The 55,613-nt window shown below is 62.7% G+C and carries 55 protein-coding genes and 1 pseudogene (2 of these 56 only partly in view); 28 read left to right on the forward strand and 28 right to left on the reverse strand.

The window, feature by feature from the left end:
• Positions 1-360: the 3' portion of a glycine zipper 2TM domain-containing protein gene (locus ACQ4WP_RS02910; protein WP_436518593.1), read on the forward strand. It extends 267 nt beyond the left edge of the window; only the last 360 of its 627 coding nucleotides appear in the window; its start codon lies off the left edge, out of view; it ends in the stop codon at positions 358-360.
• Positions 361-447: 87 nt separating this feature from the next.
• On the opposite strand, the gene ACQ4WP_RS02915 is transcribed toward ACQ4WP_RS02910, so the two are convergent.
• From ACQ4WP_RS02915 to ACQ4WP_RS02940, 6 genes are all read right to left on the reverse strand, one after another.
• Positions 448-2,238 (reverse strand): acyl-CoA dehydrogenase, encoded by a 1,791-nt coding sequence (locus tag ACQ4WP_RS02915; RefSeq protein WP_436518594.1) that lies wholly within the window; start codon positions 2,236-2,238, stop codon positions 448-450.
• A gap of 92 nt (positions 2,239-2,330) precedes the next feature.
• Complete coding sequence (locus tag ACQ4WP_RS02920) at positions 2,331-3,263, reverse strand: electron transfer flavoprotein subunit alpha/FixB family protein (protein WP_215405116.1); 933 nt, start codon at positions 3,261-3,263, stop codon at positions 2,331-2,333.
• A gap of 84 nt (positions 3,264-3,347) precedes the next feature.
• Positions 3,348-4,097, reverse strand: coding sequence for an electron transfer flavoprotein subunit beta/FixA family protein (locus ACQ4WP_RS02925; protein WP_099379460.1), 750 nt, complete (start codon positions 4,095-4,097; stop codon positions 3,348-3,350).
• A gap of 252 nt (positions 4,098-4,349) precedes the next feature.
• Positions 4,350-4,577 carry a sulfurtransferase TusA family protein gene (locus ACQ4WP_RS02930; RefSeq protein ID WP_010395510.1) on the reverse strand — a complete coding sequence of 76 codons (228 nt, stop codon included), beginning with the start codon at positions 4,575-4,577 and terminating at the stop codon, positions 4,350-4,352.
• Positions 4,578-4,807: 230 nt separating this feature from the next.
• Positions 4,808-7,426 carry an alanine--tRNA ligase gene (gene alaS / locus ACQ4WP_RS02935; protein WP_436518595.1) on the reverse strand — a complete coding sequence of 873 codons (2,619 nt, stop codon included), beginning with the start codon at positions 7,424-7,426 and terminating at the stop codon, positions 4,808-4,810.
• Between the two features lie 118 nt (positions 7,427-7,544).
• Positions 7,545-7,985, reverse strand: a complete 441-nt coding sequence (locus tag ACQ4WP_RS02940) for a Fur family transcriptional regulator (RefSeq protein ID WP_436518596.1) — start codon at positions 7,983-7,985, stop codon at positions 7,545-7,547.
• Between the two features lie 160 nt (positions 7,986-8,145).
• Here ACQ4WP_RS02940 and ACQ4WP_RS02945 point away from each other — a divergent pair, with 160 nt between their 5' ends.
• Positions 8,146-10,209, forward strand: a complete 2,064-nt coding sequence (locus ACQ4WP_RS02945) for a TonB-dependent receptor domain-containing protein (protein ID WP_436518597.1) — start codon at positions 8,146-8,148, stop codon at positions 10,207-10,209.
• 83 nt (positions 10,210-10,292) lie between these two features.
• Here the strand turns inward: ACQ4WP_RS02945 and ugpQ are convergent, their stop codons facing one another.
• Positions 10,293-11,036: a glycerophosphodiester phosphodiesterase gene (ugpQ, locus tag ACQ4WP_RS02950; RefSeq protein ID WP_436518598.1), complete on the reverse strand. Its 744-nt coding sequence runs from the start codon at positions 11,034-11,036 to the stop codon at positions 10,293-10,295.
• A gap of 198 nt (positions 11,037-11,234) precedes the next feature.
• Here ugpQ and ACQ4WP_RS02955 point away from each other — a divergent pair, with 198 nt between their 5' ends.
• Both ACQ4WP_RS02955 and ACQ4WP_RS02960 read left to right on the forward strand, forming a co-directional pair.
• On the forward strand, positions 11,235-12,350 hold the full coding sequence (locus ACQ4WP_RS02955) for a sensor histidine kinase (protein ID WP_436518599.1): 1,116 nt from the start codon (positions 11,235-11,237) through the stop codon (positions 12,348-12,350).
• Positions 12,347-13,258 carry a LytR/AlgR family response regulator transcription factor gene (locus ACQ4WP_RS02960; RefSeq protein ID WP_436518600.1) on the forward strand — a complete coding sequence of 304 codons (912 nt, stop codon included), beginning with the start codon at positions 12,347-12,349 and terminating at the stop codon, positions 13,256-13,258. Before ACQ4WP_RS02955 ends, ACQ4WP_RS02960 begins: the two co-directional genes overlap by 4 nt.
• A gap of 5 nt (positions 13,259-13,263) precedes the next feature.
• On the opposite strand, the gene ACQ4WP_RS02965 is transcribed toward ACQ4WP_RS02960, so the two are convergent.
• Positions 13,264-13,590 carry a hypothetical protein gene (locus ACQ4WP_RS02965; protein ID WP_436518601.1) on the reverse strand — a complete coding sequence of 109 codons (327 nt, stop codon included), beginning with the start codon at positions 13,588-13,590 and terminating at the stop codon, positions 13,264-13,266.
• Positions 13,591-13,757: 167 nt separating this feature from the next.
• On the opposite strand from ACQ4WP_RS02965, the gene ACQ4WP_RS02970 reads away from it, so the two are divergent.
• The gene (locus tag ACQ4WP_RS02970; RefSeq protein WP_436518602.1) at positions 13,758-14,405 is read left to right on the forward strand and encodes a hypothetical protein; all 648 of its coding nucleotides are present in this window, start codon (positions 13,758-13,760) and stop codon (positions 14,403-14,405) included.
• A gap of 4 nt (positions 14,406-14,409) precedes the next feature.
• Here the strand turns inward: ACQ4WP_RS02970 and ACQ4WP_RS02975 are convergent, their stop codons facing one another.
• Positions 14,410-15,684: an MFS transporter gene (locus tag ACQ4WP_RS02975; RefSeq protein ID WP_436518603.1), complete on the reverse strand. Its 1,275-nt coding sequence runs from the start codon at positions 15,682-15,684 to the stop codon at positions 14,410-14,412.
• Positions 15,685-15,803: 119 nt separating this feature from the next.
• Here ACQ4WP_RS02975 and ACQ4WP_RS02980 point away from each other — a divergent pair, with 119 nt between their 5' ends.
• Positions 15,804-16,706: a LysR family transcriptional regulator gene (locus ACQ4WP_RS02980; RefSeq protein ID WP_436518604.1), complete on the forward strand. Its 903-nt coding sequence runs from the start codon at positions 15,804-15,806 to the stop codon at positions 16,704-16,706.
• A gap of 31 nt (positions 16,707-16,737) precedes the next feature.
• On the opposite strand, the gene ACQ4WP_RS02985 is transcribed toward ACQ4WP_RS02980, so the two are convergent.
• The 4 genes from ACQ4WP_RS02985 to ACQ4WP_RS03000 form a co-directional block, all read right to left on the reverse strand.
• Positions 16,738-17,610, reverse strand: coding sequence for a hypothetical protein (locus tag ACQ4WP_RS02985; protein ID WP_116743402.1), 873 nt, complete (start codon positions 17,608-17,610; stop codon positions 16,738-16,740).
• A 19-nt stretch (positions 17,611-17,629) separates the two neighbouring features.
• On the reverse strand, positions 17,630-18,421 hold the full coding sequence (locus ACQ4WP_RS02990; protein ID WP_101484148.1) for a hypothetical protein: 792 nt from the start codon (positions 18,419-18,421) through the stop codon (positions 17,630-17,632).
• Complete coding sequence (locus ACQ4WP_RS02995; protein ID WP_436518605.1) at positions 18,411-18,923, reverse strand: hypothetical protein; 513 nt, start codon at positions 18,921-18,923, stop codon at positions 18,411-18,413. The genes ACQ4WP_RS02990 and ACQ4WP_RS02995 overlap by 11 nt, the downstream gene beginning before the upstream one ends.
• A 95-nt stretch (positions 18,924-19,018) precedes the next feature.
• A complete protein-coding gene (locus ACQ4WP_RS03000) occupies positions 19,019-19,312 on the reverse strand; it encodes a DnaJ domain-containing protein (protein WP_436518606.1) in 294 nt (97 codons plus the stop codon).
• Positions 19,313-19,474: 162 nt separating this feature from the next.
• Here ACQ4WP_RS03000 and ACQ4WP_RS03005 point away from each other — a divergent pair, with 162 nt between their 5' ends.
• From ACQ4WP_RS03005 to ACQ4WP_RS03015, 3 genes are all read left to right on the forward strand, one after another.
• Positions 19,475-21,241 carry a glutamine--tRNA ligase/YqeY domain fusion protein gene (locus ACQ4WP_RS03005; RefSeq protein WP_436518607.1) on the forward strand — a complete coding sequence of 589 codons (1,767 nt, stop codon included), beginning with the start codon at positions 19,475-19,477 and terminating at the stop codon, positions 21,239-21,241.
• 217 nt (positions 21,242-21,458) lie between these two features.
• Entirely contained in the window at positions 21,459-23,321 is a 1,863-nt protein-coding gene (locus ACQ4WP_RS03010; RefSeq protein ID WP_436518608.1) for a CHASE domain-containing protein, read from the forward strand.
• Between the two features lie 87 nt (positions 23,322-23,408).
• Positions 23,409-24,251 (forward strand): glycine-rich domain-containing protein, encoded by an 843-nt coding sequence (locus ACQ4WP_RS03015; protein ID WP_436518609.1) that lies wholly within the window; start codon positions 23,409-23,411, stop codon positions 24,249-24,251.
• A gap of 87 nt (positions 24,252-24,338) precedes the next feature.
• Here the strand turns inward: ACQ4WP_RS03015 and ACQ4WP_RS03020 are convergent, their stop codons facing one another.
• From ACQ4WP_RS03020 to ACQ4WP_RS03035, 4 genes are all read right to left on the reverse strand, one after another.
• Positions 24,339-24,578 carry a hypothetical protein gene (locus ACQ4WP_RS03020; protein WP_029496207.1) on the reverse strand — a complete coding sequence of 80 codons (240 nt, stop codon included), beginning with the start codon at positions 24,576-24,578 and terminating at the stop codon, positions 24,339-24,341.
• A 242-nt stretch (positions 24,579-24,820) separates the two neighbouring features.
• The gene (locus ACQ4WP_RS03025; protein WP_436518610.1) at positions 24,821-25,090 is read right to left on the reverse strand and encodes a hypothetical protein; all 270 of its coding nucleotides are present in this window, start codon (positions 25,088-25,090) and stop codon (positions 24,821-24,823) included.
• Positions 25,091-25,287: 197 nt separating this feature from the next.
• Entirely contained in the window at positions 25,288-25,548 is a 261-nt protein-coding gene (locus tag ACQ4WP_RS03030; protein WP_096234162.1) for a hypothetical protein, read from the reverse strand.
• 83 nt (positions 25,549-25,631) lie between these two features.
• Complete coding sequence (locus tag ACQ4WP_RS03035) at positions 25,632-26,549, reverse strand: SDR family oxidoreductase (protein ID WP_436518611.1); 918 nt, start codon at positions 26,547-26,549, stop codon at positions 25,632-25,634.
• A gap of 12 nt (positions 26,550-26,561) precedes the next feature.
• Between ACQ4WP_RS03035 and ACQ4WP_RS03040 the strand changes: the two genes are divergently transcribed.
• From ACQ4WP_RS03040 to ACQ4WP_RS03060, 5 genes are all read left to right on the forward strand, one after another.
• Complete coding sequence (locus ACQ4WP_RS03040) at positions 26,562-27,587, forward strand: CDP-6-deoxy-delta-3,4-glucoseen reductase (protein WP_436518612.1); 1,026 nt, start codon at positions 26,562-26,564, stop codon at positions 27,585-27,587.
• Between the two features lie 77 nt (positions 27,588-27,664).
• Positions 27,665-28,936 (forward strand): MFS transporter, encoded by a 1,272-nt coding sequence (locus tag ACQ4WP_RS03045; RefSeq protein ID WP_436518613.1) that lies wholly within the window; start codon positions 27,665-27,667, stop codon positions 28,934-28,936.
• A 38-nt stretch (positions 28,937-28,974) separates the two neighbouring features.
• On the forward strand, positions 28,975-29,640 hold the full coding sequence (locus tag ACQ4WP_RS03050; RefSeq protein ID WP_436518614.1) for a DUF1345 domain-containing protein: 666 nt from the start codon (positions 28,975-28,977) through the stop codon (positions 29,638-29,640).
• Between the two features lie 196 nt (positions 29,641-29,836).
• On the forward strand, positions 29,837-30,214 hold the full coding sequence (locus ACQ4WP_RS03055) for an HPF/RaiA family ribosome-associated protein (RefSeq protein ID WP_034781728.1): 378 nt from the start codon (positions 29,837-29,839) through the stop codon (positions 30,212-30,214).
• A 261-nt stretch (positions 30,215-30,475) separates the two neighbouring features.
• A complete protein-coding gene (locus tag ACQ4WP_RS03060; RefSeq protein ID WP_436518662.1) occupies positions 30,476-31,441 on the forward strand; it encodes a GGDEF domain-containing protein in 966 nt (321 codons plus the stop codon).
• A gap of 1 nt (position 31,442) precedes the next feature.
• On the opposite strand, the gene ACQ4WP_RS03065 is transcribed toward ACQ4WP_RS03060, so the two are convergent.
• Complete coding sequence (locus ACQ4WP_RS03065; protein WP_436518615.1) at positions 31,443-32,072, reverse strand: DUF5610 domain-containing protein; 630 nt, start codon at positions 32,070-32,072, stop codon at positions 31,443-31,445.
• Between the two features lie 146 nt (positions 32,073-32,218).
• Here ACQ4WP_RS03065 and sbcB point away from each other — a divergent pair, with 146 nt between their 5' ends.
• On the forward strand, positions 32,219-33,667 hold the full coding sequence (sbcB, locus tag ACQ4WP_RS03070) for an exodeoxyribonuclease I (protein WP_436518616.1): 1,449 nt from the start codon (positions 32,219-32,221) through the stop codon (positions 33,665-33,667).
• 42 nt (positions 33,668-33,709) lie between these two features.
• Here the strand turns inward: sbcB and pyrF are convergent, their stop codons facing one another.
• The gene (gene pyrF / locus ACQ4WP_RS03075; RefSeq protein WP_436518617.1) at positions 33,710-34,534 is read right to left on the reverse strand and encodes an orotidine-5'-phosphate decarboxylase; all 825 of its coding nucleotides are present in this window, start codon (positions 34,532-34,534) and stop codon (positions 33,710-33,712) included.
• A gap of 167 nt (positions 34,535-34,701) precedes the next feature.
• On the opposite strand from pyrF, the gene ACQ4WP_RS03080 reads away from it, so the two are divergent.
• The 5 genes from ACQ4WP_RS03080 to ACQ4WP_RS03100 all read left to right on the forward strand — a co-directional run bounded on the left by ACQ4WP_RS03080 (position 34,702) and on the right by ACQ4WP_RS03100 (position 38,483).
• Positions 34,702-35,316 (forward strand): LemA family protein, encoded by a 615-nt coding sequence (locus ACQ4WP_RS03080; protein WP_436518618.1) that lies wholly within the window; start codon positions 34,702-34,704, stop codon positions 35,314-35,316.
• Position 35,317: 1 nt separating this feature from the next.
• The gene (locus ACQ4WP_RS03085) at positions 35,318-36,145 is read left to right on the forward strand and encodes a TPM domain-containing protein (RefSeq protein WP_436518619.1); all 828 of its coding nucleotides are present in this window, start codon (positions 35,318-35,320) and stop codon (positions 36,143-36,145) included.
• Positions 36,145-36,666: a TPM domain-containing protein gene (locus tag ACQ4WP_RS03090; protein WP_436518620.1), complete on the forward strand. Its 522-nt coding sequence runs from the start codon at positions 36,145-36,147 to the stop codon at positions 36,664-36,666. Before ACQ4WP_RS03085 ends, ACQ4WP_RS03090 begins: the two co-directional genes overlap by 1 nt.
• 86 nt (positions 36,667-36,752) lie before the next feature.
• On the forward strand, positions 36,753-37,517 hold the full coding sequence (locus tag ACQ4WP_RS03095; protein WP_436518621.1) for an SDR family NAD(P)-dependent oxidoreductase: 765 nt from the start codon (positions 36,753-36,755) through the stop codon (positions 37,515-37,517).
• Positions 37,518-38,057: 540 nt separating this feature from the next.
• The gene (locus tag ACQ4WP_RS03100) at positions 38,058-38,483 is read left to right on the forward strand and encodes a VanZ family protein (RefSeq protein WP_436518622.1); all 426 of its coding nucleotides are present in this window, start codon (positions 38,058-38,060) and stop codon (positions 38,481-38,483) included.
• A gap of 19 nt (positions 38,484-38,502) precedes the next feature.
• Here the strand turns inward: ACQ4WP_RS03100 and ACQ4WP_RS03105 are convergent, their stop codons facing one another.
• Complete coding sequence (locus ACQ4WP_RS03105; protein WP_436518623.1) at positions 38,503-38,781, reverse strand: hypothetical protein; 279 nt, start codon at positions 38,779-38,781, stop codon at positions 38,503-38,505.
• Between the two features lie 219 nt (positions 38,782-39,000).
• Here ACQ4WP_RS03105 and ACQ4WP_RS03110 point away from each other — a divergent pair, with 219 nt between their 5' ends.
• Positions 39,001-39,234 carry a hypothetical protein gene (locus ACQ4WP_RS03110; protein ID WP_436518624.1) on the forward strand — a complete coding sequence of 78 codons (234 nt, stop codon included), beginning with the start codon at positions 39,001-39,003 and terminating at the stop codon, positions 39,232-39,234.
• Positions 39,235-39,251: 17 nt separating this feature from the next.
• Positions 39,252-39,452, forward strand: a complete 201-nt coding sequence (locus ACQ4WP_RS03115; protein WP_436518625.1) for a hypothetical protein — start codon at positions 39,252-39,254, stop codon at positions 39,450-39,452.
• 50 nt (positions 39,453-39,502) lie between these two features.
• Here ACQ4WP_RS03115 and ACQ4WP_RS03120 read toward each other — a convergent pair whose 3' ends face one another.
• Entirely contained in the window at positions 39,503-40,630 is a 1,128-nt protein-coding gene (locus ACQ4WP_RS03120) for a M24 family metallopeptidase (RefSeq protein ID WP_436518626.1), read from the reverse strand.
• A gap of 194 nt (positions 40,631-40,824) precedes the next feature.
• Entirely contained in the window at positions 40,825-42,330 is a 1,506-nt protein-coding gene (locus tag ACQ4WP_RS03125) for a dipeptidase (RefSeq protein ID WP_436518627.1), read from the reverse strand.
• Between the two features lie 216 nt (positions 42,331-42,546).
• On the opposite strand from ACQ4WP_RS03125, the gene ACQ4WP_RS03130 reads away from it, so the two are divergent.
• Both ACQ4WP_RS03130 and ACQ4WP_RS03135 read left to right on the forward strand, forming a co-directional pair.
• The gene (locus ACQ4WP_RS03130) at positions 42,547-43,542 is read left to right on the forward strand and encodes an LLM class flavin-dependent oxidoreductase (RefSeq protein ID WP_436518628.1); all 996 of its coding nucleotides are present in this window, start codon (positions 42,547-42,549) and stop codon (positions 43,540-43,542) included.
• Between the two features lie 190 nt (positions 43,543-43,732).
• A complete protein-coding gene (locus tag ACQ4WP_RS03135; protein WP_436518629.1) occupies positions 43,733-44,950 on the forward strand; it encodes an MFS transporter in 1,218 nt (405 codons plus the stop codon).
• A gap of 50 nt (positions 44,951-45,000) precedes the next feature.
• Here ACQ4WP_RS03135 and ACQ4WP_RS03140 read toward each other — a convergent pair whose 3' ends face one another.
• The 6 genes from ACQ4WP_RS03140 to ACQ4WP_RS03165 all read right to left on the reverse strand — a co-directional run bounded on the left by ACQ4WP_RS03140 (position 45,001) and on the right by ACQ4WP_RS03165 (position 52,346).
• Positions 45,001-46,653 (reverse strand): M28 family peptidase, encoded by a 1,653-nt coding sequence (locus ACQ4WP_RS03140; RefSeq protein WP_436518630.1) that lies wholly within the window; start codon positions 46,651-46,653, stop codon positions 45,001-45,003.
• Between the two features lie 137 nt (positions 46,654-46,790).
• Positions 46,791-47,627, reverse strand: a complete 837-nt coding sequence (locus tag ACQ4WP_RS03145) for an HDOD domain-containing protein (RefSeq protein WP_436518631.1) — start codon at positions 47,625-47,627, stop codon at positions 46,791-46,793.
• A 115-nt stretch (positions 47,628-47,742) separates the two neighbouring features.
• Complete coding sequence (locus ACQ4WP_RS03150; protein ID WP_436518632.1) at positions 47,743-48,819, reverse strand: BMP family ABC transporter substrate-binding protein; 1,077 nt, start codon at positions 48,817-48,819, stop codon at positions 47,743-47,745.
• A gap of 21 nt (positions 48,820-48,840) precedes the next feature.
• Positions 48,841-49,770, reverse strand: coding sequence for an ABC transporter permease (locus tag ACQ4WP_RS03155; protein ID WP_426072596.1), 930 nt, complete (start codon positions 49,768-49,770; stop codon positions 48,841-48,843).
• Complete coding sequence (locus ACQ4WP_RS03160; RefSeq protein ID WP_436518633.1) at positions 49,763-50,839, reverse strand: ABC transporter permease; 1,077 nt, start codon at positions 50,837-50,839, stop codon at positions 49,763-49,765. Before ACQ4WP_RS03160 ends, ACQ4WP_RS03155 begins: the two co-directional genes overlap by 8 nt.
• Positions 50,832-52,346: an ABC transporter ATP-binding protein gene (locus tag ACQ4WP_RS03165; RefSeq protein WP_436518634.1), complete on the reverse strand. Its 1,515-nt coding sequence runs from the start codon at positions 52,344-52,346 to the stop codon at positions 50,832-50,834. The genes ACQ4WP_RS03160 and ACQ4WP_RS03165 overlap by 8 nt, the downstream gene beginning before the upstream one ends.
• A 392-nt stretch (positions 52,347-52,738) precedes the next feature.
• Here ACQ4WP_RS03165 and ACQ4WP_RS03170 point away from each other — a divergent pair, with 392 nt between their 5' ends.
• The 4 genes and pseudogenes from ACQ4WP_RS03170 to gluQRS form a co-directional block, all read left to right on the forward strand.
• Complete coding sequence (locus ACQ4WP_RS03170) at positions 52,739-53,602, forward strand: outer envelope protein (protein ID WP_436518635.1); 864 nt, start codon at positions 52,739-52,741, stop codon at positions 53,600-53,602.
• A 78-nt stretch (positions 53,603-53,680) separates the two neighbouring features.
• Positions 53,681-54,825 (forward strand): annotated as a pseudogene (tssF, locus tag ACQ4WP_RS03175) (type VI secretion system baseplate subunit TssF).
• On the forward strand, positions 54,819-55,019 hold the full coding sequence (locus ACQ4WP_RS03180) for a hypothetical protein (protein ID WP_436518636.1): 201 nt from the start codon (positions 54,819-54,821) through the stop codon (positions 55,017-55,019). Before tssF ends, ACQ4WP_RS03180 begins: the two are co-directional and overlap by 7 nt.
• 192 nt (positions 55,020-55,211) lie before the next feature.
• Positions 55,212-55,613, forward strand: partial view of a tRNA glutamyl-Q(34) synthetase GluQRS gene (gluQRS, locus tag ACQ4WP_RS03185; protein ID WP_436518637.1) — the 5' end (the start) only. The gene runs 519 nt beyond the window's last position; the window shows 402 of its 921 coding nt (coding positions 1-402); it begins with the start codon at positions 55,212-55,214; the stop codon falls past the right edge of the window.

Raw genomic sequence — 55,613 nt, forward strand, 5'->3', positions numbered from 1 at the left:
CCTTCCAAGCAGCCACAACATCAGATCTGCGCCGATTGCGGCAAGGTGCTGGCAGTCAACGTCGCTGAAAAAGCGGGCGAAGGCGGTGCCCTGGGCATGATCGGCGGCGGCGTGGCTGGCGCCCTGCTGGGCCGCCAGGTCGGCGGCGGACGCGGCAAGGACCTGGCCACCCTGGCCGGTGCCGCTGGCGGCGCTTTCGCGGGCAAGCAAGTCGAAGGCCACATGAAAAACAGCAAGGTGTGGACTGTCACCGTGCAATACGAAACAGGCGCCAAAGCTGACTTCGCGTTTGACCAGGATCCAGGCCTGGCAGCTGGCGACCTCGTGCGCAATTCGGGCAACGGCATCGCCCGCCGTTAAGCACGCAGAAATAAATAAAAAAGCGCTGGAGATCACTCTCCAGCGCTTTTTTTGCATTCAGCCGGCTCCCGCCGGCCCCGCTTCAACTTAAAACTGCTCTTCCGACAAGGCCATCACACCGGCGCTGCCATCGATGATGGTGGCGCGCAGTCCTGGCGCTTGCGACAGGATGTGGTCGGCAAAGAAGCGTGCCGTGGCGATTTTTGCCTTGTAGAACGAGGCGTCGCCGCTGCCCTCTCCCAGCTTTTGCTGCGCCACCACGGCCGCGCGCGCCATTTGCCAGCCGCCCAGCACGATGCCGGCCAGCTTCAAATACGGCACGCTGCCCGCAAACACGGCCTTGATATCGGTCTTCATGTTCGCCACCACGTATTCCACCACCGCTTCCAGCGCGGCGCTGCCTTCGGCCAGGTGGCGCTGCATGGCCTGGAAGTCCGCGCCGGAAAGCTCGCCCAGCTGGGCCTCCGTGGCGCGCACCTGGGCGATGATGGCTTTCGCCACGGCGCCGCCGTCGCGCACCGTCTTGCGGCCCACGAGGTCGTTCGCCTGGATGGCCGTCGTGCCTTCATAGATGGTAAGAATCTTGGCGTCACGGTAATGCTGAGCGGCACCTGTTTCCTCAATGAAACCCATGCCGCCATGCACTTGCACGCCGTCACGCGTGACGTCCTGCGACATTTCCGTGGCCCAGCCCTTGATGACGGGCACCAGGTATTCATAGGTGGCCAGGCTTTCCGCGCGCACATCCGCCTCCGGATGATGGTGCGCCACGTCGCTGATGGCCGCGCCCACGTAGGCCAGCGCGCGCGCCGCCTCCGTTTGCGAGCGCATGGACATCAGCATGCGGCGCACGTCCGGGTGGTGGATGATGGAGACGGGACCAGGCGAGCCCGCCAGGTCGCGCGACTGCACGCGGTCCTTGGCGAACGCCACGGCCTGCTGGTAGGCGCGCTCGGCCAGGCCGATGCCTTGCAAGCCGACGCCGAAGCGGGCCGCGTTCATCATGATGAACATGTATTCGAGGCCACGGTTTTCCTCGCCCACCAGGGTGCCGATGGCGCCGCCGTGGTCACCAAACTGCAATACCGCCGTCGGGCTGGCCTTGATGCCCAGCTTGTGCTCGATGGAAACACAGTGCGCGTCATTACGCTCACCGAGGCTGCCATCCGCATTGACGAGGAATTTCGGCACGATGAACAGCGAGATGCCTTTCACGCCAGCAGGCGCGTCCGGCGTGCGGGCCAGCACCAGGTGGACGATGTTTTCCGCCATGTCGTGCTCGCCATACGTGATGAAAATCTTCGTGCCGAACACTTTATAGGTGCCGTCGCCCTGCGGCACGGCGCGCGTGCGCACGGCGGCCAGGTCGGACCCCGCTTGCGGCTCCGTCAGATTCATGGTGCCCGTCCACTTGCCCGACACCAGGTTTTCCAGGTAGACCGCCTTTTGCTCATCGCTGCCGGCCGTCAGCAGCGCCTCGATGGCGCCGTCCGACAACAGGGCGACCAAAGCGAAGGAGATGCTGGCCGAGTTGAGCATTTCGATGCAGGGCGTGGCCAGCAGCTTGGGCAAGCCCTGGCCGCCGAACTGCGTCGGATGCTGCACGCCCTGCCAGCCCGCTTCGCCGTAGGCCTTGAACGCTTCCTTGAAACCTTTCGAAGTGCTCACCTGGCCGTCGTGCCAGAAACTGGGTTCCTTGTCGCTGGGGCCGTTCAAGGGGGCCACCACGCCGCCGCAGAACTTGGCGTTCTCTTCCAGCACGGCTTCGGCCGTGTCCGGCGTGGCGTCTTCGCAACCGGGCAAGGTGTGGATTTCGGCCAGGCCGGCCAGTTCGTTCATCACGAACAACATATCTTTCAGCGGGGCTTGATAGCTCATCTTCTTTTCTCCAAGAAAAAAGCCACGCGCGGCTCGCCGTGTGGGGCGGGCCGGCGTGGCTTTGTCAGTAACAAAACCGGAAGGGGTGTGACTTAACCCAGTTCTTTGACCAGTTGCGGCACGATCTCGAACAGATCGCCCACGATGCCGTAGTCGGCCACGGCAAAGATCGGCGCTTCCGGATCCTTGTTGATGGCGACGATGGTTTTCGAGTCTTTCATGCCGGCCAGATGCTGGATCGCGCCCGAGATACCGACGGCGATGTACAGCGATGGCGCGACGATCTTGCCCGTCTGGCCCACTTGCCAGTCGTTCGGCACGAAGCCGGCGTCGACGGCGGCGCGCGAAGCACCCATGGCGGCGCCCAGCTTGTCGGCCAGCGGCTCCAGGATGTGGAAGTTCTCGGCCGAACCCATGCCACGGCCGCCCGACACGATAATTTTCGCGGCGGTCAGTTCAGGACGGTCGGACTTGGCCAGTTCGCGGCCCACGAAGGCCGATTTGCCGGCGTCGGCAACGGCGGCGACGGTTTCGGTGGCAGCCGCACCGCCGGTGGCGGCAGCCGCATCGAAACCGGTGGTGCGCACGGTGATGACCTTGACCTTGTCGCCAGATTGCACGGTGGCAATGGCGTTACCGGCGTAGATCGGGCGCTCGAAAGTGTCAGGCGAGTCGACCTTGGTGATTTCCGAGATCTGCGCCACGTCCAGCTTGGCGGCCACGCGCGGCAGGATGTTCTTGCCGTAGGCGGTAGCGGGAGCCAGGATGTGGCTGTAGTTGCCGGCGATGGCCAGCACTTGCTCGGCCACGTTTTCGGCCAGGCCGTCGGCGAAATATGGCGCGTCGGCCACGATGACTTTCGTCACGCCGGCGATTTGCGCGGCGGCAGCGGCAGCGGCCGATGCGTTCGAGCCAGCGACGAGCACGTGCACGTCGCCGCCGCACTGGGCAGCCGCGGTCACGGTATGGTGGGTGCTGCCCTTTAAGGTAGCGTTGTCGTGTTCAGCAATAACTAATGCGACCATGATTATTCCTAATAGTATATGCAACTGCCGGGGTCAGGCCTGAAGGACTGACCCCGGGTATAGATATGAACGGCGGGGCCGCGCTTAGATGACTTTGGCTTCGGTACGCAGCTTGGCGACCAGGGTAGCCACGTCCGGCACCTTGATGCCGGCCGAGCGCTTGGCTGGCTCGACGACTTTCAGGGTCTTCAGGCGTGGCGCAACGTCGACGCCCAGGTCTTCCGGCTTGACGGTCTCGAGCGGCTTTTTCTTTGCCTTCATGATGTTTGGCAAGGTCACATAGCGTGGCTCGTTCAAACGCAGATCGGTGGTGATGATCGCTGGCAAGGTCAATGCCAGGGTTTCCAGGCCGCCGTCGACTTCGCGGGTCACGGTGACTTTACCGTCTTCCAGTACGACTTTCGAGGCGAACGTGGCTTGCGGCCAACCCAGCAGGGCTGCCAGCATCTGGCCGGTCTGGTTGCTGTCGTCATCGATCGCTTGCTTGCCCAGGATGATCAGTTGCGGCTGCTCTTTCTCGGCCAGGGCTTTCACCAGCTTGGCTACGGCCAGCGGCTCCAGTTCGGTCGTCGTTTCCACCAGGATGCCGCGGTCGGCGCCGATGGCCATGGCCGTGCGCAAGGTTTCCTGGCACTGCGTCACGCCGCAGGAGATGGCGACCACTTCAGTGACCTTGCCAGCTTCTTTCAGGCGCATCGCTTCTTCCAGAGCGATCTCATCGAAAGGGTTCATCGACATTTTGACGTTGGCGGTATCGACGCCAGTGCCGTCACTCTTGACGCGGACTTTGACGTTATAGTCGACCACGCGTTTGACGGGTACCAAGACTTTCATAGCTATGCCTTTGGGAAATTATAAAAATGACGGATCAAGTGCTGATTGTGCGTTCGATTATAAGAGAAATTTGTATCCCGAACCGAATTTAAGCACGATCGTGCGATTTTTTGTTAGAGCAATCCATCTAAACTGTCCAGCTTTGAGGATTTCAGGGGACTCTGCCGCTACGCTGCAGGGCAGCAAAACGGCGTGGAAATGGCACGGCAGGTGATCAAGCAGGCCGCACCACGGCGGCCCCGGCTGGCAGAATTATTTGCGTTGCATCAGGAAGACGAATTCGGTGCCCGTCTGCACATGCGACAGCAGGGCATTGCCCGTTTGCTTGGCGAAAGCCTGGAAGTCGCGCACGGAACCGGGATCGGTTGCCATGATGCGCAGCACTTCCCCGCTCTGCAGCTCTGACAAAGCCTTTTTCGCCTTCAGAATCGGCAAGGGGCAATTCAAGCCCCGCGCGTCGAGTTCTTTGTGAAATTCCATAATCTCGGTATCAAGTAGTGTGTCGCTCATCATCAATATCCCACCATTGTTTTGTTGTACTGATTTTCGACATACTACTCTAAATCAGGGGCATTGACGCGCTGCACCAAAATAGTTCATCGGCTGTTGTGAGGTCACAACGAGATTCCACACGGCAAAACGGCCCACAAACAGTGTCTGCGGGCCGTTTTCAAGGGGCTGTGGGGCGAAAACCCCGCATGTCCTCTAGCTTACGCCTGTGTTGCGCGTTCGCCGACCCAGGCCGGCACGCCGGCCAGGGCATTCGCCAGGCCGCTAGCATCCGTGCCGCCCGCTTGCGCCATATCGGGGCGTCCGCCGCCTTTTCCGCCCACTTGCTGTGCAACGAAGTTCACCAGCTCGCCCGCTTTGACCTTGGAAGTCGCGTCCGCCGTCACGCCGGCGATCAGGCTGACCTTGCCGTCAGTCACGCTGGCCAGCACGATGGCGGCCGTCTTCAGCTTGTCCTTCAGCTTGTCCATGGTTTCGCGCAAACGGGCCACGTCGGCGCCTTCCAGCACGGCGGCCAGCACCTTGATGCCGTTGACATCGACGGCTTGCGTGACCAGCTCATCGCCCTGGCCGGATGCCAGTTTCGATTTCAACGCGGCCAGTTCCTTCTCCAGCGCCTTCACGTGGTCTTGCACCTGGACGATGCGGGCAGTCAGCTCTTCCGGCTGCACCTTCAAGGCATTGGCCGCTTCGACCAGGCGGCGGTTGATGGTTTGCACCAGCGCCAGCGCGCCCTCGCCCGTCACGGCTTCCACGCGGCGGATACCGGCGGCAACACCGCCTTCGCCGATGATCTTGAACAGGCCTATGTCGCCCGTGCGCTGCACGTGGACGCCGCCGCACAGCTCTTTCGAACTGCCGATGTCGAGCACGCGCACTTCGTCGCCGTATTTCTCGCCGAACAGGGCCATCGCGCCATGCTTGACGGCATCGTCAAACGACATCAGGTGGGCTTGCGTGGCGCGGTTTTCCAGGATCTCTTTGTTGACGATGGTTTCCACGGCGGCGATTTGCTCGGCCGTCATCGGCGCATGGTGACTGAAGTCGAAACGGGTTTTGTCCGGGTCGACCAGCGAACCCTTTTGCGCCACGTGGCTGCCCAGCACTTCGCGCAAGGCCTTGTGCATCAAGTGCGTGGCCGAGTGGTTGCGGATGGTGTGCGCGCGCTTGGCCGTGTCGACTTCGGCCGAGACGGCGTCGCCTACCTTTAACACGCCCGATGCGAGCACGCCGTGGTGGCCGAACACGTCGGCCTGGATTTTCAGGGTGTCGCTGACGGCAAAGGTACCCGCACCGGAGGCGATCACGCCCTGGTCGCCCACCTGACCGCCCGATTCCGCGTAGAACGGCGTGGTGTCGAGCACCACGATGCCATCCTGGCCCGCTTTCAGTTCCTGCACGGGCGTGCCGGCCGCGTACAGCGCCACGACCTTGCTGCTGAACGTCAATTGATCGTAGCCGACGAAGGTGTTTTTCTCGCCCGTGTACTCGACCTTGCTATCCTTGTGCGTCTTGCCACCCTTGCGCGACAGTTCCTGGCTTTCCTTCAGGGCCGCGTCGTAGCCCACCTGGTCGAACGTGATATTGCGTTCGCGGCAGATGTCGGCCGTCAGGTCTGGCGGGAAGCCGTAGGTTTCATACAGGGTGAAGGCGGTGGCGCCGTCGATGCCCGTGGCATCCTTGGCCAGCTGCGCTTCCAGCACTTTCATGCCCGTTTCCAGGGTTTCGCCGAAACGCTCTTCCTCGGCTTTCAGCATGTTGGCGACGTTGTCCCTGGCTTCTTCCAGCTCCGGATAGGCGCCGCCCATCTCGATGGCCAGGTCGACCACCAGCTTGTAGAAGAACGGCTTGGTCTGGCCCAGCTTGTGGCCATGGCGCAAGGCGCGGCGGATGATGCGGCGCAAGACATACGCGCGGCCTTCGCTGCCCGGAATGATGCCATCGACGATCATGAAGGCGGCGGCGCGGATGTGGTCGGCGATCACGCGCAGCGACTTGTTTTCCAGGTCCGTGGCGCCCGTTTCGCGCGCGGCGGCCTTGATCAAATGCTGGAACAGGTCGATTTCATAGTTCGAATGCACGTGCTGCAGCACGGCGGCCAGGCGCTCCATGCCCATGCCCGTGTCGACGCACGGCTTGGGCAGCTTGTGCATGACACCCGCTTCATCGCGGTTGAACTGCATGAACACCAGGTTCCAGATTTCAATGAAGCGGTCGCCGTCCTCGTCAGGCGAGCCCGGTGGGCCGCCAGGAATGTCGGCGCCGTGGTCGTAGAAGATTTCCGTGCACGGACCGCATGGGCCCGTATCAGCCATCTGCCAGAAATTGTCGGACGCGTAGCGCGCCCCCTTGTTGTCGCCGATGCGGATGATGCGCTCGGTTGGCACGCCGATTTCCTTGGCCCAGATGTCATATGCTTCGTCATCTTCGATGTACACGGTGACCGTCAGCTTGTCGGCCGGCAAGCCATACACCTTGGTCAACAGTTCCCACGCGTACTGGATCGCATCGCGCTTGAAATAGTCGCCGAAACTGAAGTTGCCCAGCATTTCAAAGAAAGTATGATGGCGCGCCGTGTAGCCGACGTTTTCCAGGTCGTTGTGCTTGCCGCCGGCGCGCACGCAGCGCTGCACCGAGGTGGCACGCGTGTACGGACGACTGTCCGTGCCCGTAAACACATCCTTGAATTGCACCATGCCGCTGTTCGTCAACAGCAAGGTCGGATCGTTGCCTGGCACCAGGGAGCTGGAACGGACGATGGAATGGCCCTTGGACTCGAAAAATTTGAGGAACTTGTCGCGGATTTCAGATGATTTCATGTTTTTTTGGCAAAGAGTGGCGGCAGCTTTAAAGGGAAGATTATACGTGATATGGGAGTAGCAATTGCGGCAGGCACGGGCATTGTTGCGCCCGTGCCAACACGGAGGGCCGGACCGCTCAGGCCGGGTCGTGGCCGCTGGCGCAGGCGTGCGGTGCAATTGCAACGGCAGTAGCGCCGGCGGCGGCATTGCAGTCGGCGCAGCGGCCGTACAGGGTCAGTTCGTGGCGCTCGACGACAAAGCCTTGCGGCGCCATGCGCTTCAAGTCACCCGGGCAATCATGCACGTCGAACACGCGCTGGCACGTGGTGCACTGGAAATGGTGGTGGTGATGATTGGCGGCCGTGTTCGATTCATAGCGCGGGTTTTCACCCGGCAAGGTCACCACGTGCACCTTTTCTTCCAGCACCAGCGATTTTAAATTGCGGTAAACGGTGGCAATGCCCAGCTGCGTCACTTGCAAGCTGGCCTGTTCGAGGATTTCCTGCGCCGACAAGGGGCGCTGGGCCGACTCGATGGCGGCTTGAATAGCGGTTTTTTGACGTGTTGTGCGTTCCATAGCCGACAGAATACACCATCCGCCTTCTTCCACCGCCCGGAAAAACTGTCACACAGTAATGATAATGGGTTATCATTATCATCTTCAGGCAGTCACCCCATCCGGCAACAGCCTGCCCAAACCCCGCCAACACCGCTAGCCGATAAAGGAATTTTTGCCCATGTCCGTCCGTCCTCAACAACCAACTCCCCTCGCGCTGGCCATCATGCTGGCCTTTGCTGCCCCTGCCAGCGCACTGGCGCAGCAGGCGGCCACCTTGCCTGCCGTGACCGTCTCGGCCAGCGCCCTGGCGCTGGGCAGCGACGACATGAGCACGCCCGTCACCGTGCTGGAAGGCGAGGCACTGGTGCTGGCAAGGGCAGCAACCCTCGGTGAAACCCTGGCTGGCCAGCCCGGCATTACGTCCAGCCATTTCGGCGCCGGCGCCAGCCGTCCCATCATCCGCGGCATGGATGGCCCGCGCGTCAAAGTGCTGTCCGATGGCGCCGAAGTGCAGGATGCCTCGACCATCAGCCCCGACCATGCCGTCGCGGCGGAACCAATGCTGTCGGAACAGATTGAAGTGCTGCGCGGCCCGTCCGCGCTGGCCTACGGCGGCGGCGCCGTCGGCGGCGTCGTCAATGTGATCGACAAGAAAATCCCCACGCGCGTGCCGGCGAAAGGCTTTGAAGGCAGTGCGGAAGTACGCGCCAACTCGGCCGCGCGCGAAAAGGCAGGCGCCTTTGAAGTCACTGGCGGCTCCGGCAACATCGCCTTCCACGCGGAAGGCGTCAAGCGCGACGCGAAGGAATACAAGGTCGGCAGCGGCTGGGAAGGCGGTTCCAAAGTGGCCGGCAGCTACAACAAGACGGACACGGGCAGCGTGGGCGTGTCGTGGGTGGGTCAGCGGGGCTTCCTGGGCCTGGCCTTCACCAGCCAGCACGCGGAATACGGCTTGCCTGGCCACAACCACGAATTCGAGAGCTGCCACCCGCACGGCACGCACCTGCATTGCGGCGGCCATGAAGGCCACGACCACGGTGCTGAAGAGGAACATGACCACGAGCACGGCAGCGTCCCGTACGTGAAACTCAAGAGTGAACGCTGGGATGTGCGCGGCGAATTGCGCGATCCCGTGCCCGGCTTCGCCAAGCTGCGCCTGCGCGCCGCGTTCACCGATTACAAGCACGACGAAATCGAAGGCACGGAAATCGCCACCACGTTTAAAAACAAGGGCCACGACGCGCGCCTGGAAATGGAACACCATCCCCTCTTCGGCTGGCGCGGCGTGGTCGGCCTGCAAACGTCGAAGCGCGATTTCTCGGCCCTGGGCGAGGAAGCTTACGTGGCGCCCACCGTGACCAAGAAACACGCGGCTTTCCTGGTCGAGGAATACAAGCTTGACCAATGGCGCTTCGAGGCGGGCTTGCGCCACGAATGGCAAGACATCACGGTCGACAGCGCCACCTTGCAAGACCGCAGCGCCAAGGGCACTTCCATCTCGCTGGGCGCCGTGTGGAAATTCGCGCCCCAGTATTCGCTCGGCTCGACCATCTCGCGCACGCACCGTTTGCCCAGCGCCGAGGAACTGTATGCGCACGGCGTGCACATGGCCACGGCCACGTATGAACTGGGCAATCAAAACCTGGGCAAGGAAACGTCGAACAATATCGACTTGACCTTGCGCAAATATGCGGGTGCCACGACCTTCTCGGCCAGCGCCTACCGCAACAAGGTGGACAACTACATCTTCGGCAGCACGCTGGACAGTCACGAAGGCTTCCAGCTGATCCAGTACGCCCAGCGCGACGCCACGTTTACGGGCATCGAAGGGCAAGTGCGCCAGCAGCTGAATCCCATGTTCGGCGCCAGCGTGTTCGGCGACTATGTGCGGGCCAAGCTGGCTAACGGCGGCGCGGGTGACAACAATAACTTGCCGCGCATCCCCGCCCAGCGCGCCGGCGTGAAGTTTGACGCCAACTGGCAGGCGTGGAGCGGCGTGGCCGAGTTCTACCGCGTGGGCAAACAGGACAAGGTCGCCGCGTTTGAAACGGCAACCCCGGGCTACAACATGCTCAACCTCTCCGCCAACTACGACACGCGCATCGGCACGACACCGGCCCAGTTCTACATCAAGGCGAACAACCTGACGAATGAACTGGCGTACAGCCACACCTCCTTCATCAAGAATGCGGCGCCGTTGACGGGACGCAATGTCACGGTAGGCATGCGCGTGACTTTCTAACTTTTGTCCGAACGACAACTGCCGAACTGCTGGGGTCAGACCCGACGGGTCTGACCCCGGATTTCCGCTGCGTATTCATCATATTATTCCGCCGCTCCAATCAGGTCGATCCGGTCCGTACAAAACCCGTCCACGCCCCAGGCCAGCAGTTCGCTGGCCCGTTCCGGGGTGTTGACGGTGTAGCAAAACAGTCCCAAGCCCCCCTGTTTGACTGCCAGCGCCAGCGCGCACGTCAGCTGCTGGTGGTCGCAATGGATCGCCACCACGCCCAGCTCGCGCGCCGTCCGCGCCCAGTCATCCGGTATGGCTTCGACCAGCCAGCCGCGCGCCAGTTCCGGCGCCGCCTGGCGCGCCGCTTCCAGTGCGGCGATGCTGAACGACGATAGCAGCGGCAATAATTCTCCTGCAGCAATTTCCTGTGCAAAGTGGCCCCGCGTGGCGCGCGCCACCGCCTCGCCCGTGGCCACGTCAAAGCCTGGCGCCGGCTTGATCTCGATATTCATCCAGATGCGCTGGGCCTTGCAATACGCCACGACGGCATCAAACGCGGGCACGCCTTCGCCCACGAACGCGGGGCCGAACCAGGCGCCCGCTTCCATGACGCCCAGCTGCGCGGCCGTGTACTCATTGATATGGCCGCTGCCAGCCACCGTGCGCCCCAGCTCGGGGTCGTGCACGACGACGGGCACGCCGTCGGATGCCAACATGACGTCGAATTCCACGGCGCGGTAGCCGTAGGCCAGGCCGCAGCGCAGGGCGGCCAAGGTGTTTTCAGGCGCCAGGGTGCCGCCGCCGCGGTGCGCCAGGGTGCGTGGATAGGGCCACATGGGATTTCCTTTATTGCAAATCTAGCGGCTCAAGACTGTCTTGCCATACTATCGCGCGCCCGTCCTGAAAAGTAAAGCGGGCCCGTTTCGCGACGCGCCGCTGCGAATGGCGGCGCGACTGCCCCGTTTCGTCGCAGCCCTGTTGCGCCCTGGCCTGCGCTGGCACACAATGCCCCATCGTTACCAGCAGACACTGACATGAAATCCGACGCCCCCTCCGCCGATACTCCCGCCAAGCGCCGCTCGCCCTATTACCGCATGCTGCCTGACGCGCGCTATGCGCTGGCGCTGAACGTGATCTGCGCGCTGGTCATCACCTTCATCCTCAATCCGGGCAGCCATTTCGGACAAAACCTGGTCGCCTCGATGTGCATTGGCACGATCGCCTTCCTGCTGATCGACGGCATGCGCCTGACCCTGTGGGGCGAAGGCCAGCGCCCGAAATTCCTGCCCTTCATGCTCATCATCCTGATTTCCGTGCCCGTGGCGCAAATGCTGGGCCTGACCCTGTTCAGCTGGCTGACGGGCGTGGAGGTGGGTGGCATCGAGAACTTGCTGCCCACGCAGATGATGGGCACGCTCGTATTTACCCTGCTGGCCACGGGCGGCGCCGTGCTGTTTTTCTCCAGCCGCGAAAAGATTGCCCGCCTGCAAATGGAAGCCGCCCAGGAAAAGGCCCGCGCCGAATCCGTGGCGCGCCAGGCCATGCAAGCGCAGCTGCAATTGCTGCAGGCGCAGATCGAGCCGCACATGCTGTTCAATACCCTGGCCAACCTGCAGGGCCTGATCAGCTTTGACCCCGACCGTGCCCAGTTGCTGCTCGATCAATTGATCCAGTATTTGCGCGCCACCCTTTCCTCCTCGCGCGCCGAATCCACCACCCTGGAGCAGGAGTTTTCCCTGATGCAAGCCTACCTGGGCCTGATGTCCATCCGCATGGGCGCGCGCCTGCGCTTTACGCTGGACTTGCCCGAGGCCTTGCGCCAGATCAAGGTGCCGCCCATGCTGCTGCAGCCACTGGTGGAAAACGCCATCCAGCACGGCCTGGAACCGAAGATCGAAGGCGGACATATCCACGTGCAAGCGTCCACGGACGCTGGCGTCCTCATCCTCACCGTCAGCGACGATGGCCTGGGCCTCGGGCATCCGGGCCAGTCCAAGGGCACCCACCTGGGCGTGGCAAATATCCGCGAACGCCTGCACGGCATGCATGCCGATGCCGCCAGCCTGTCGCTGGCCGCCAACCATCCGGCCGGCGCGACCGCCCGCCTGACACTCCCCCTTCCACCCACCATCACGAGTCCCCTCGCATGAGCCACCACACCCCGCGCGCGCCGCGCGCCCTGATTGCCGAAGATGAACCCATCCTCGCCGCCGCCCTCGCACACGCCTTGCACCGGCTGTGGCCGGAGCTCGACATCGTCGCCACCTGTCCCAACGGCGTGGAGGCCTTGCAGCAAGGCCTGGCGCTGCAGCCCGACATACTATTTCTCGACATCAAGATGCCAGGCAAGACGGGCCTGGAAGCGGCCGAGGAGCTGGCAGAACAGTGGCCCGACGGCGTGCCTTTCCCGCACATCGTGTTTGTCACGGCGTATGACGAATACGCGCTGGCCGCCTTCGAACATGCGGCCGCCGACTACGTTTTGAAACCCGTCAACGATGCACGCCTGGGCAAGACGGTGGAACGCCTGCAGCAGCGCTTGCGCGACAGCGCCGGCGGCAACGGTACAAGCGGTACAGTAACGGCAACGGCAACGGCAGCGCCAGCGACGGCGGCGGCGGCGGCGGCGGCGGCCACGCTGGCGCCCGTGGCGGCGATGGAAACAGCGTCCGCCAGCGACGACAACCTGGCCCGCTTGCTGAGCCAGCTGCAAGCCATGCTGCCACCCGCCCCGCGCCTGCACATGATACGGGCGGCCGTCGGCAACAGCGTGCGCATGATCGCCCTGGCCGACGTCGTGTATTTCGAAGCGCTGGACAAATACATCAACGTTGTCTGCCAGGACAGCGAAGCGCTGATACGCACGAGCCTGAAGGAACTCTTGCCCCAACTGGACCCGCAACAGTTCTGGCAAATCCACCGGGGCACCATCGTCAATGCCGGCGCCATCGCCACGGCCGTGCGCGACGACGCGGGCAAGCTGTCACTGACCCTGCGCCAGCATCCGGCGCAACTGCGCGTCAGCCCCTTATATGCCCATCTGTTCCGCCAGATGTAACACGGTCAATGCAGCTGGTGCTTCAGGTCCGATAATTCATCGTGGACCTTGAGCACGGCGCTCTTCATTTCCGGCGTCACGCTGGACGCCGTGCCGCAGGCCCGCTTGGCGCGGTCGCCCAGCGATTCCATCTGCTCGACGGCTTGCCGGATGCGCGCATCGTCGTGCGTGTCGATGGCTTGCCGCACGGCGCTCTTTTGCTGGTCCAGCTGGTTGATGCAATCCTTCAAGTCCATGGGCATGCCCTGCTGCTTGCCGCACAGCTGGGCCGCCTGGCCGATCGCGTGTTCGATGGCGCCAAAGCGCCGTGCCACTTCCTTTACTTGCATCATGATGATCTCCTGTTCGCGTGGTATCCGGGTTGGATCGCCAAGCTGGCACAGGGTTCCCCGCCAGCGGCCATGGCATCGAAATTTCCGTGTGGCACTTTTTTGTAAGCACGTGTGACATTTTAGATAATAATCAAGTACCTCAGATACATTGGCGCACCTGAACCACCATGCCATCCATGACCTCGTTGCCCATCCTGCTCCGCCGCACTCCCGGCCTGCTGCTGATTGTCTTGCTGCACGCGGGGCTGGCATATGTCATCGTGCAGTCACGCCCCCGCCTTGCCACCGACGAAAACCTGCCGCAGGGTCCGGCCATCACCTGGCTGCGCCACACGCTCCCGGCGCCGCCCAAGCCAGTCGCGTTGCCCAGCGCACAAGCAGCCGCTGTGCGCCTGCCGCGCCTGCCACTGCCGGCGCCCATCAGCCGCCCCCTGCCCCCTCCCACCGTCGAACAGGCGCCAGCGCCAGCAACGTCAGAAGCGATCACGCTCGTCGCGCCACCCAGCGCCGCCGACATCCTGGCGCAAGCCAAGCGCGACGTGGGCAAGATCGACAGGGATTTACGCAAGGAATTCCCGCAGCGGGGAGAACAAAAACTGGACGACACGGGCTTCAAGCGCATGCAACAGGGCTTTGCCGAGGCCTACGCGGCCGTACCGCCGAAATGGTATGAAGCGTCAAAAATCGAGGAAGTGGGCGCGAATGCGGCCAAGGGCAGCCGCACCTACAAGATCACCAACGCGCTGGGCACCTTGTGCGTGACCACGGGCGCGGGCAAGAATGGGGAAACGATGATCGGCAACTGTCCCAAATAGCCGCTCAGCCCACCGCTTCGCGTGCGCCCAGCGGCTGCAGATGCCGCAGGCGCAGGGCGATCAGCACGCCGCCACCCAGGCACAGGCCCAGCATGATGATGACGCCCGTCCAGCCGTCGAAGCCCCACATCATGCCCGAGGCGGAACCGATCAGACTCGATCCCAGGTAATAGAACAACAGGTAGAAGGCCGAGGCCAGCGCCTGCGGCGCGCGCGCGCGGCGGCTGACCCAGCTGCTGGCGATCGAGTGCGAGGCGAAGAAGCCGAAGGTGGCCAGCGCCATGCCGATGACGATCAGCGGCAGGGAATCGAACAGGGTCAGTAAAATGCCGGACAGCATCACCGACAGCATGATCCACAACACGCCCCGGCGCCCCAGGCGGTCCACCAGGCGGCCCGCCCAGACGGAGCTGAAGATGCCGATCAGGTACAAGAAAGCCAGCAAGCCGACCGTGCTCTGACGCAAGCCAAATGGCGCGGCCAGCAGGCGGTAGCCGATGTAGTTGTACAGGCTGACAAAACAGCCCATCAGCACGAAAGCCAGGCAGAACAGCCACGGCAAGCCCTGGTCGGAAAAATGCTGGCGGATGGCATGCGGCAGCGCATTCCAGCCTCGGGTACTGGGCACGAAGTTTTTCGACGCGGGCAGGCTGCGCCAGAATTCGGCTGCGGCCAGCACGCCGGCCACGCCCAACACGCCCAGGGCCCAGCGCCACGAGAGGAAATCGCTGAGCATGGAGGCCACCAGCCGCCCCGACATGCCGCCAAACGCGCTGCCGGCGATGTACAAGCCCATCGACAGGCCCAGCGACGGCCCCTCGATTTCCTCGCCCAGGTAAGCCATGGCCACTGCCGGCATGCCGCCCAGGGCCACGCCCAGCGCCGCGCGAATCGCCAGCAGTTGCGCATAATCCTGGGCGAAGGCGGACAAAATGGTCAACATCGCGGCGGAAAACATAGCCGCCACCATCAGCGGCTTGCGGCCGATGCGGTCCGAGACGGCACTCAGCAGCACCAGCGAGATGGCCAGCAAGCCGCTCGACACGGACAAGGACCAGCTGCTTTGCGCCGGCGTCAGGTGGAACTGCTGCGACAGCAGGGGAAACAGGGGCTGGATACAGTACAGCAAGCTGAAGGTGGAAAAGCCGCCGAAGAACAGGGCGCGGTTGCTGCGCTTGAATTCCGCCGTACCCTTGGCGATGGCCGAACGGGGAGCGGGAGCGGCAGGAGAAAGCGCCGGGAGGGCGGCAGAGGCATAAGCGAGCGATGAATCAGACATGGCCGTATGAAGGAAGTAAAGAAGCGAAAGAGGAAGCGAATTCTCATGTTAGGATTGCCAACTCATATCGTCCAATATATATTTAAGGCCCAAGTCATACTTTAAATATATTACTAACTATGGAATTGCGCCACCTGCGTTACTTCGTTGCCGTCGCCGAAGAGCTGCACTTCACGCGCGCGGCCGAGCGCCTGCACATCGGCCAGCCACCGCTGAGCCAGCAAATCCAGGCGCTGGAAGGGGAAATGGGTGCGCAGTTGTTCGAGCGCAACAAGCGCTCCGTGCGCCTGACGCAAGCAGGCCGCCTGTTCCTCGACGATGCGCGGCGCATCCTGGCCCTGTCGGAACAGGCAGCCGTGACGGCGCGCCGGGCCCAGCGGGGCGAGGCGGGCGAATTGCGCATCGGCTTTACGTTTTCCACGCCGTTTACGCCGTATTTCGCCACCGTCATCAACCGCTACCGCCAGCAATTCCCGCACGTCACCTTGACCTTGCACGAGATGGCGACATTGCATCAGCTGGAAGCGATCTCGGGCAGGACGATGGACCTGGGTTTCGTGCGCCCGCCGGAAACGACGTACCCATCCGATATCAAGCTGACGCAACTGCGGCAAGACCCGCTGTTCCTCGTGCTGCCCGTCGCCCACGCGCTGGCGGCCAAGGAGGCCATTGCCATTGCCGACATGGCGGGCGAAGGCTTTGTGATGTACCCGAAGGATGCGGGCACGGGAATTTATCCGCAGATCTTCCGCCTGTGCAAGGCAGCCGGCTTCGTGCCCCAGGTGGCGCAGGAAGCGGGCGAAGCATCGACCATCATCGGCCTGGTGGCGGCCGGCTGCGGCATTTCCGTGCTGCCCGCCTCATTCGACCGCATCCGCATGGATGGCGTGTGCTATCGCCCCATCGCCGACCCGCAGGCGACCACCAGCCTGTTACTGGCCCAACGGGACGAAGAGACGTCGCCGCTGGTGGCGGCTTTTGTAAAACTGGCCGAGGCAGCGGCGCTGGAAGAAAAAGAATAGGCCGGCGCGTGCCGGCCTACGTTGACGTACGTCAGGAGTAATCCGCGTCCAGCTCCGAACCCGCGTAGTTCTCCAGGTCCTCGAACAGGCTCTTCATGCTGGCCCGCGTGAGGATTTTATGCACCACGGTGCAGCTGCGGCGGTAGGATTCGATGCGGTCGAGCAGCACCGGGTGATGCTGCACGGGCACCTTGGCCACCAGGGCGGCCCAGCCTTCTTCGAAGTCGGGCTTGTTCTTGCGCACGGAACGCACAAAGCGTTCAAACTCCTTTTGACCCGTGCGCGCCATGATGCGTCCGCCGCCTTCGATGGCGAAGATGATGGCCACGGCAATCACACCCTCGGCATTCAAGTCGCTGTCGCTGACGGGGCCGTTGTCATGGTGGCGGCGCAGCCAGCTGGCCAGGCGCACCACGGCTTGCACTTCCTTGCGCTGTTGCAACTGCACCGCATACTTTTCATAGCCGGCCCAGTTCTGGTTCGGGTCGGCCTGGCAAATATCGATGAACAGCTCACGCAAGCGGCGCTGCAGGTAGACGGGGTCCTGGTCGTATTCGCCGACGAGGGCGTCTTCCGGCAGCTGCGACAATTCCTTGATCAGGCGAAAGCCTACCTGGAATGCGTGCTCGGCGCCGTGCTCGACGAGGAAATCGAGCGCGGCCTGGTCGCCTTCATGCGTGACGGCCTGCTCCAGGCCCAGCGACACGCCGCCCACCGTCAGGAACAGCGCTTTCTGGATGCCGTCGGCCGTGCGTTCATTCGTGAACTTCTCGGCCACCATGGCCGTGATGCCCGTCAATTCGTCGGCCAGGTCCAGCGCCGCGTCTTCGCGCGGGTCGTTCGGCAACAGCTTGATGGCGCGCACCAGGCGCGGAAGATTCTCTACAACAATTGCTGGCAGCATTAGACGTTCCCTGCTTTCATTACGAGAAAATACCCGTGCCCAGGCTGCGGCGCGTGCTGGAGCGCGGCGCACTGCGCGTGCTCGGCACTTGCTTGCGCAGGCGGTACAGCAATTCCTTGGTACTGCGCTGTAACATCGTCGGCTCTTCGTCCGGGTCGTCCGAATATTCGGCATCGGCCAGGTCGGCGCTGTGGCGGAAGTCGGGGAACAGTTCGAACAGCGAGCGGTCCCAGCCGTCTTCATTCGCTTGCGCCAGCTCAATGGCCAGCGGCACGACGTCGTTGTCGGACGAGGTCACACCCGTCACGTACGGTCCCTTGATGACGATTTCGCCCGCCACTTCGAGGATTTCCTTTGGCGCCATCGAGAACAAAATGGCGAACGCCGTGGCGCCCCAGTCGGTGGCGGACGCTTCCAGCAGCAGCTCGCGGCGGCGCTCGGCGTCGTCGGTGGAAAACACCACGCCGTGGATGTGCGCGAACAGCGACTCGGCGATGCGCTCCGGATCATCCTCGATCTGGTCGTCGCTCCAGGTGGCGGCGATGAAGGCCAGGCTGTCGGCCCAGGCCTTCGGCGGCACCAGCAAGGTTGCCAGCGACATCTTGCCGCCGTCAAAGCCGGCCAGGTGCAGGGCCGTCACTTGCGGCGGTATGGCGCTCAGCACTTCCACCACGGCCAGATCGCCGTACTGGTCGGCCGCGTCGGCGAACGCCTGCTCGGCGTGGCCCAGCGAACCGGACAGCACCAGTTCCGTGACCTGTTTCGTCAGCGCGGGAAGATTGCTCTTTTGTTCATCCTTATTATCGGCCATGGTCATCTCCATCCTGGTCAAACATCTGGGCGAAATCGTCGGTGGCGTCATCTTCGTCGTGCTCGTCGTCGCCGTCGTCATTGGCGGCCAGCTGGTCGAGCGACTGGTCGTCATCGTCCCACAGGCGCGGATTCTTGTGCAAAAAGGCCGTGATGATGGCCTGGCGCGCCAGGTCGGGGAAGCTCTCTTCGATGGCGGCGTACATCTTGGCCGCTTCCGGCGCGGCGCACGCAGCCATGGAAAACACGCGGGCCGGGTCGCCGAACTCGTAGTCTTCGCTTTCGGCCAGCAAGCCCTTCGGGTCGCTGAAGGTGATGTGGTCGACCAGCGCAAAAGCCAGCATGTTCACGTCTTCGATGCCGCCGCCGCTGGCGTACTCGCTCACCAGCGCGTCAACCATGCTTTTATAGTTCTTGCGGTTCGGCGGGTCGCCGAGGATGCCATCGATCTGGCCTTCCAGCTCGCGCGACTGGTACGCGAATTCAGGGTGTACTCTTCTCATGTTGTGCTTTCCAAGGTGATGCGCGGCGCTGTTATAAATAAGCGCCATTGTTGTTTTTCAAATTATTCAGGCTGGCCAGGCAGCCGCCAGCGGACTCAGTCAGCTGGAAGCGTGGTGCCATGCAGGCGGAATACGCCGCACCACAGGGCATAGGCTTCCGCTTCCGGATCGATGATGATGCGGTGGTTCACGCTCTGGTCGTATTCGGCGCGCTTGGCCGGGTCGGCCAGGATTTCATACGCCTTGGTGACGCTCTTGAAGCGTGCCTCGGCGCCGGGGGCCTGGTTGCGGTCGGGGTGGAAGCGCATGGCCAGCGAACGGTAAACCTTCTTGATTTCATCGTCGCTGGCATTGGGCGCGACACCGAGGACGTTATATAAATTTTCCATAAATGGCTCCGGGGTCACGATTTGTTTGCTAATTAAAGGCAGATTATCCTATAGAACGGCGCCCACGTCGCTTGCATGCTGGGATATGGGGGCAAATACGTGCTTATAAAGCGCTTGCGGTACGGTAAAATGCTTTTTACTGTCACTCTTCCGCATTGATCAATGAGCAACGATAAACCGAATACCGCCGCGCCAGCGCTGGCGCCCAATTTCTTGCGTAACATCATCGAAGCCGACCTGGCTGCCGGCGCCCACGTGCGTCCCGGCCTGCCTCAGGTGATCACGCGTTTCCCGCCGGAGCCGAACGGCTACCTGCACGTGGGCCACGCCAAGTCGATCTGCGTCAACTTCGGCCTGGCGCGCGATTACGCCGGCCAGTGCAACCTGCGCTTCGACGACACCAACCCGGCGAAGGAAGAGCAGGAATACGTCGACACCATCATGGACAGCGTGAAATGGCTGGGCTTTGACTGGGAACCGAAGAATGCCGATGGCCAGAGCCACCTGCACTACGCGAGCGACTATTTCGACCAGTTGTACGCGATGGCCGAGTACCTGATCACGGCCGGCTTTGCCTATGTGGATAGCCAGAGCGCCGAAGACATGGCCGCCAACCGGGGCAATTTCGGCCAGGCCGGCAAGAATTCGCCGTTCCGCGACCGTCCGCGCGACGAATCGCTGGCCCTGTTCCGCGCCATGAAGGCGGGCGAATACAAAGATGGCGACCACATCCTGCGCGCGAAGATGAGCGAAGATGCCATGCGTTCGCCGAACATGAACTTGCGCGACCCGGCCATCTACCGCATCCGCCATGCGCACCACCACCGCACGGGCGACGCCTGGTGCATCTATCCGATGTACGACTACACGCACCCGATCTCGGACGCGCTGGAAAACATCACGCATTCGATCTGCACGCTGGAATTCCAGGACCACCGCCCCTTCTACGACTGGCTGCTGGAAACCCTGTCGGCCGGCGGCTTCTTCCAGCAACCGGTGCCGCGCCAGTTCGAATTCTCGCGCCTGAACCTGACCTACATCGTCACCAGCAAGCGCAAGCTGCGCCAGCTGGTGGAAGAAAAAATCGTCGACGGCTGGGACGACCCGCGCATGCCGACCCTGGTGGGCATGCGCCGCCGCGGCTACACGCCGGAAGCGATTCAACTGATGTGCGAACGCACGGGCGTCACCAAATCCGACGGCTGGATCGACTACAGCGTGCTCGAAGGCTGCCTGCGCGAGGACCTGGACCCGAAGGCACCGCGCACGGTGGCCGTGCTGCGTCCGTTGAAATTGATCATCGACAATTTCCCCGAAGGCGAAAGCGTGGCATGCACGGCACCCGTGCATCCGCACTTCCCGGAGCGTGGCTTGCGCAACTTCCCCATCTCGCGCGAGCTGTGGATCGAGGAAGACGACTTCATGGAAGTGCCTAATAAAGGCTATTTCCGTTTGTATCCGCCGATCGACGACAAGCCGGGCAGCAAGGTTCGCTTGCGCTACGGCTACGTGATCGAATGCACGGGCTACGACAAGGATGCAGACGGCAAGGTCATCGCCGTGCATTGCAGCTATTTCCCGGACAGCAAGTCGGGCACGGAAGGCAGCGCCACCTACAAGGTCAAGGGCAATATGCACTGGGTCAGCGCGCCGACGGCCATTCCCGCCGAAGTGCGCCTGTACGACCGCCTGTTTACCGACCCGCAGCCGGACGCGGGCGGCAAGGACTTCAAGCTGGCCCTGAACCCGCTGGCCAAGGACGTGGTGCAAGCGTGGCTGGAACCGGGCGCGGAACTGGCCCAGCCGGAACAGCGCTTCCAGTTCGAGCGCCACGGCTACTTTGCGGCCGACCGGGTCGACAGCCAGCCCGGCAAGCCCGTCTTCAACCGCATCGTCACCCTGAAAGATAGCTGGCAGCCCGCCAAGTAAGGCGCCGCACGCTCCACGAAAAAAAACCGCCGCGGCGGTTTTTTTTCGTTTTAGCAATGTACCTCACCAGAGAAATATTGCCAGTTGACTATATTCACGATAATTTTGTATATTAGGCAGCTATTGAGCAATTTGCAATGCCGATAGTGCTTGTGCAACTCCGTACAGCCTCCAGCACACAGGCGGCACCCGATTCCTCTTCCTGATGCGGATGGCGATGTCTTCTACTGCCGGCAAACACCCCTTAACTGCTGAAAAAAAACCGCTCTGGCTGCTCGGTTTCGTGATGTCGCTGATGGTGAGCCTGCTGTTCTACATGGCCGCCTCGCTGTCGATCGAAAACGATGCCAGCGAGCTGTTCAACAATCTGGCGCGCAATACCCAGAAAAGCATCACATTGCGCGCCAAGTCGTATGCCAACCTGCTGCGCGGCACGGCCAGCCTGTTCCACGCCAACGAACACGTGAGCCGCGAGCAATTCCACCGCTACGTGGCCAATATCGCCTTGCAACAGAACTACCCGGGCGTGATGAATCTCAATTACAGCCGGGCACTCGACGAGTCGCAGCGCGCCACCTTCGAAGCGGCCATGCAGCGCGACTATCCGCCCGGGCGCGACGGCTATCCGGCGTTTGCCATCCATCCGCCCGGCCCGCGCGCCCATTATTCCGTGCTGTTGTACATCGAGCCGATTGCCAGCGCCCCGGAAAAGTATGGCTATGACATCGCTTCGCGCCCCCTGATCGCCGAGGCGCTGGCGCAGTCGCGCGATTCGGGGCAGATCAGCAATTCCGGCGTACCCGTGCCGATGGAAGGCCGGCCGCGGTTGACGGGCATGGCCATGCGCCTGCCCGTGTACCGCTTCGGCATGCCGACCGGCACGGTAGAACAAAGGCGCGCGGCCTACCAGGGTTCCGTCGGCATCGGCTACGACCTGGTGACGATGATGCGCAGCGCGCTGGCCGACATGCCGGTACGCAATGTCCGCCTGACCCTGTTCGATATCGGCCCGCAGGCGCCGCTTGAACAGCCGGACTTGCCGCTGGAGCTGCCGCACGACATGCGCCCCATCTTCGACAGCACGACGGCGGGCATGCATGCGCCATGGTGGCTGCCCGGCAACTCGGGGCGGTATCTGAGCAGCACAATGCTCATCGAGCACAATGGCCGCGCGTGGCAGGCGCTGTTCAGCGTGCGCAAGAGCGACCTGTATACGCGCTTCGACGCCTTCCTGCCGTGGCTGGCCCTGCTGACCGGTTTTGCCAGCACCATGCTGCTGTACATGCTGTTTCATGCCCTGGCATCATCGCGCCGGCGCGCCATCCAGATGGCGACGGGCATGACGGCGGAATTGCGCGCCAGCCAGATCCGCCTGCAGCTATCGCACCAGAAACTGCGTCGCCTGGCAGCCCACGCCGACCGGATCAAGGAAGAAGAGCGCAAGCGCATCGCGCGCGAAATCCACGACGACCTGGGACAGAACCTGCTGGTCTTGCGCATCGATGCCGACATGCTGGCCTCGCGCACGCAACGCCACCACCCGCGCCTGAACGCCCGCGCCTGCTCGACCCTGGAGCAGATCGACGCCACCATCAAGAGCGTGCGGCAAATCATCAACGACTTGCGCCCTACCGTACTGGACCTGGGTGTGAATGCGGCCGTCGAATGGCAGGTGGCGCAATTTCGCCTGCGCACGGGTATCGCCTGCGAAATCAGCGAAAGCCATGGCGACATCTGTCTGAGCGACCAGTGTGCCACGGCCCTGTTCCGCATCCTGCAAGAGTCGCTCAGCAACATTTCCCAGCATGCCAATGCCAGCAGCGTGCAAGTCAAGCTGGAAAAGTGCCACGACACCGTGTCGATGAGCGTCAGCGACAACGGCGTGGGCGCAGCCATCGACGGACGCAACAAGCTGGGCTCATTTGGCCTGGTGGGGATCGAGGAGCGCATCAAGTTGCTGGGTGGCACTTTCTGCATCGAAAGCAGCCCCGGCGCCGGCATGAGCGTGCATGTCAGCGTGCCGCTGGGTGCGGACGCCACCGCGTTCCCCTACCAGGAAGACAGCCGGACCAACATCTGACAGGCAGGCCGCGTTGAAGCAAGCTCAGCTTGCGTATTTTGTAATTAAATGCAATATTAATGTAGAACAACTCAGCGCCTGCCCGCCATGGACCAGGCATTCCTCGACTACTTGCCAGGAGTACATACCCACCACTCTCCCTTGTTGCACTGTATTTCCCACAACGCTCTTTACCAAAGGACATTCATGGATACGAACGACAGTTTCAAGGCAATTGCCGATTTGAATTTGGACGCGATCAAAGTCAAGCTGATGCACCGGGAGTCAGGCGAAGGATGGAGCCTGGAGAAGGCCAATGCGGTGGAGTTCGAGTACCGGCGCTTTCTGATCCTGATGAAACAATTTCCGGAAGAAGAAACGGCACCACTGATGGACGTCGATACCTTCTGGCATTACCACATCCTCGACACCCTGAAATATGCGGCGGACTGCGAACAGGTCTTCGGCTACTTCCTGCATCACTTCCCTTACATCGGCCTGCGCGGCGAAGACGACGAAGCGGCGCACCAGCGCGTGGGCGAGCGCATGAAGCAGCTGTATGAGCAAACGTTCGGGGAAGATTATATCCGCGCAGAAACGGCGTATTCGGGGCGCGCCGTGCAGGCAGCGTATTCGGGACGGGCTGTACAAACTGCGTTTTCCAGTGCCGCGGTGCAGGCGACAGCGTACTCGGGCCGGGCTGTACAAACTGCGTTTTCCAGTGCGGCGGTACAGGCGACGGCATACTCGGGCCGGGCCGTGCAGACGGCGTTTTCCAGCGCAGCGGTGCAGGCGACAGCGTATTCTGGCCGTGCGACCGGGGCTGCCAACACCGCATTTTCCAGCGCGCCCGCCACACTGGCCGCCGCGGTGGTCAAGTCGTCCACGACCGGCCTGGAAATGGGGCGCTTCTATGTCGATCGTCCGGTGCTGAACCGCGACCCGCAATAGAGCAGCGGAAAACAGATGTGGCTGCCGCACGCGGCAAGCCTGACGTACCCAGACGGCACCTCTCAGTTTGCCGTCTGTCAGGCGCTCTTAGGCAGCCATCAACTCGCGCAGTTCACGAATGCTGAAATCGCTGATTTCATGCATGCGGATGAGGATCGTGGCGCCGATCGGCAAGGTGTTGTGACGTATCTTGCTGATGACAGGTGGCGCCACTTCCAGCGCGCGCGACAAGGCGGCATCGTTTTTCAGCTGCAGCTTGTCGATGATCGCATCGAGGACGCGATTCGGGTTGTAGGTAGGCAAAGAGGTAATTTGTTTGAGAGACATGATCAAAAATCCGTACTTGTTGTATTAGAGCACAAAGAAACAGAATGTCTCTTCTGCAATAATTCAGGGTAAACACACTAAAAAGCGCCATCACTTATGCGGCCTTTACACCACAAACAATATAATACACGTTATTGTTGATTTTTGCGTAACTTAAAGCAAAATTGTGATAATTGAAGAGAATTGACGCAGTTGGAATGTGCTAGAGGATAACTCAAATCGGAAAAATTTGCTGCAAGTCATCAATTTTTACAATGAGGAACACCGCTGTGCATCAGCCAGACAATCGCCATGAGCGTGCTCAGGCGAGCCATGTCCGCTGATAAATGCCAGCCTTGCGCGGCCACGCCGGCCGGGGTGGCCGTCAGGCAGGTACCGGGAAAGGCGTCCACGCGGCACCAGGCCAGTTGCCGGCGAATTTCATCGGGCGGCGGCGGCGGCTGCAGCGCATGTTCACGGCGGCGCATATAGGCGCGCACTTGTTCCTTGCTGGGGTGACTCGTAGATCGCATGGTTCGCTCCTGCTGACGGGAAACAGCGTCGCGCTGTGTGGAGCCCGCCACAAGAGCCAGGACGCGTGACGACTTTGCTCACCATATCGCCAGCGCGCCATGACGCGTTTGCGTTGCATCAAATGACAAGACCCCGGTGTTGCGCCGAAGCCCGCACTGCTCCATGCTCCAGCGGCCTGGCGGTCGATGGCCTGCTCTTATTTCTTTTGCTGGCGCACGCGCTGTTGCTGTTTTTCCTGCGTTTGCTGGCGATTCTGCTTGCGCTCGAACAGGGTGACCGCATCTTTCTTGGCTTGCTCGGCGGTACGCATTTCCTCATGCGCATCGTGCGGAACAAAAAATTCGGCATCCTGCGCCGCCACGACCAGCTTGATGGCAGCGTCGTCGTCGAGGTCGTACAGTTCCGTCAGGACGGTGGTGACCTCGTCCAGGTATTCTTCGTAAGTGAGGGTGGTCATGCTGTAGTCCTTAAGTGAATGGCGCACCGCCGCAACGGCGCGCTGCGCGCCGGCCCAGCAAAGTGCGCAGATAACCGGCCATTTTACCCGATGCTGGCCGCATCGGCGGACAGCGGCTGCAAGGCATCGGCCACGCGCACGTAGCGCAGGCACACGCCCAGCTCGCGCTTGAGGCGCACATTGTGCAGGCGGCGCGATTCGGACATGAACGACAGCAGCATCGGCGTGACCACTTGCTGCAGTTCGGCACGCGGCAGGCGCGGCGGACGCGGCAGGCCGAAGGTGTCGGCCACGGCATCGAAATAGTCCGCCATTTTGAGTTCGCTGTCATCGCTGGCGTGATACACGCGTCCAGGCTTGCCACGCCACAGGGCCCGTTCGATGACGCGCGCCAGGTCATCGGCATGGATATGGTTGGTGTACACATCGTCGTCCGCAGCCAGGGCCGGCGTGCCCTCGCGCAGGCGCTTCAGGGGCAGGCGGTCGTGCGCATAAATGCCGGGTACGCGCAGGATGGCCACGCTGGCACCGCGACGCGCGCCCCAGCCACGCAAGACCTGTTCGGCATCCACGCGCCGCTTCGCCCGCGCATTCGCCGGCGCGGGCGGCCGCGTTTCATCGACCCAGGCGCCGCCGCAATCGCCATACACGCCGCTGGTACTCACATACACCATGCGTGCATGCTCGGGTAAAATGGCGACCAGATTGCGCGTGCGCCGGTCCAGCAGGCCCGACGACCGGGGTGGCGCCAGGTGCACGATCAGCGGCGCCAGTCCCGCCAGCCGTTTCAGGCTGGCACGGTCGTCGAGGTTCGCCACGATGGGCACGGCGCCGGCGGCCCGCAGCTGCGCGCAACGCGCCGGCTGGCTGGTGACGGCAAAGACGCGAAAGCGCGCGCGCAGCAGGGGCAGCAGACGCATGCCGACGTCGCCACAGCCCAGGATCAGCAAGCGCGGCAAGCCCACCGGCTTGCGCAAAGAGTGCATTAACATATTTTTCATCTCAAGGATTGTATGACTTTTCAAATTACTGTTCAGCCCAGCGGCCACCAATTCAGCTGTGAAGCGGACGAAACCGTCCTGTCGGCAGCGATCCGCGCCGGCGTGGGCTTGCCATATAGCTGCAAGAGCGGCGCCTGCAGTTCCTGCAAGGGCAAGATCGTGTCCGGCAGCGTACAGCATAAGCCATACCAGGCCAGCTCCCTGACGGAAGATGAAGCGGCGGCCGGCTACTCGCTGCTGTGCTGCGCCGTGCCCCAGGGCGACCTGGTGGTGCAGGCGCGCGAAGTGGCGGGCAGCAGCGACTACCCGATCAAGAAAATGCCGTCGCGCGTGACCACCATCGAAAAAGTCGCACCCGACGTCGTCGTGCTGACCCTGCAGTTGCCGGCCAGCGAGCGCCTGCACTACCGCGCCGGACAGTATATCGAAATCATGCTGCGCGACAACAAACGCCGCAGCTACAGCATGGCCAGCGCGCCCGTCGAAGGCGGCCCCGTGAGCCTGCACATCCGCCACATGCCGGGCGGCCTGTTCACCGACCAGGTATTCGGCAGCATGAAAGAGCGCGACATCCTGCGCTTCGAAGGCCCGATGGGCACCTTCTTCCTGCGCGAGGATTCCGACAAGCCCGTCGTGCTGCTGGCCTCGGGCACGGGCTTTGCCCCCCTGAAAGCCATCGTCGAGCACATGATCAACGAACAATCACAGCGCCCGATCACCCTGTACTGGGGCGCGCGCCAGCCGCACGACCTGTACATGGATGCGCTGTGCCGCCAGTGGGCGGCCGACTTGCCGCAGTTCACCTATGTGCCTGTCGTCTCGGAAGCCTTGCCGGAAGATGCCTGGAGCGGCCGCACGGGCTTCGTGCACCAGGCCGTCATGGCTGACTTGCCGGATATGTCCGCTTATCAAGTGTATGCCTGCGGCGCACCCATCGTCGTCGAATCGGCCAACCGCGATTTTGTGCAATTGTGTCGACTTCCGGCCGACGAGTTTTACGCGGACGCCTTCACCACCGAAGCCGACCTGGCCAAGTAAGCATCCAGACAGCGCGGTGCTGCTGGCGCGGCATCCGCTGCCGCCACCGCTCCACCCCGCTGTTCCCTGGAAATCTCATGTCCCTCGCGTCTGCCGGCAACGGCTTCAGTATCCTGCGTCACCGCAATTTCGCTTTTTACCTGTCCGCCCGCGTGCTGGGCACGGTGGCCGTGCAGATGCAAAGCGTGGCCATCGGCTGGCAGGTGTACCAGATCACGGGCAGCCTGTTCGACCTGGGCTTGATCGGCCTGGCGCAGTTCGCACCCTTCCTCGTGCTGATCTTGCCGGCTGGCCACGTGGCCGACCGCTACAACCGCCGCAACATCATCGCCTGGTGCCTGGCGGCGCAGCTGGCTTGCGCGCTGGCCCTGCTGGCGTTCACCTTGAGCGGACTCTCCATCGTCTGGCCCGTGTTTGCCGTGCTGGTACTGTTCGGCAGCGCGCGCGCCTTCATGATGCCGGCCACGCAAGCCGTGCTGGTCAACATGGTGCCCACGCAACACTTCAGCCGCGCCGTCGCGCTCAGCTCATCGAGCTCGCACGTGGCCATCATCCTGGGACCTACCCTGGGCGGTTTGCTGTATTACTTCGGCCCCAAGGTGGTGTATTTGATCTCGTCCGCGCTGCTGGTCGTGTCCGTCTTGCTGATGCGCGCCACCACGCCGGCGCCGCAAGTGGTGAAACGCGAACCCGTCAGCTGGCACACCCTGCTCGAAGGCTTGCGCTTCGTCTGGTCGAAACCCATCGTGCTGGGCGCCATTTCGCTCGACCTGTTTGCCGTGCTGTTCGGCGGCGCGACGGCCCTGTTGCCGGCGCTCGCGCATGACGTGCTGCATATCGGCCCCAGCGGCCTGGGCTTGCTGCGCACGGCACCCGGCGCCGGCGCCGCCCTGTGCTCGATCGCGCTGGCCATCTATCCCATCACGCGCCGCGTGGGCGCCTGGATGTTCGGCGGCGTGGCCGTCTTCGGCCTGGGCACGCTGGTGCTGGGCAGCACCAGCTATTTCCCACTGGCGCTGGCGGCGTTGTTCCTGATGGGCGCCGGCGACATGGTCAGCGTATACATCCGCCACCTGCTGGTGCAGTTCGAGACGCCGGACGAGATCCGCGGCCGGGTCAGCGCCGTGAATGCCGTCTTCATCGGCGCCTCGAACGAGCTGGGCGAATTTGAATCGGGCTTGACGGCCGGCTGGTTCGGCCTGGTGCGCGCCGTCCTCTTCGGCGGCGCCGCAACCCTGGCCGTGACGGGCCTCTGGGCCGTGCTGTTCCCCGTGCTGTCGCGCATGGACCGCTTCCCCCACCACGAGAAGGAAGCGGCCGCCAGAACGGCCACCGCGAGCGCAAACTAAGGACTAAGATGCGCTATTGCCATTGACCACTCCGCACCATGAAAATCACGCTTCCCTTGCACAGCTTCATCCGCAGCCGCCCCCACCTGAGCATGGCCACGGCCATCGGCGTGGCAGCCGGCCTGCTGCTGCCCTCCTCCTGGCAAGAGATGACGCGTCTGCTGACGGCGTGGAATGTGGCCGTCTGGTTCTACCTGGCGACGATGGCCTGGATGATGATGCGCGCCAGCCATCACAAGGTAAAGGTGATGGCGGCGCGCCAGGATGAGCGGGCCACCACGGTGCTGTCGGCCCTGTCCGTCGCATCCGTGATGAGCCTGGTGGCCATCGTCTCGCAGCTCTCCTCGATGAAAGACATGGCGCCGGACGAGCGCGCGCTGCATTACGGCCTGACGATCCTGACGCTGGTCGGTTCCTGGTTCCTCGTCGGCACCCTGTTCTGCTTCCACTATGCCCACCTGTATTACCAGGCCGACCCCACGCTGCGCCCCCTGAAATTTCCCGACGACGAGCAAAACCCCGATTACTGGGATTTTTTATATTTCGCCTTCACCATCGCCGTGGCCGTGCAAACGTCGGACGTGTGCGTGCAGACGCGGCTGATGCGGCAGATCGTGCTGGGGCAATCCGTGCTGAGCTTTTTCTTCAACCTGGTCGTACTGGGACTGTCGATCAATATCGCGGCGGGCCTGATCAATGGGTAAGCAGCGGGACAAAAGAATTCCGCAGGAAAACTTGACCTGGCTGAAGGGTTAAGCTCATCTTAATCGTGCGCACCCTCTTGAAATACTGGAAAGAGGAGTAAGATAAGTTCCATGCACAGAGGTCATGTGCATGAGGCAGCAACCAGGCCGCAACACGCCTGAGATGGGTTTTTTTTGAATTGACAGGAGTAAGCATATGCAAATCAATATTCATACCGACAGCACCATCGCCAACACCGCTGGACTGAACGAACATGTGCAATCCGTACTTGAAAGCGCACTGAATCGCTTCCGCGACAACCTGACCCGCATCGAAGTCCACATCAGCGACACGAATGGCCCGAAAGGCGGCGCTGACGATATTCGCTGCGTCATGGAAGCACGCGTTGCTGGCTATCAACCGATCGCCGTGACCGAACAGAACGCCACCGTGCATCAATCCGTTGCCGGCGCCACCGACAAACTGAAACGCGCCATCGATAGTGCCCTGGGCCGCCTGCAAGACAGCAAGCGCCATGCCACAGGCAAGAATGCCGTGATCGATACGGCCGAAGCGGAAGAAACCGCCGAGTAATTCCCCCACTGCAGCATTCGCCAGAGACCAAGGCAGCCGTTCAAGGCTGCCTTTGCACATCCGGCGCCCTCTTTCGCTCGCAGCAACAGCAGTAATAAAACCACAAGCATTTCAGCTGATTAACACGGCAATGAAATAATTGTCGTATTTCTCACAGTAAGTGACATCAAGCAAGCCTTTGCCGTTACAGCCAAGGCCGCTTTAGGCTATCATGAAGATACCGGCTCCCTGCTCGCGCGCCGGCTTTTTGAAAGTATGATTGTGGAACAGATCGGCAACTTCGGCGCTTCAGGCTGCAACATCGGCGATTTACAGCTATTTCGCGATGGGGCGGACAGCCAGACGGCCGCCATGCTGGCGCCCTGTCCCGTCATGCGCCTCGAAGCGGGCGAAGCCATTGCTGACACCCAGGGCACCAGCCTGTACATCGTCCTGCGCGGCTCGCTGGCCGTGGCCGCCGACATCCACACGGGCATGGATGACGGCACCGTCAGCAAGGTCTTGCCCGGCGAAAGCGTGGGCGAACAATCGGTGCTCGATGAAGCGAGCAACCTGGCCGCCATTTCCGCCCTGGAAGAAACTGACTTGCTGGTGATCGACGCGGCCATCGTCTGGGAATTGATCGAGCAATCGAATGGCCTGGCACGTAACCTGCTGCGGCTGCTCTCCTTCCGCATCCGCGCCGCGAATGCCCTGCTGCGCCGCCGCCAGAAACTGGGCGAATTCTACCGCCAGCTATCGATGGTCGACAGCCTGACGGGCTTGTACAACCGCGCCTGGCTGAGCGATTTACTGCCGAACATGATCATCACCGCCCACGCCAGCGCCTCGCCGCTATCGCTGGTGATGATAGACCTCGACCATTTCAAGCGTTTCAACGACACCCACGGCCACCAGGCGGGCGACCAGGCGCTGCGCATCGCCGCGCAAGTGCTGGGCGCAGCCCTGCGACCCACGGATTTTGCCGTACGCTATGGGGGCGAGGAAATGATGGTGATCTTGCCCGACACCAGCGAAAACGTGGCCTTGCGGGTCGCCGAGCGCCTGTGCGAGCGCATGCAGCAAGCCGTCATTTTCGCCGACATGCGCAGCGCGCTGCCGCACATCACGGGTTCCTTCGGCGTGGCCAGCCTGGCGGCCGAACAGGACGACGAAGCGCTGATCGCGGCGGCCGATGCGGCACTGTACCGGGCAAAAGCCTCAGGCCGCAACCGCGTCATGCTGTAGCTCAGGCAGCCTTGCTGTCGGCCGGTTTGCTTGCATCCGGCTTGGCAGCCTCATCCTTCTTGCTACTGTGCGCGGCGATGAAATCCGCATAGCCCTTCTGCACCAGCTCATACGTCTTGTCGATATTGCCGGCGATATCGCCTTGCAACACTTTCAATCCGCCCAGAATATCGCGCGCTTCCTTGAAGCCTTTTTCCATGCCGCCGCTGATGGTGTCCATGAACTTGGTCAGGGCCGTATCGTCGTCCATGCCGGGATTCTGTTTCTTGTAGGCGTCAAAAAATCCCGTCGACAGCGATACAATGCGGCTCGCCGTCGCTTCGGCGCTATTGTCCTGCGAGGCGGCGTTCTGGATCGCGTCCTCGCCGTACTGGCCCTTCAGCGCTTCATTGATATTCGTGATGGCCGTCTTGTACAGCAGCGCCAGCGGCTCGTTTTCCGAACCGATCGACACGTTCAGCGAGGCCTGCATGATGGAGGCGTTCAATTGCAGCTTGCTGCGGTCGTTAACGCTCATTTCAGCGTTGACGCCGTCCTTTTGCTGGACTTTATCGTCCTTGCCGGCAACGCCCGTACTGACGGATGTCACGGAAGGGGTGGAATTGCCGCTTGCGGCGATAGGAATTGACACGATAGACCTCCTTGAACGGGCAATATATGCCACCATGCGGGAAACGCAATGATGACCATCCTCTCGTGTAGTATCGGCAGGTTTTCAGAAAACTGTAGCAGCGACTCTTTGAGCGGCCCAGATAACCAATGAAGCAACGACCATCAATGACTACCCAGACTTTCCTTTGGCACGACTACGAAACCTTTGGCGCCCAGCCGCGCCGCGACCGCCCGGCCCAGTTCGCCGCCATCCGCACGGATGCCGAACTCAACGAGATCGGCGAGCCGATCATGCTGTATTGCCAGCCTGCAAATGATTTCCTGCCCGACCCGCAATCATGCCTGATCACGGGCATCACGCCGCAGCAGTGTTTGCAACTGGGCGTGCCAGAGCACCAGTTCGCCGCCACCATCGAAGCGGCCTTTTCGGAACCCGGCACCATCGGCGTGGGCTACAACACCATCCGTTTCGACGATGAAGTCACGCGTTTCCTGTTCTGGCGTAACCTGATCGATCCGTATGCGCGCGAATGGAAAAACCATTGCGGCCGCTGGGACATCCTCGACGTGGTGCGCATGACGCACGCGCTGCGCCCGGAAGGTATTCAATGGCCGAAGCGCGACGATGGCCAGACCAGTTTTAAACTGGAACACTTGAGCAAGGCCAATGGCCTGGTCCACGAAGCGGCGCACGATGCGCTGTCCGACGTGCGCGCCACCATCGCCCTGGCCCGCCTGATCAAGGAAAAGCAGCCAAAACTGTTCGAATTTTGCCTGGCGCTGCACAAGAAGGACAGGGTCGCCAGCGAAATGGGCATGCACCTGGCCGCCAGCGAGCGCCAGCCCTTCCTGCACGTGTCGGGCATGTTCCCCGCCGAACGGGGCTGCCTGGGCGTCGTCTGGCCGCTGGCCACGCACCCGAGCAACAAGAATGAAATCCTCGTCTGGGATTGCCAGTACGACCCGCGTGAACTGTTCGCGCTGGACGCCGACACCATCCGCACGCGTTTATTTACGCGCAAGGATGCCATGCCGGAAGGCATGACGCGCCTGCCCGTGAAAAGCGTGCACCTGAACAAGTCGCCCATGCTGGTCGGCAATCTGAAAACCCTGTCGCCGGCCATGGCCGCGCAATGGGGCATCGATCTGGACGCCGCGAAGGTCAACGCCCAGCTGGCCACCACGGCGCCGAACATGGATGCGATCTGGGCCGAAGTCTTCCAGCGCCCGGGCACGCATGTCGCGCTGGACGTGGATGAAGATTTGTACAATGGTTTCGTCAGCAACGACGACCGCCGCCTGCTCGAATCGCTGCGCCGCGACACGCCAGCCAAGCTGGCCACGGCGCGCCCCTCGTTTGCCGATGAACGCTTGCAGGAATTGCTGTTCCGCTACCGCGCCCGCAATTTCCCGCAAACCCTGAGCGAAGCGGAAAACCTGCGATGGGAACAGCACCGCGCCGCCCGCCTGTTCGACGGCGACGGTGGCGCCCGCACCATCGAAATGCTGTTTACGGAAATCGACGTGCTGTCGGAATCGGTGGATGAGCGGGGGGAAGAGATATTGGGCGAACTCTACGATTACGCGGAGATGGTGGCACCACAGAGAGACTAAATGCAAAATGCCGGGCTAGCCCGGCATTTTCATGGATGCAACTTAAACCGCGCGGTGTTGATTGATCGCATCGCGCGTTTCGATCGCCACGCGCCGCGCCGCGTCGGCGAAATCTTCGCCCGCTTGCGGCGTGGCGTAGATGATGGCGCGCGAGGAGCTGATCATCATGCCCATGCCGTTGGCCGTCTGGCCCGCGCCGACGGTGGCGGCGATGTCGCCGCCCTGGGCGCCGATGCCGGGCACCAGCAGCGGCATGTCGCCGACGATGGCGCGCACTTGCGCCAGTTCTTCAGGGAAAGTGGCGCCGACGACAAGCGCGCACTGGCCGTTCTTGTTCCATTTCTCGGCCACCAGGCGCGCCACGCGCTGGTACAGGGGCACGCCGTCCGTGTCGAGAAATTGCAGGTCCGAGCCGCCCGGATTCGAGGTGCGGCACAGGATGATCACGCCGCGGTCTTGCCACGCCAGGTAGGGATCGAGCGAATCCTCGCCCATGTAGGGGTTCACGGTGACGGCGTCAGCGCCGTAGCGCTCGAACGCTTCGCGCGCGTATTGCGTGGCCGTGGCGCCGATGTCGCCCCGTTTCGCGTCGAGGATCAGGGGGATGTGCGGATAGTGTTCGCGCACGTAGCGGCAGATGTCTTCCAGCTGTTTTTCCGCGCCCAGCGCGCCAAAATACGCGATCTGCGGCTTGAAGGCACAGGCCAGGTCGGCCGTAGCGTCGATGATGCGCGTGCAAAAGGTGGTGATTCCATCGGGCAAGTCGCGCAATTCGGCCGGCAGTTTCGCCAGGTCGGGGTCCAGTCCCACGCACAGCAGGGAATTATTGGCCGTCCACGCGGCGGATAATTTATTGATGAAATTCACGGCACACCTTCTCTATATTCAGTTGCAAACCCCGTATTGTAACGCGGTGCAGGGTTGCCACGGCGCGCCAAGGCAGTCAGGGGCGGCGTCCAGCGCTTATTAAACCGACATCCCGGGCCATTTCAGGTATATTTGCCTCACCTCCCCCATAACGCACGGAACCCATCATGCAAATCACCAATCAATTCACCAAATGGCTGCGTCTGGCGCTAAGCGTCACCGTCCTGACCGGCATCCTGACGGGCTGCGGCTACAACGACTTCCAGAGCAAGGACGAAGCCACCAAGGCCGCCTGGGGCGAAGTGGTCAACCAGTACCAGCGCCGCGCCGACCTGATCCCCAACCTGGTCAATACCGTCAAGGGCTATGCCACGCATGAGCGCGAAACGCTGGAAGCGGTGACCAAGGCGCGCGCCGCCGCCACGAGTTTCCAGATCACGCCCGAAGTACTGAACGACCCGGCCGCGTTCGAGAAATTCCAGCAAGTGCAGGGGCAGCTGTCGTCGGCCCTGTCGCGCCTGATGGTAGTGTCCGAGAAATACCCGGACTTGAAGGCCGACACCAGCTTCCGCGACTTGCAGTCGCAACTGGAAGGCACGGAAAACCGCATCACCGTGGCGCGCCAGCGTTACATTACCGCCGTGCAAGATTACAACGTGCATGCGCGCAGCTTCCCGAACAACCTGACGGCCATGGTCTTCGGCTACAAGGTCAAGCCATCGTTCACGGTGGAAAATGAAAAATCCATCTCGACCGCGCCAACCGTCAACTTCGGCAAATAAGATGAAAGCCTGGTCTTATCTGGCGGCGCTGGCGACGGCGCTGCTGCTGTGCACCAGCCTGCCCGCCAGCGCACAGGGCTTGCAAGCCGTGCCGCCGCTGGCCGCGCACGTGACGGACAACGCCGGCATGCTCGACGCCAAGCAGAAAGCGGCGCTGGAAGGCGTGCTGGCCGATTACGAAGCCAAGACGGGCAGCCAGATCGCCGTGCTGCTGGTCAAGAGCACGGAACCGGAAGCCATCGAGCAATACAGCATCCGCGTGACGGATGCCTGGAAGCTGGGCCGCAAGGGCGTCGATGACGGCGTGCTGCTGATGGTGGCGAAAGACAATCCATCCTCCTTGCGCCGCCTGCGCATCGAAGCGGGCCGCGGCGTGCAAGGCGTGCTGACGGATGCACAATCGAAACGCATCCTGCAAGACGTGATCGCACCGCATTTCAAGCAGAACGATTTCTATGGCGGCCTGGTCGCTGGCATAGGCGCCATTGCGACCCTGCTGAACCAGGAGCAATTCCCCGCACCGGCCCAGCAAAAGGCACCGGCCACGGTGGACGCGGGCGGCATGACCTTCTGGCTGCCGCTGCTGTTCTTCGGCTTCCTCATCGTGCTGACCCTGTTCCGCTCGCGCGGCGGGCCTGGCCGGCTGCAGCGCGGCAGCAACTGGTCCAGCGGCGCCACGGGTGTCGTGCTGGGCAGCATTTTGAGCCAGGCGCTGAACAATCGCGGTGGCGGCGGTGGTTTTGGCGGTGGCGGTGGCGGTGGCGGCGGTGGTTTCGGTGGCGGCGGCGGCGGCGGTTTTGACGGCGGTGGCGCCTCGGGAGATTGGTGATGACGAAACAACTGACATTTGGACAGCGTTGCGGACGCGCCTTGAAGCATTTGCGTGGCACGCCCGCGACAGCGCGCCAGGCATTTCCCGAACGCACCCTGAAGGCCATCGAGACGACCATCGCCGATGGTGAGGCGATGCACCAGGCGGAAGTGCGCCTGATCGTCGAGGCGGCCCTGACGCCCGGCATGGCCTACCAGGGCATGAGCAACCGCGAGCGGGCGCGCGAACTGTTCGCCCAGTATGGCGTCTGGGATACGGAAGACAACGTTGGCGTGCTGATCTATATCAACCTGGCCGAGCACCAGGTCGATATCGTCGCCGACCGCCACGTGGGCCGGCGCGTCACGCCGGAACAATGGCAAGGCGTGTGCCGCACCATGACGAAAGGGTTCAAGGATGGCAATTACCACGACAGCACGCTCGATGCCTTGCAGCAGCTCAATACCTTGCTACAAAGCCACTTCCCCGCCGACGGTACGCGCGGCAACCAGTTGCCGAACGAACCCATCGTCCTCTGATTCCTGCCCAGGGATTAAAATCTGCCCATTGCCGCGCAGGCCGGTGGCCTGGGCAGCGCGGCCCCCATTACCGTCGAGGAGACCGCATGAAACTGATCAATAAAACCGCCATCGTCACGGGCGCCACGCAAGGCATCGGTCTGGCCTGCGCCACCCGCCTGATCGCCGAAGGGGCGCAGGTGATGCTGGTCGACATCAAGGAAGAAGGCGTGCAGGCGGCCGCCGCCCTCGGCCCGCAAGCGCGCTTCTTTTGCGCCGACGTCAGCCAGAAGGCGGACGTCGATGCCATGCTGAAGGAAACGCTGGCCCAGTTCGGCCACATCGATATCCTCGTCAACAATGCGGGCGTCACGCACGCGGCCGATTTCCTCGATGTCTGCGAAGACGATTTCGACCGCGTCATGCGCATCAACCTGAAATCGATGTTCCTGTGCGGCCAGGCCGTGGCGCGCGAGATGGTCAAGCGCAACAGCGGCTGCATCATCAATATGTCCAGCGTGAATGCGGAACTGGCGATTCCGAACCAGGTGCCGTATGTGGTGTCAAAAGGCGCAATCAACCAGCTGACCAAGGTCATGGCCTTGAATCTCGCCTCGCACGGCGTGCGCGTGAATGGCATCGGGCCGGGTACCATCCTGACGGAACTGGCCAAGCAAGCGGTGCTGTCGAGCCCTGAAGCGCGCCACACGATCCTGTCGCGCACGCCGCTGGGCCGCTGCGGCGAGCCGGAGGAAGTGGCCGGCATCGCCGCCTTCCTGGCCAGCGAAGACGCCACCTACATGACGGGCCAGACCATCTATGTCGATGGCGGACGCATGGCGCTCAACTACACGGTGGCCGTAAAGGAGTGAGAGTGAAACAGGAGAGTTATATAAAAAATGAATAATGCATATCTAAAAAGATCATTAGACACATATCGTGCGACGCACGCATAATGCACCTGTCTCCACTATTCTCCTCCAAGAAAATAGTTTTAAGCCCGCTTTCACCAGCGGGCTTTTTTTTGCTGTCACTCCTGAAACATGGCCATTCTTGCCATATCCCACAATTTTCCCGGTCATTCTGCCTGCCGCAAAAAAATGTTGCGGCGTGTCATCGGCCCGTCATGTTGGCCCCCTATACTTGCTTCATCTGCTGTACAGGCAACCGATATGCCTGACTACAGACAGGTGTGCTGCGATGGCACACCACTCCCCTTTCATGACCGTGGCGCGCGCCGGCAAGGCGCGCGACATGGTAAGCAACTCTCAACTCTTGACCCACTCATTTGGGTTTTTGGCCCGCGTCCCCGCGGGCCTTTTTTTGCCTGTACGGCAGGCTCTTGCGCAAAAACACAGCGGTCCGCCATGCACATGATATTGTGACTGCCTTTCCATCTGTCCTGACGCATCATGCCTGCACCATTGCTCGAACTCTGTTTTGCCGACCGCCACGCACGCCTGCGCTACCGTACCGCACTGCTGTTGTATGTCCTGGTGATCCTGGTCGGCGACATACCCGGCGTGCGCGCGGACGTGGGCCAATATGCCTCGGGCGGCGTGCTGCATTCCTTCGGTTATGGCGTGCTGGCCCTGATCCTGTTCAGCGGCACGCGCGGCGGCATGGCGCGCCGGGCGCTGCTGTCGGTGCTGATGGTGGCGGCCATGGGCGCGCTGGACGAATTCATCCAGAGTTTCCTGCCTTACCGCCATGGCGCCGTGAGCGACTGGGTGGTCGATATCACGGCCGCCGCGGCTGTCTGCCTGCCGCTATATTTCTTCTGGCCGAAAATGGTCGCCGCAGCCCTCGGCAAGGGCGCGCCGCTGCCCGAAGCTTGAACTGGCGCGTGACAGCCCGTCAGGCGCGGTCCGCTTCGCTATCCTGCAAAGCCAGCGACAACTGTCCCTGGCTGCGCGCGCCCAGGCGCCGCATCAGGGCGCGCGTCTCGCGCCGGCTGCCGGCGCCCACGGCGCGTGCCGCATCGCGCTGCATGTCCAGCAACTGTTCCGAGCGCACCAGCCTCACCAGGCCATGCAAGGCCTGGGTCAGCACATGGCGCGCACGGTCATCGCGCGCAGTGCCGACGACGGCCAGCACCAACTCATCGATCAGTTTTGCGGTAGGACCAGATGACATTTTTTCTCCCTATTCAACAGTGAGGAAACGTGCGGATGCACAAATGGTAATTGCCAGCATCGTTTATACCAAGCACGGCAATTAGCTGCTTGATCTAGCTCAATCGGCAATGACGGCTGCCGAACATCCCGGCGCCACCGTGCTCTTACATGCAGCAATCGCTGCTATCCGCATCACCGCGGGTGCCGATCCTGAGTGTTCGACCATGAGGAGAGCAAGATGCTAGCGAAAAAAAACCCGCTGCTGGCCGGCCTGGCTTGTACCTTGCTGGTGGCCTGCCACGCCACGGACAATGCCAGCCTGACGCGCAGCAATAGCGGCGCAAGCTATGCCGCACCGGCCAGCAGCACGACCAGCATCGCCACCGATACGGGCAAGGCCATGAGCAGTGACATGCGCAGTGAAATCAGCCAGTCCAGCATGAACATCAGTTCAGCGAGGTGCAGTCGATAGTAACCGTGCCGCGCGGCATGGATCAAGGCAGTGCCGACATGCAGGCGGGCACATCAGGCACCGCCGGCAGCACCTCGGGGGCGGCGGGCAATATGCTGTACCGCATCACCTTGCGCCTGGACGACGGCACGCCGCGCACCTTCATGCAAAATACCCAGCCCGTCTTCCAGATCGGCGACCGGGTCAACGTGCAAAAAGGCGTGATGCGGCGCTATTGATATTGCCGGGGCTTGCCGATGCTTGCCGATGTTTTGCGCACATGGCCGCATCAGGCCAAGGCCAGGGTCAGCGGCCGGCTGCGCCCCTGCACCACGGCGGAGGGCCAGGCCGGGTCGTGCGTCAGGTTGTGCAATTGGCTGCCGTCGAGCAGAAAGGTGTCTTCCACCGTGCTGCCGGGCAAGCTGGGGTGGAAGGCCAGCGCCATGCCACGCTTGAGGATGATTTCCGTGTGCGCGCCGGCGGCCACTTCGGGCGCCAGGTAGCCATGGATGCCGCCCTGCCGGCTGGTACGCACCGTGTCGGGCTGGCCGGCATACGCGTAAGCGCTGTCGAGCGCGTGATACACCATGCTCAGTGCATGGCCCGTCTCGCAAGCGTCGAGCGCCACCGCTTCCAGCGCCAGCATGGCGGCATCGGCATCGTCCATGGCCACCGCCGCGCCATCGGCGCGACGCTGCGCCGGGCCGAAGCGCCGTTGACGGCTCAGGCTGGCGCACAGACCGAAACGCCGCGCGCACAAGGCCAGCACGGCTTGCGTGCCCAGCACCACCTGGGCCGGCGGCGCGCGCCGATACCGCTGTTGGCGCGCCTCTCCGCTCACCAGCACATGCACGGCCTGCAAGCCCCGCAGCCACAGCGCGCGCACGCACGCGGCAGCCAGTTCCTGCTCGCTCCAGTCGGGGCGCGCCTGGCGCAGCGCATCCGCGGCCGCGCCGGCAGCCAGCCGTCCTACCTGGCGATAGCGCTGCTGCTCCGATTCCAGCAGCACCAACCGCTCTTCGCGCAGGGCCACGGGCAGGCTGCGTTCGCGCAAGCCTGGCCGGTCGGACAAGACAGGCGCACCACCGGCCGCATGCTGCACGAAATGCTCGCGCAACTCATACAGCTGCGGCTGCATCCAGGGCGACACTTGCCACGTCCATGGCCCGCGCACTTCCTCCTCGCGCATGCGCGTGGCTTCGGCTTCGTCTGTCAGGATATAGGCGGCGTCACGCGTCACGAGCACTTCCGCACAGCCGCACTCGGCCGTATGGCTATGGCTGTTCGACGCGCCCGCCGTGGCCCACGCAAACCAGTCCACGCCGCGCAGGCGCACGGCACCGGCACGTTCCTGCTCCAGCCAGCCCCGCAGTTGCGCCAGCTTGTGCGCCACTTCCAGTTCCAGCGGCCAGTTCATGGCCGCCCCTCGTCCGGGTTCAGGCGCGGCACCACACCGCCTACCCTGCCTGGCGCCAGCCGGGCCTCCTGTTGCTCATGCATAGCTGCTCCCTTCCTATATGGAAACGTCAGACCCGCATGCGCATAAAAAGTTCGGCGCCCGGATTCGTCCCAGGCTTGCAGTCTATGACTTCCCTCTATTTTTGCAAGCGGCTATTTCGCCAGTTCGATCAGCACGGCCGTGTACATCTGCAGATTCAGCAGCAACTGCTTTTCCGTGATGAACTCGTGTTCGGAATGCCCCGTGTATACCGTGTGCGGCATGGCCGGGCCGAAGCTGACGGCATTCGGGAACAGGCGAGAATTGGTACCGCCGCCGATGGCCACCGGTTGCGGATTTGCCATGCCCGTGTAGTGTTCGAAGACGGATAGCAGGGTGGGAATCTGCGGCGCGCCCATTTGCAGCCACGGCTCACCGATCTGCACCTGCAGCGCTGCCGGCACCTGGCGCCGCGCCTTCCAGCCATCGAAGGCGGCCGTCACCTGCTGCTGCAGCACGGCCGCCGTCTTGCCTTGTGGGCGGCGCACATTGATGTTCAGTTCCAGCGCGCCGCCCTGTTGCTTGAGCACGGTAGGCGCCACCGTCATCGGGCCCATGAAACCGTCGCGATAGGCGATCTGGTCGAAGCGTTCGCCGTAGATGCCCGTGCCCACCAATTCATTCAGGAACGACAGCATGTCGGCCGCCTGCGTGCCCTGCCACGGCTGCACGGCCAGCGCGTCGGCCAGCATGCTGATGGCGTTGAGGCCGTCTTCCGGCTTCGACGAGTGGGCCGACACGCCCAGCGCCGTTACCGTCAAGGTGTCGCCATCGCGCGTCAAGGTATAGCGCATGCCCTGTTGCTGCAGCGCACGGGCGCGGATGACCGCTTCCAGCGCCGCCGGTGCGTGCTCGATGACGGCTTGTGCGTCTTCCGGAATCTGGCTGCCGAAAAAGCCGCCTGTCAGCTGCGTCAGTACGGGGCCGCCCGCAACCGGCAGTGCCGTGCGCGGCGGCAAGGTCAGCTTGATGGAACCATAGCCCTTCTCGGCTGTCACCACCGGGTATTCCGCATCGATGGTGATGTTGACTTGCGGCGGCGTATGGGTCTTGAGGAACTGTTTCAGCGGTTCCCAGTCGGACTCCTCGGCCATGTAGACGTACAGTTCGATGCGCTTGCTTAGCGGCACCTGTTTATCCTGGATGGCTTTCATCGCATACAGGGCCGTGGCGATGGGCCCCTTGTCGTCTTCCGTACCCCGTCCCAGCAGTTTTCCAGGCTCACTGCTGCGGTCCAGCTCGAACGGCGAACGGGCCCATTTGGCGGGGTTCACGGGCTGCACGTCGCCGTGCGTGATCACGCCCACCCTTTCGCGGCCTTTCCCCATGCCGATGATCAGCACATGGCCATGATCGTGGAAATCGAAACCCAGGCGCTGCGCCTCTTGCGCCAGGTAGCGCTTGAAGCCCGTGTGCTGGGGATTGTCGGCAAACGGCACAGCCGGGTCGGCCACCGTGTTGAAACTGACCATCTTTGCCAGGCAGGCGATCAGCGGTTCGGGATAGGTGGCCAGCGCGTAGCGGGCCGTGTCCTGCGCCTGCAGGCTGACGGGCGCGGCGTGAACGGAGGGCTGCAACAGCAGGCCAAACAGAGACAACAGGATGGGTTTCTTGAGCATGGCGGGGCGCATAGAGTGGGGACGTCCACTCTAGCATTGCGAGGGACGATTTCCAATCGATACGAGTTTTTTACCGATCAGTACGCAAATTCCCGATTCGCATTATCATGTGCACAGTCTGTCTTCCCCGCCACGCTGTCCTGGGTAACCCTGCCAGCGTCAGGGGATAGACAAATCGTCCATTGTGATTTTCCACCACGTCCCGATATCGCTACCATGATTCCATTTTCCATACTCGACCTCGCACCCATCGCCGAAGGCAGCCACGCCAGCCAGTCGTTCAAGAATACGCTGGACCTGGCGCAGCACGGCGAACGCTGGGGCTACCACCGCTACTGGCTGGCTGAACACCACGGCATGCCCGGCATCGCCAGCGCCGCCACGGCCGTCGTGATCGCCCATGTGGCGGCCGGCACGAAAACCATCCGCGTGGGCGCGGGCGGCGTCATGCTGCCGAACCACTCGCCGCTGGTCATCGCGGAACAGTTCGGCACGCTGGAAGCGCTGCACCCGGGCCGCATCGATCTGGGCCTGGGCCGCGCGCCAGGCTCCGACCAGACGACGGCGCGCGCGCTGCGCCGCGACTTGCAATCCGACGCGGAGCAGTTTCCGCAGGACGTACTGGAACTGATCGACTACATGTCCGACGAGCCGCGCCAGCGCGTGCTGGCCGTGCCCGGCAAGGGCGCGAAAGTGCCCGTATGGATACTCGGTTCGAGCCTGTTCGGCGCCCAGCTGGCCGCCCATCTGGGCTTGCCGTACGCCTTCGCCTCGCACTTCGCGCCGCAAATGATGCTGCAAGCCGTGGCCTACTACCGCGAACATTTCAAGCTATCGAAGCAGCTGGCGAAACCGTATGTGATGCTGGGCTTTAACGTGTTCGCCGCCGACACGGATGCCGAGGCGCACCTGCGCGCCACCTCGATGCAGCAAGCCTTCGTCAACCTGCGCACGGGCCACCCGTCGCGCTTGCAGCCGCCCGTGCCCGGCTATCTGGAACAGCTGGGCCCGCAGGAACGCGCCATGCTCGACTCCGTCCTGTCCTGCACTGCCATCGGCGCGCCGGACACGGTGAAGGCGAAGATGGCCGCCTTCATCGCCGAAACAGGTGCCGACGAGCTGATGATCACCTCGCAGATCTTCGAGCACCAGCACCGGCTGCGCTCGTATGAAATCACAGCGCAGGTGCATGCGGAACTGGCGCAGCAATAGTAACTGAACGTTTCCTCCCTCGGTATATCCCCGTATACCCTTTTCCCGGCCATCGGTATCGATCGCCGGGATTTTTTTACCTGGCATTTTTACCTGCCACCCAGCCGCAAAATCGGCCGCGCCCGGCAAGAAATGCGCAGCCCCGCTATCATGCTGATCCAAAAGCGTCATTCCAAGAAAGTCGTACCGCATGAAATCTGCAGTCCCCCCTTCCCTCGATGCCAGCACCCTGCTGAGCTCCACCCGCATCCTGCTATTTGCCCTGTCGGCCGGCGTGCTCGTTGCCAGCCTGTACTACGTGCAGCCGCTCACTTCCATGCTGGCCGCCTCGTTTGGCGTGAGCGTGCCGCAAGCGGGCTACCTGGTCACGGCCACGCAGATCGGCTATGTGCTGGGCATCGTGTTTTTAGTACCCCTCAGCGACGTGTTGAACCGCCGCCAGTTGCTGACGTGGATGCTGATCGCCAAGATAGGCGCCCTGCTGCTGGCCGCCACCAGCCAGAATATTATCGTCTTTGCCATCGCCAGCGTCTTGATGGGGATCACGGCCAGCGCATTGATGGTGGTCACGGCCATGGTGGCCTCGTATGCGCCGGATCACAGTCGGGGCCGCATGGTAGGCACCGTCATGACGGGCTTGTTGTTGGGCATTCTGCTGGCGCGCACCGTCTCCGGCACGGTGTCGCAGATCAGCGGCGGCTGGCGCACCGTCTACGTGCTGGCCGCCATCGTCGTGGCCGCCCTGCTCGTCATGCTGCGCCGCATCCTGCCGAACGAGGCGCCGCGTGGCAAGCTGCAGTACGGCAAACTGATGGCGTCGCTGGCCGACATCATCCGCCAGGAACCCTTGCTGCGCCAGCGCGCCCTGTTCTCGGGCCTGGGCCTGGGCACCTTCAGCGTGTTCTGGACGGGCTTGACGTTCTTACTCAGCGGCGCGCCCTACCACTATTCGGAAATGCAGATCGGCCTGTTCGGCCTGGCCGGCGCCACGGGCGCCTTCGCTGCCAACACGGCGGGCCGCATGGCCGACCGCGGCTATGCGCGCCAGGCCACCTGGCTGCTGGCCGTCGCCTCGATCGCGGGCTGGGCATTGATCGGCTTTGGCGCCCACTCGTTGCTGCTACTGCTGATCGGTATCGTGCTGCTGGACATGGGCGTGATGGGCTTGCAAGTGACGCACCAGTCCATCATCTACAAGCTGGCGCCGCATGCGCGGGCGCGCGTGACCACCGTCTTCATCGCGGGCGGCTTCATCGGCGCCTCGGCAGGTTCGGCGCTGGCCAGCGCCAGCTTTGCCGCCGGCGGCTGGCCCGCCCTGTGCGCCGTGGGTGGCGCCATGCCGCTGTTGCTGCTGCTGGTGTGGAGCAAGTATCGCCACACGCAGCGCAGGCTGGAACGGGCGAGCTGAGACGCAAAAAAAACCGCTCAAGATTGAGCGGTTTTTTTATGCCGAGACAGTTACTTCGATTGCCCGCGCGCCTTGCCAAAAGAGTCGCCCGCCTTCCAGGTCGGCATCCTGGCGGCATTCGCCACGGCTTGTCCCAGGTTCAGGGTGAATTGCGCCTGCTGCGTCATGCCGGACAAATCCCAGCTGGCATCGTACTCATCAGTGACTTGGTGGTAGCGGGGGCCGTAGGCGGCCGCCTTGGCCTTCGACGCTGCCACGTCCTTGATGTACTCGCGTCCGCCATTGATGGAAAACGCGGGCACGCCCGCCTTGGCAAAGCTGAAATGGTCGCTGCGGAAATAGCCGCCGGCCAGGTCGGGTCGCACTTGCGCGATGTGCATGCCCATGGCTTTGGCCACCGTGGCCGCCATGGCACCCAGTTCCGTGCGCTCGCTGCCCTGCGCGCCGATGTCATGCGTGGCGCCGACAAAGTTCAGGCTATCCAGGTTCAGCGCGGCCGCCGTCTTGTCCAGGGGCCACAGCGGATCGGCCGCATAGGCGGCGCTGCCCAGCAAGCCTTGTTCCTCGGCCGCTACCCACAGAAAGATCTGCGTGCGCCTGGCCGGTTTCTTGACGGCTTCCTGCGCCATGGCCAGCAAGCCGGCCGTGCCGGAAGCGTTGTCGACGGCGCCGTTGTAGATCGTATCTCCCGCTTTTTCGTCACCCTCGCCTTGCTGGCCCAGGTGGTCCCAATGGCCGCTGTAGATGACGGCTTCATCCTTCAATGTCGGATCGGTGCCCGGCACCATGCCGGCGATATTGAATTGCTCCACCTTGCGCACGGCGGACTTCATTTCACCGCTCAACCTGGCGTCCAGCGCAACGGCCTTGAAGTCCTTGCTTTCCGCTTGCGCGCGCAAGGCATCCAGGTCCTGGCCGCCGGCCGCAAATAAGCGGCGCGCAGCATCTTCCGCGATCCAGCCCTGCAGCGGCGTGCCGGCAGTGCGGTCGGCCAATTGGAAGCGCTCGCTGCCGCTCCAGCTGTTTTGCACCACGCTCCAGTCGTACGATGCGGACGGTTTCGTGTGGATCAGCAATACGCCAGCGGCGCCCTGGCGCTTGGCTTCCTCAAATTTGTAGGTCCAGCGACCGTAATAGGTCAGCGCCTTGCCGGCGAAGCGGTTCGGCTCGGCAACAGTGGGCTGCGGGTCGTTGACCATCATGACGACGATCTTGTCTTTGACATCGGCGCCCTTGAAATCGTTCCAGCCCTCTTCCGGCGCCGTGATGCCGTAGCCGACGAATACGAGCGGCGCATCAAAGGTATGCGCGGCAACGGAGTCGCCCGTGGCCCACACCCAGGCAGGACCAAAGGCCAGCGGCACGGCCTTGCCGCCCGCCACGGCTTGCAGGCTGCTGTCTTGTGGCAAGGATTTCACGCCGGCGATTTGCACGCTCTGGCGGTAACTGTTGCCGCGCACGGGTTGCAGGCCAGCCATCTGCGCCTGGGTTTCCAGGTACGCCACCGTCAGGTCGGCGCCGCGCTGGCCCGTACCCCGGCCTTCCAGCAAGTCGTTCGACAGGAAAGCCAGGTGGGCGCGCAGCGGGGCCTCCTGCACGATGGGCAAGCCGTGCGCGGCAGGCGCGGCGGCGTGCGCGGAAAACGCCAGCGCCAGGCTGGAAGCGAGCGCCGTGACGGCCAGGGAAGAAAACAGCTTCTGCATAAGATCCTTTGGGTAAGAGGAGACATTCAGTCCGGCGGATGGCCGGGCCGGCGATTGTATGCCATGGGGAAAGATGCATCAAAATGCGGACGAAAAAAATCCCCGCGGCAAGGGCGGGGATTTCATGGCCGAGTAATTTACACCAGCAGGGCCGCCGCCAGGGATTCGATCTCTTCGGCCGATTCCTCCAGGATGGTGTGCAGGGTGCTGCCGCCGATGCCGAAGTCGATCTTCGCCGCCGCCTGGCGCCGCGCGGCGCTTTCCGGCGGGTGCAGGGGCGAGCCCACAGGCGACAGATCGTTGGCCAGCACCAGGGTCGCGCCCAAGGTACGGGGCGGGAACGGACTGCCGCCATGCCACATGCCTTCCACGGCTTGCAAGACCATGTCGGGCACTTGCAGCTGGCGCAGCACGCCACGGCCGATCAGTTTTTCGCCGTACTCGATCCAGTCTTCCGTATTGTCGTCCAGCAAGCCCGGATATTCCTCGGCGCGCGACAGCAGATAAAAACCGCCCACTTCGTGCACGATGGCGGCGAACATGGCCGTTTCCACGTCCACATGCGTGACTTTCCGGGCGATGACCTGGCTCAACGCAGCCACGTGGACCGTGTGCTCCCACAGCTTGGCCGACTTGGCGCGCAATTGCGGGTCCGTGATCTGGCTACCCAGCTGGCGCACGATGACGGACGCCACCATCGATTTCAAGGTGGCAAAGCCCAGGCGCGAAACGGCCGCGCGTACATTCGCGATTTCATTGCCGGAACGGTTGTAGGCGGCCGAGTTGGCCAATGCCACGACCCGCGCCGACAGCAGCGGCTCGGCCATGACCATGCGGGCGGCCGCTTCGATATGGCAATCGGGGTCGTCCAGCGCTTCCTGCAGCTTCAAGGTGGCCTTGACGTTGGCGGGGAACGTCAGCTCGCCCTTGCTCGCTTGCAGCGCGATAATCTTGAATACTTCCAGTCTGTCCATGGGTCGATCTCCGGTACGGGCCTATTCAGGCTCTGCTGTGTGGATGGGCCGGGAATGCGCTCCCGGCCCGGCTCCCGTTTCCGGCAATATTACAGCATGTTTACAGCCACTCCTATTACTTTCCGGAAACTTTTCCTGCCACGCCTTCGACAAAATAATCCATCTTCGTCAGCGCCGCATCATCCAGCACGCCTTTGTCCAGGCGCACCTTGCCATCGTTATCCTTGATCGGTGCGCTGAAAGGATTGAGCTTGCCAGCAACAAAGTCTTTCTCGCGCGCCAATACAAACTGTTTCACATCGGCGGGCACGGCAGCGTTGATGCCTTCCAGCTTGACCATGCCATCCTTGATGCCGCCCCAGGTGCTGCTGGACTTCCACGTGCCGTCCAGCACGGCTTGCGTCTGCTTCGTGTAGTACTCGCCCCAATGGTGGGTGACGGCGGCCAGCTGCGCCTTCGGCCCGTACTTTTTCATGTCCGAGTGGTAGGCGATCGCATACTTGCCCTTCTCTTCCGCCGCTTGCACCACGGCGGTCGAATCCGTGTGGTGGGTGACCACGTCAGCGCCCTGGCCGATCAGGGTGATGGCCGCGTCGCGTTCCTTGCCCGGGTCGAACCAGCTATTCACCCACACCACTTTCACTTCCGCCTTAGGGTCGACGCTGCGCATGCCGCGCGTGAAGGCGTTAACTCCTTGCAACACTTCCGGGATGGGGAAGGCCGCCACATAACCGGCCACATGGGTCTTGCTCATCTTGCCGGCCAACACGCCCGCCAGGTAGCGGCCCTCATAGAAACGCGCATTCGTATTGGCCACGTTGACGGCCGTCTTGTAGCCAGTCAGGTGGATGAACTTCACATTAGGAAATTGCTTCGCCACTTTCAAGGTGGGATTCATGTAGCCGAACGAGGTCGTGATGACCAGCTTGCTGCCCGTTTGCGCCAGGTCGCGGATCACGCGCTCCGCATCGGCGCTTTCCGGCACGTTTTCCACATACTTGGTGGTGATCTTGTTGCCCAGCGCCTTCTCCATTTCCTTGCGCGCCTGGTCATGCTGGGTGGTCCAGCCCGCGTCGCCGATGGGGCTGATATACACGAAGCCGACGTTTAATGGGGCAGCGGCAGGCGCGGCGGCCATGGCGGGCATCAAAACAGCACTGCAGACGGCGGCGCACAGTAATTTCTTGGACATGGTGTTCCTTGTGATGAGTGATTAATTTCCGGGATTGAAATTTTTCCCCAGTGAAGCGGGCATGTTGAGCTTGATGTAATTGGCATTGCTGGAGATCAGCACCAGCACGACGATGGCCGCCACATAGGGCAGCATCGACAGCAGTTGCGAGGCGATGGGCACGCCCAGCGCCTGCGCGTGGAAAGTCAAAATCGTGATGCCGCCAAACAGGTAGGCGCCGCCCACCACGCGCGCGGGGCGCCAGGTGGCAAACGTGGTCAGTGCGAGCGCGATCCAGCCCCGTCCCGCCACCATGCCCTCGACCCACAGCGGCGTGTACACCAATGACAAAAAGGCGCCGGCCAGGCCGCAGCAGGCGCCGCCGAACAGCACGGCCGCCAGGCGGATACGGCGCACAGGGTAACCGAGCGCATGCGCGGACGCTGGCGACTCGCCCACGGCGCGCAGCACCAGTCCCGCCCGCGTGCGATACAAAAACCAGGCGATAGCCACGCACAGCAATAGCGACAGGTACACCATAGCATGCTGGCGGAACAGGGCCGGGCCCAGCACGGGAATGTCTTCCAGGAAAGGGATACCAAACCTGCCGTTGTGCAAGCTGTTGCCCACATACTTCAGGCCGATATACGTGGATGCGCCCGCGCCGAACAGCGACAAGGCCAGGCCCGTCGCGTACTGGTTCGTGCCCAGCCACACGGTCAGCCAGGCAAAGAAGCCGGACAAGACCATGCTGGCCCCCGCCCCCGCCAGAAACCCCAGGGTGGGGCTGCCCGTGTTGACGGCCACGGCAAAGCCCGTGATGGCCGACACCAGCATCATGCCTTCCGCGCCCAGATTGACCACGCCCGCCTTTTCATTGACCAGCAGCCCCAGCGCAGCGAGCATCAGCGGCGTGCCTGCATTGATGCTGGCGGCGATCAATGGCGCTATCGTCAGGGCCAGGTTATCCATGTTTTCTCCAGCGCAGTTTGTATTGGATCAGCACGTCGCAAGCGAGCAAGGCAAACAGCAAGATGCCCTGGAACACCCCCGTGATGGCACTGGGCAGGCCCAGGCGCGACTGCGCCAGTTCGCCGCCGATATAAAACAGGGCCATGACGAAGCTGGAAAAAATCACGCCCACCGGATGCAGCCGGCCCACGAAGGCGACGATGATGGCGGCAAAGCCGTAACCGGGCGAGACGGTGGGCGTGAGCTGGCCCATCGGCCCCAGCACTTCGCACGCGCCCGCCAGCCCGGACAGGGCGCCGCAAATCAGCAGGGACGACCACAAGGTCTTGCGCGAGGAAAAGCCCGCATAACGGGCGGCGGCCGGCGCCATGCCGCCCACGCGCAGGCGGAAGCCGGCAATGCTGCGTGACAAATACAGCCAGCCGCCCAGCGAGGCCAGCAAAGCGAAGATGATGCCCACATGCAAGCGCGTGTCCGTCACAATCATCGGCAACAGCAAGCCGTCGGACAGCAGTTTCGATTGCGGAAAATTGAAGCCTTCCGGGTCGCGCAGCACACCGTACACGAGATAGCTGAGCAGCAACTGGGCGATATACACCAGCATCAGCGAGACGAGGATTTCGCTGGCGTTGTAGCGGTCGCGCAGCCAGGCCACCAGTCCCGCCCAGGCCATGCCGCCCGCCATGCCGGCCAGCAGGGAAACGCCGATGATGGCCGTACTCCCCACGCCATCGTCGAGATACAGGGCGGCTGCGCCGCCGCAGATGGCGCCCAGGGTCAGCTGCCCTTCCGCGCCGATGTTGTAAATATTCGCGCGAAAGCAGATGGCCAGTCCGACGGCGATCAAGAGCAGCGGCGCCACCTTGATGCCCAGCTCCGACCAGCCGTGCGCGTCGCGCAAGGGTTCGACGAAGAAGACGGCCAGGCCCGCCAGCGGATCGTGTCCCAGTGCAAGAAACAACAGCGCGCCGCACAACACGGTCAGCAGCACGGCCAGCACGGGCGACAGCCACGACATCAGGCGCGACGGTGTAGGACGGGCTTCCAGGCGCAAGGCAAACTTAGCCATGGACAGCCTCCTGCGGCCACAGCCCGCTCATCCACTGCCCCACGAGCGTCACGCTGGCCTCGCCCACGTCCAGGGACGGGGAAATTTTTCCTTTCGCCATTACCAGCAAACGGTCGCTGATCTCGAACAATTCATCGAGTTCCTCCGATACCACCAGCAGGGCGCAGCCCGCGTCGCGCAGCGCCAGCAATTCGGCACGGATTTGCGCGGCCGCGCCCACGTCCACGCCCCAGGTCGGCTGCGCCACCACCAGCACGGTGGGCTCGCGCATGACTTCGCGTCCGACTATGTATTTCTGCAAGTTGCCGCCCGACAGGCTGCGCGCCAGCGCCTGCGGTCCGCCCGCCTTCACCTGGAAGCGCGCGATGATGGCGGCCGCCCGCTGCGCGATGACCTTGTGGCGCACGAAGCCGTGGCGGATGGTGGCGGGTGTCTGCAAGCTGAGCAGGACGTTGTCGGCCAGCCCCATGTCGGGCACGGCGCCCCGCCCCAGCCTTTCCTCCGGCACGAAGCCGAAGCCCAGGGCGCGTCGGCGTCCCGGCGGCAAGCGTCCCGCTGGCGTGCCGTTCAGGACGATGCTGGCAGGGGCTGCGCGCATGTCCTCTCCGGACAGGGCCGCCAGCAATTCCTGCTGGCCATTGCCGGACACGCCCGCGATGCCGACGATCTCGCCCGCGCGCACGTCGAAATTAATGTCCGTCAACTGCGTGGCGAACGGATGGCTCTTCGGCAAGTCCAGCTGCCGCACGCTCAGCATGGTCGCGCCGGGCGTGCGCGCCACGCGCGTGACGGCGGGCGGCTCGGCGCCGATCATCATGCGCGACAGGCTGGCCGCCGATTCTTGCGATGGGTCGCACACGCCCGCGTTCTTGCCGGCGCGCACCACCGTGCACGTGTGGCACAGGGCGCGGATCTCGTCGAGCTTGTGGCTGATATACAGGATGCTGCAGCCTTCGGCCGCCAGCTGGCGCAAGGTGGTAAACAGTTTTTCCACGGCGCCCGGCGTCAGTACGGACGTGGGCTCATCGAGGATCAACAGTTGCGGCTTGGCCAGCAAGGCGCGCACGATTTCCACGCGCTGGCATTCGCCCACGGACAAGGTGTGCACGTGGCGCTGCGGCTCCAGGTCCAGGCCGTACTGGCGCGCCGTCGCCTCGATGCGCTGCGCCAGTTCCGTCATGTTGGTGCCGGCGGGCAAACCGAGGGCGATGTTTTCCGTCACGGTGAGCGTATCGAACAGGGAAAAGTGCTGGAACACCATGGCGATGCCCAGCGCGCGCGCGGCCGACGGGTTGGCGATCTCGACTTCGCGGCCATTCCACCGGATGCGGCCACCATCGGGCTGCACGGCGCCGTAGATGATTTTCATCAAGGTCGATTTGCCGGCGCCGTTTTCGCCGAGCACGGCGTGGATCTGTCCGGGCGCCACGCTGAGGTGGATGCCGTCATTGGCCACCACGGACGGATAGCGCTTGCTGATGTCGTGTAATTCCAGGCGTGCCGTCATTGTTTTTTTCGTGCCTCGCTGCATGATCGCCGGTGGGAAAAATCAAACTGATGTCTCTATCGTATCGGCATCCGCGGTGCTTGGGGGCGGGCGTGGCGGCGCGCATTTCTATTTCCGCAAAAAAACAACACCTGTATACAATTTTGAAAAAAATTATCAGCTTTACAGCAGCCGCCTTGCCCCGCAAGGGCGAGAAGGTGCGATGATTATATGCAGGAAATGATAGTAAGTATGCAGAAAATACATATCGTCCGATGCAGCGATGCTCGCATCATGGATTGAACGGCGCGCAATATGCCCCATCGCAGCGCTTCATGTGCTCTAGTGGGCTAACCCCCTGCGCCCTGCCCTCCCCAGTTCCCGTTTTCCAACACCGCTATCAGGAGCCGAAAGTGCCAAAAACCATACCGTGTCTGTTGCTCTGCCTCACTACCACCCTCGGCGTGGGCGCAACCGCCCAGGCTGCCGAATGGAGCGATACCGCGCTGAGCTGGCGCGCCGGTAATGATTACCGCGAGCCGTTCAATCCGGACGACATCAAGAAAAACATCTTTGCCATCACGCACGCCAGCGGCTACAAATACGGCAGCAACTTCGTCAACCTCGATTTCCTGATGTCCGACAGCAAGGACCCTGGCGCGCTGGGCAAGACTTCCGGCGCGCAAGAGGCGTATCTGGTGTACCGCAACACCATCGACATCGGCAAGGTGCGCGGCAGCGACATCAAGTTCGGCCCCGTGCGCGGCATCGGCGTCACCCTGGGTTTCGACGTCAACACGAAAAATGACGTCGGCTACAACTCGCGCAAGCGCATGCTGGTGGCCGGCCCCACCTTGATGTGGGACGTGCCCGGCTTCTTCAACACCAGCCTGCTGTTGCTGCGTGAAAGCAACGCCCCCAGCGGTGCCTTCCCGCCCATCTCGCAAGTGACGGGCCGCTACACGTATAAAACGCACGCCATGCTGACGGGCGCCTGGGCCATTCCCCTGTCGCCGCTGTTCTCGTTCGAAGGTTTTTTTAACCTCATCGATTCCAAAGGCAAGGATGAAGTGGGGCGCGACACGGCGGTGGAAACGAATATCGACATGCAAGTGATGTACGACGTGGGCGCGGCCCTGGGCAGTGCCAAGAACACTTTCCGCGTGGGCCTGGAATACCAGTACTGGAAGAACAAGTTTGGTAACTCGCCCGCCACCACGGGCAACGTGGGCCAGACGGCGAAGACGCCGATGATACGCGCGGAATACCATTTCTAAAATTCATTGTTACGCATCAATACCCACGCTCGCGCCTGATGCCAGCATGAAGCTTTCTTGCTGGCGGAGAGCGCGACCGTGGAACAGCTATTACCGTATTACGAGCGCGAGCTGGGCTTGTTCCGCCAGTACACGCGCGAGTTTTCCAGCCGTTATCCGAAGGCGGCCGGGCGCCTGCTGATCGCCGGCGAGACATGCGAAGACCCGCACATCGAGCGCCTGATCCAATCCGTCGTCCTGCTCACGGCCAGGGTCGCCAAGCGCCTCGACGACGCCTATCCGCAATTCACCCATTCCCTGCTCGACACCCTGTACCCGCACTATCTGCGGCCCTTCCCTCATGCTCCATCGTGCGCATCACCGCCGACGAAGCACCCGGTGGCGGCCAGCTGGCCCAGCTTGTGCATGTTGCGCGCGGCACGGTGCTGCGTTCGCAGCCGGTACAAGGCGTGGCCTGCAAATTCACCAGCGCGTATGACGTGACGCTGGCGCCGCTGGCCATTTCTCGCCTGCATTTTTCACCGCTCATCGACGCGCCGCCCGGCCTGCGCCTGCCTGCTGGCGCCAGCGCCCTGCTCAGCATTCAATTCACCAGCAGCAGCGCTCAGTGCCATCTGGATCAAACGGGTTTTGCCAGCCTGCGCCTGTTTGCCGATGGCGAACCGTCCGTGCGCGCGGCCCTGCTCGACGCCCTGTTCCTGCGCGGCGCGGGCGCGTATGTGGCGCTGGACGAACACAGCCCGTGGCTGGCTGTCGATGGCACGCTGTTGACGCCGGCAGGCTATGCACAAGACGACGCGCTGATCCCCATTTCCGCCCGTTCCCGCCCGGCGCTGCGCCTGCTGACCGAGTATTTCGCCTTTCCGGAAAAATTCCATTTCATCGATATCGCCTGGTCCAGGCTGACCGCCCTGCTGCCGCAACAGTGCCGCCAGTTCACCGTGCACCTGCCACTCAAGGGCGTGCGCAGCGACAGCCACGAGGCGAGGCTCTTGTCCGGCGTCAGCCCCGGCAACCTCTTGCTCGGCTGCACGCCCGTCGTCAACCTGTTCGCCAAGTCCGGCGTGCCGATCCGCCTCACGCATACCGAGCCCGACTACGCCCTGATGGCCGATACCACGCATGCGTTTGCCTACGACATCCACAGCATCGATGCCGTCACCCTGGTGCGCAAGGATGAGGCCGGCGAGCGCCTGGCAGCCAGGCGCTGCGGCACATGCTGATGCTGTTCGGCCAGCCACTGGTGCGCTACGAGATCGTGCTGGTGCTGCGCGCCAGCGACGTGCGGGGACTGGCATTGATGGCCACCGGACAAGGCAGCCTCGGCTGCGACAGTTTCCTGGGCGCTGCGGCAACACCGCGCCACCGCGATGACATGCATTACGAAATGCAATTGATGCCCTCACTCAACGATTGAACCTTGCGGCCGCGCAAAACGCTTGTGTTCGCTATTGCTACAGTCGGCCAACGATCCCTAGTCACATATGAATCAGGGCCATAATTTGACTTGAATATCACTCTGAACGATACTTAGCGCTGCCTACTTTAGATGAGTCATGGTTCATAGCAACACCAGCACGTATCACTACCGTCAACAACCTTCATCCGTATGCTCCTGCCCACCGCTCCCTACATCGGCCGCTTCGCCCCCTCTCCCTCCGGTCCCCTGCACATGGGCTCGCTCGTTGCCGCCATGGCCAGTTATCTCGATGCGAAGGTGCATCGTGGCACGTGGCTGCTGCGTATCGAGGACCTGGACTATGACCGTAATGTCGAGGGCGCCGATATGGCGATCCTGGCCACCTTGCAGCGCTGCGGCATGGCGTGGGATGGCGAGGCGACGTGGCAGAGCCGGCAGCTGCCGCTGTACGAGGCGGCGCTGAAGCAGTTGCAGGATGATGGCCTCGTGTATGCGTGCGGCTGTTCGCGCAAGGAAATCCACGATTCGGTGGTGCAAGCGGGTATGCACAAGAATAAAGCCGCCGTGTATCCGGGCACCTGCCGCCATGGC

Source organism: Janthinobacterium lyxosi, assembly GCF_051380665.1.
In the GTDB taxonomy this organism is placed as follows: Bacteria; Pseudomonadota; Gammaproteobacteria; order Burkholderiales; family Burkholderiaceae_D; genus Janthinobacterium.

Coding starts and splice junctions, on each gene's coding strand:
- ACQ4WP_RS02915 (WP_436518594.1), bottom strand. CDS start 2,238: ATGAGCTATCAAGCCCCGCTGAAAGATATGTTGTTCGTGATGAACGAA.
- ACQ4WP_RS02920 (WP_215405116.1), bottom strand. CDS start 3,263: ATGGTCGCATTAGTTATTGCTGAACACGACAACGCTACCTTAAAGGGC.
- ACQ4WP_RS02925 (WP_099379460.1), bottom strand. CDS start 4,097: ATGAAAGTCTTGGTACCCGTCAAACGCGTGGTCGACTATAACGTCAAA.
- ACQ4WP_RS02930 (WP_010395510.1), bottom strand. CDS start 4,577: ATGGAATTTCACAAAGAACTCGACGCGCGGGGCTTGAATTGCCCCTTG.
- alaS (WP_436518595.1), bottom strand. CDS start 7,426: ATGAAATCATCTGAAATCCGCGACAAGTTCCTCAAATTTTTCGAGTCC.
- ACQ4WP_RS02940 (WP_436518596.1), bottom strand. CDS start 7,985: ATGGAACGCACAACACGTCAAAAAACCGCTATTCAAGCCGCCATCGAG.
- ACQ4WP_RS02945 (WP_436518597.1), top strand. CDS start 8,146: ATGTCCGTCCGTCCTCAACAACCAACTCCCCTCGCGCTGGCCATCATG.
- ugpQ (WP_436518598.1), bottom strand. CDS start 11,036: ATGTGGCCCTATCCACGCACCCTGGCGCACCGCGGCGGCGGCACCCTG.
- ACQ4WP_RS02955 (WP_436518599.1), top strand. CDS start 11,235: ATGAAATCCGACGCCCCCTCCGCCGATACTCCCGCCAAGCGCCGCTCG.
- ACQ4WP_RS02960 (WP_436518600.1), top strand. CDS start 12,347: ATGAGCCACCACACCCCGCGCGCGCCGCGCGCCCTGATTGCCGAAGAT.
- ACQ4WP_RS02965 (WP_436518601.1), bottom strand. CDS start 13,590: ATGATGCAAGTAAAGGAAGTGGCACGGCGCTTTGGCGCCATCGAACAC.
- ACQ4WP_RS02970 (WP_436518602.1), top strand. CDS start 13,758: ATGCCATCCATGACCTCGTTGCCCATCCTGCTCCGCCGCACTCCCGGC.
- ACQ4WP_RS02975 (WP_436518603.1), bottom strand. CDS start 15,684: ATGTCTGATTCATCGCTCGCTTATGCCTCTGCCGCCCTCCCGGCGCTT.
- ACQ4WP_RS02980 (WP_436518604.1), top strand. CDS start 15,804: ATGGAATTGCGCCACCTGCGTTACTTCGTTGCCGTCGCCGAAGAGCTG.
- ACQ4WP_RS02985 (WP_116743402.1), bottom strand. CDS start 17,610: ATGCTGCCAGCAATTGTTGTAGAGAATCTTCCGCGCCTGGTGCGCGCC.
- ACQ4WP_RS02990 (WP_101484148.1), bottom strand. CDS start 18,421: ATGGCCGATAATAAGGATGAACAAAAGAGCAATCTTCCCGCGCTGACG.
- ACQ4WP_RS02995 (WP_436518605.1), bottom strand. CDS start 18,923: ATGAGAAGAGTACACCCTGAATTCGCGTACCAGTCGCGCGAGCTGGAA.
- ACQ4WP_RS03000 (WP_436518606.1), bottom strand. CDS start 19,312: ATGGAAAATTTATATAACGTCCTCGGTGTCGCGCCCAATGCCAGCGAC.
- ACQ4WP_RS03005 (WP_436518607.1), top strand. CDS start 19,475: ATGAGCAACGATAAACCGAATACCGCCGCGCCAGCGCTGGCGCCCAAT.
- ACQ4WP_RS03010 (WP_436518608.1), top strand. CDS start 21,459: ATGTCTTCTACTGCCGGCAAACACCCCTTAACTGCTGAAAAAAAACCG.
- ACQ4WP_RS03015 (WP_436518609.1), top strand. CDS start 23,409: ATGGACCAGGCATTCCTCGACTACTTGCCAGGAGTACATACCCACCAC.
- ACQ4WP_RS03020 (WP_029496207.1), bottom strand. CDS start 24,578: ATGTCTCTCAAACAAATTACCTCTTTGCCTACCTACAACCCGAATCGC.
- ACQ4WP_RS03025 (WP_436518610.1), bottom strand. CDS start 25,090: ATGCGATCTACGAGTCACCCCAGCAAGGAACAAGTGCGCGCCTATATG.
- ACQ4WP_RS03030 (WP_096234162.1), bottom strand. CDS start 25,548: ATGACCACCCTCACTTACGAAGAATACCTGGACGAGGTCACCACCGTC.
- ACQ4WP_RS03035 (WP_436518611.1), bottom strand. CDS start 26,549: ATGAAAAATATGTTAATGCACTCTTTGCGCAAGCCGGTGGGCTTGCCG.
- ACQ4WP_RS03040 (WP_436518612.1), top strand. CDS start 26,562: ATGACTTTTCAAATTACTGTTCAGCCCAGCGGCCACCAATTCAGCTGT.
- ACQ4WP_RS03045 (WP_436518613.1), top strand. CDS start 27,665: ATGTCCCTCGCGTCTGCCGGCAACGGCTTCAGTATCCTGCGTCACCGC.
- ACQ4WP_RS03050 (WP_436518614.1), top strand. CDS start 28,975: ATGAAAATCACGCTTCCCTTGCACAGCTTCATCCGCAGCCGCCCCCAC.
- ACQ4WP_RS03055 (WP_034781728.1), top strand. CDS start 29,837: ATGCAAATCAATATTCATACCGACAGCACCATCGCCAACACCGCTGGA.
- sbcB (WP_436518616.1), top strand. CDS start 32,219: ATGACTACCCAGACTTTCCTTTGGCACGACTACGAAACCTTTGGCGCC.
- ACQ4WP_RS03080 (WP_436518618.1), top strand. CDS start 34,702: ATGCAAATCACCAATCAATTCACCAAATGGCTGCGTCTGGCGCTAAGC.
- ACQ4WP_RS03085 (WP_436518619.1), top strand. CDS start 35,318: ATGAAAGCCTGGTCTTATCTGGCGGCGCTGGCGACGGCGCTGCTGCTG.
- ACQ4WP_RS03090 (WP_436518620.1), top strand. CDS start 36,145: ATGACGAAACAACTGACATTTGGACAGCGTTGCGGACGCGCCTTGAAG.
- ACQ4WP_RS03095 (WP_436518621.1), top strand. CDS start 36,753: ATGAAACTGATCAATAAAACCGCCATCGTCACGGGCGCCACGCAAGGC.
- ACQ4WP_RS03100 (WP_436518622.1), top strand. CDS start 38,058: ATGCCTGCACCATTGCTCGAACTCTGTTTTGCCGACCGCCACGCACGC.
- ACQ4WP_RS03105 (WP_436518623.1), bottom strand. CDS start 38,781: ATGTCATCTGGTCCTACCGCAAAACTGATCGATGAGTTGGTGCTGGCC.
- ACQ4WP_RS03110 (WP_436518624.1), top strand. CDS start 39,001: ATGCTAGCGAAAAAAAACCCGCTGCTGGCCGGCCTGGCTTGTACCTTG.
- ACQ4WP_RS03115 (WP_436518625.1), top strand. CDS start 39,252: ATGGATCAAGGCAGTGCCGACATGCAGGCGGGCACATCAGGCACCGCC.
- ACQ4WP_RS03120 (WP_436518626.1), bottom strand. CDS start 40,630: ATGAACTGGCCGCTGGAACTGGAAGTGGCGCACAAGCTGGCGCAACTG.
- ACQ4WP_RS03125 (WP_436518627.1), bottom strand. CDS start 42,330: ATGCTCAAGAAACCCATCCTGTTGTCTCTGTTTGGCCTGCTGTTGCAG.
- ACQ4WP_RS03130 (WP_436518628.1), top strand. CDS start 42,547: ATGATTCCATTTTCCATACTCGACCTCGCACCCATCGCCGAAGGCAGC.
- ACQ4WP_RS03135 (WP_436518629.1), top strand. CDS start 43,733: ATGAAATCTGCAGTCCCCCCTTCCCTCGATGCCAGCACCCTGCTGAGC.
- ACQ4WP_RS03140 (WP_436518630.1), bottom strand. CDS start 46,653: ATGCAGAAGCTGTTTTCTTCCCTGGCCGTCACGGCGCTCGCTTCCAGC.
- ACQ4WP_RS03145 (WP_436518631.1), bottom strand. CDS start 47,627: ATGGACAGACTGGAAGTATTCAAGATTATCGCGCTGCAAGCGAGCAAG.
- ACQ4WP_RS03150 (WP_436518632.1), bottom strand. CDS start 48,819: ATGTCCAAGAAATTACTGTGCGCCGCCGTCTGCAGTGCTGTTTTGATG.
- ACQ4WP_RS03155 (WP_426072596.1), bottom strand. CDS start 49,770: ATGGATAACCTGGCCCTGACGATAGCGCCATTGATCGCCGCCAGCATC.
- ACQ4WP_RS03160 (WP_436518633.1), bottom strand. CDS start 50,839: ATGGCTAAGTTTGCCTTGCGCCTGGAAGCCCGTCCTACACCGTCGCGC.
- ACQ4WP_RS03165 (WP_436518634.1), bottom strand. CDS start 52,346: ATGACGGCACGCCTGGAATTACACGACATCAGCAAGCGCTATCCGTCC.
- ACQ4WP_RS03180 (WP_436518636.1), top strand. CDS start 54,819: ATGCTGATGCTGTTCGGCCAGCCACTGGTGCGCTACGAGATCGTGCTG.